General features: G+C 70.1%; 55 protein-coding genes (2 of these 55 running past the window's edge). 31 read left to right on the top strand and 24 right to left on the bottom strand.

The window, feature by feature from the left end; all coding sequences use genetic code 11:
- The 9 genes in view from ACLQ2O_RS02180 to ACLQ2O_RS02140 are tightly spaced (at most 45 nt apart) and all read right to left on the bottom strand, a layout consistent with a single transcriptional unit that may run on beyond the window.
- Window positions 1-363, bottom strand: partial view of a hypothetical protein gene (locus ACLQ2O_RS02180; RefSeq protein WP_425826575.1) — the 5' portion only. Its footprint begins 138 nt before the window's first position; the window shows 363 of its 501 coding nt (coding positions 1-363); the start codon lies at window positions 361-363; the stop codon falls past the left edge of the window.
- 42 nt (window positions 364-405) lie between these two features.
- Window positions 406-1008 carry a TetR family transcriptional regulator gene (locus tag ACLQ2O_RS02175; RefSeq protein ID WP_425826573.1) on the bottom strand — a complete coding sequence of 201 codons (603 nt, stop codon included), beginning with the start codon at window positions 1006-1008 and terminating at the stop codon, window positions 406-408.
- The gene (locus ACLQ2O_RS02170; protein ID WP_425826571.1) at window positions 1001-2566 is read right to left on the bottom strand and encodes an AMP-binding protein; all 1566 of its coding nucleotides are present in this window, start codon (window positions 2564-2566) and stop codon (window positions 1001-1003) included. Before ACLQ2O_RS02170 ends, ACLQ2O_RS02175 begins: the two co-directional genes overlap by 8 nt.
- Window positions 2567-2611: 45 nt before the next feature.
- Complete coding sequence (locus tag ACLQ2O_RS02165) at window positions 2612-3769, bottom strand: acyl-CoA dehydrogenase family protein (RefSeq protein ID WP_425826569.1); 1158 nt, start codon at window positions 3767-3769, stop codon at window positions 2612-2614.
- Entirely contained in the window at window positions 3766-5712 is a 1947-nt protein-coding gene (locus ACLQ2O_RS02160) for a biotin carboxylase N-terminal domain-containing protein (RefSeq protein WP_425826567.1), read from the bottom strand. Before ACLQ2O_RS02160 ends, ACLQ2O_RS02165 begins: the two co-directional genes overlap by 4 nt.
- Window positions 5712-7265 carry an acyl-CoA carboxylase subunit beta gene (locus ACLQ2O_RS02155; protein WP_425826565.1) on the bottom strand — a complete coding sequence of 518 codons (1554 nt, stop codon included), beginning with the start codon at window positions 7263-7265 and terminating at the stop codon, window positions 5712-5714. Before ACLQ2O_RS02155 ends, ACLQ2O_RS02160 begins: the two co-directional genes overlap by 1 nt.
- Entirely contained in the window at window positions 7262-8377 is a 1116-nt protein-coding gene (locus tag ACLQ2O_RS02150) for an acyl-CoA dehydrogenase family protein (protein WP_425826563.1), read from the bottom strand. The genes ACLQ2O_RS02155 and ACLQ2O_RS02150 overlap by 4 nt, the downstream gene beginning before the upstream one ends.
- On the bottom strand, window positions 8374-10095 hold the full coding sequence (locus tag ACLQ2O_RS02145) for an acyclic terpene utilization AtuA family protein (RefSeq protein ID WP_425826561.1): 1722 nt from the start codon (window positions 10093-10095) through the stop codon (window positions 8374-8376). The genes ACLQ2O_RS02150 and ACLQ2O_RS02145 overlap by 4 nt, the downstream gene beginning before the upstream one ends.
- 10 nt (window positions 10096-10105) lie before the next feature.
- Window positions 10106-10894 (bottom strand): TIGR03084 family metal-binding protein, encoded by a 789-nt coding sequence (locus ACLQ2O_RS02140; protein WP_425826559.1) that lies wholly within the window; start codon window positions 10892-10894, stop codon window positions 10106-10108.
- Between the two features lie 117 nt (window positions 10895-11011).
- On the opposite strand from ACLQ2O_RS02140, the gene ACLQ2O_RS02135 reads away from it, so the two are divergent.
- The gene (locus ACLQ2O_RS02135) at window positions 11012-11677 is read left to right on the top strand and encodes a Type 1 glutamine amidotransferase-like domain-containing protein (protein WP_425826557.1); all 666 of its coding nucleotides are present in this window, start codon (window positions 11012-11014) and stop codon (window positions 11675-11677) included.
- On the opposite strand, the gene ACLQ2O_RS02130 is transcribed toward ACLQ2O_RS02135, so the two are convergent.
- On the bottom strand, window positions 11674-12816 hold the full coding sequence (locus ACLQ2O_RS02130; RefSeq protein ID WP_425826555.1) for an FAD-dependent monooxygenase: 1143 nt from the start codon (window positions 12814-12816) through the stop codon (window positions 11674-11676). The genes ACLQ2O_RS02135 and ACLQ2O_RS02130 overlap by 4 nt on opposite strands.
- Before the next feature lie 91 nt (window positions 12817-12907).
- Between ACLQ2O_RS02130 and ACLQ2O_RS02125 the strand changes: the two genes are divergently transcribed.
- The 16 genes from ACLQ2O_RS02125 (at window position 12908) to ACLQ2O_RS02050 (ending at window position 29137) form a co-directional block, all read left to right on the top strand.
- A complete protein-coding gene (locus ACLQ2O_RS02125) occupies window positions 12908-13648 on the top strand; it encodes a GntR family transcriptional regulator (RefSeq protein WP_425826553.1) in 741 nt (246 codons plus the stop codon).
- 53 nt (window positions 13649-13701) lie between these two features.
- A complete protein-coding gene (locus ACLQ2O_RS02120; protein ID WP_425826551.1) occupies window positions 13702-14358 on the top strand; it encodes a hypothetical protein in 657 nt (218 codons plus the stop codon).
- A 20-nt stretch (window positions 14359-14378) separates the two neighbouring features.
- The gene (locus ACLQ2O_RS02115; RefSeq protein ID WP_425826549.1) at window positions 14379-15251 is read left to right on the top strand and encodes an N-acetylglucosamine kinase; all 873 of its coding nucleotides are present in this window, start codon (window positions 14379-14381) and stop codon (window positions 15249-15251) included.
- Window positions 15248-15907, top strand: coding sequence for a putative N-acetylmannosamine-6-phosphate 2-epimerase (locus tag ACLQ2O_RS02110; RefSeq protein ID WP_425826547.1), 660 nt, complete (start codon window positions 15248-15250; stop codon window positions 15905-15907). Before ACLQ2O_RS02115 ends, ACLQ2O_RS02110 begins: the two co-directional genes overlap by 4 nt.
- Before the next feature lie 85 nt (window positions 15908-15992).
- Window positions 15993-17213, top strand: a complete 1221-nt coding sequence (locus ACLQ2O_RS02105) for a hypothetical protein (RefSeq protein WP_425826545.1) — start codon at window positions 15993-15995, stop codon at window positions 17211-17213.
- A 42-nt stretch (window positions 17214-17255) separates the two neighbouring features.
- A complete protein-coding gene (locus ACLQ2O_RS02100) occupies window positions 17256-18032 on the top strand; it encodes a TetR/AcrR family transcriptional regulator (RefSeq protein WP_425826543.1) in 777 nt (258 codons plus the stop codon).
- Window positions 18029-19609 carry an FAD-dependent monooxygenase gene (locus ACLQ2O_RS02095; protein ID WP_425826541.1) on the top strand — a complete coding sequence of 527 codons (1581 nt, stop codon included), beginning with the start codon at window positions 18029-18031 and terminating at the stop codon, window positions 19607-19609. Before ACLQ2O_RS02100 ends, ACLQ2O_RS02095 begins: the two co-directional genes overlap by 4 nt.
- A gap of 91 nt (window positions 19610-19700) precedes the next feature.
- Complete coding sequence (locus tag ACLQ2O_RS02090; protein WP_425826539.1) at window positions 19701-20942, top strand: ABC transporter substrate-binding protein; 1242 nt, start codon at window positions 19701-19703, stop codon at window positions 20940-20942.
- Window positions 20943-21854, top strand: a complete 912-nt coding sequence (locus ACLQ2O_RS02085) for a carbohydrate ABC transporter permease (protein ID WP_425826537.1) — start codon at window positions 20943-20945, stop codon at window positions 21852-21854.
- Entirely contained in the window at window positions 21851-22672 is an 822-nt protein-coding gene (locus tag ACLQ2O_RS02080) for a carbohydrate ABC transporter permease (RefSeq protein ID WP_425826535.1), read from the top strand. Before ACLQ2O_RS02085 ends, ACLQ2O_RS02080 begins: the two co-directional genes overlap by 4 nt.
- The gene (locus ACLQ2O_RS02075; RefSeq protein ID WP_425826533.1) at window positions 22669-23571 is read left to right on the top strand and encodes a dihydrodipicolinate synthase family protein; all 903 of its coding nucleotides are present in this window, start codon (window positions 22669-22671) and stop codon (window positions 23569-23571) included. Before ACLQ2O_RS02080 ends, ACLQ2O_RS02075 begins: the two co-directional genes overlap by 4 nt.
- Window positions 23572-23574: 3 nt before the next feature.
- Entirely contained in the window at window positions 23575-24258 is a 684-nt protein-coding gene (locus ACLQ2O_RS02070; RefSeq protein ID WP_425826531.1) for a FadR/GntR family transcriptional regulator, read from the top strand.
- Between the two features lie 130 nt (window positions 24259-24388).
- Window positions 24389-25555 carry a sialidase family protein gene (locus ACLQ2O_RS02065; RefSeq protein ID WP_425826529.1) on the top strand — a complete coding sequence of 389 codons (1167 nt, stop codon included), beginning with the start codon at window positions 24389-24391 and terminating at the stop codon, window positions 25553-25555.
- Window positions 25552-26775 carry a galactose oxidase gene (locus ACLQ2O_RS02060; protein ID WP_425826526.1) on the top strand — a complete coding sequence of 408 codons (1224 nt, stop codon included), beginning with the start codon at window positions 25552-25554 and terminating at the stop codon, window positions 26773-26775. The genes ACLQ2O_RS02065 and ACLQ2O_RS02060 overlap by 4 nt, the downstream gene beginning before the upstream one ends.
- Window positions 26776-26796: 21 nt before the next feature.
- Window positions 26797-27321, top strand: coding sequence for an AAA family ATPase (locus ACLQ2O_RS02055; protein ID WP_425826524.1), 525 nt, complete (start codon window positions 26797-26799; stop codon window positions 27319-27321).
- A gap of 388 nt (window positions 27322-27709) precedes the next feature.
- Window positions 27710-29137 carry a DUF4041 domain-containing protein gene (locus ACLQ2O_RS02050; protein ID WP_425826522.1) on the top strand — a complete coding sequence of 476 codons (1428 nt, stop codon included), beginning with the start codon at window positions 27710-27712 and terminating at the stop codon, window positions 29135-29137.
- Here ACLQ2O_RS02050 and ACLQ2O_RS02045 read toward each other — a convergent pair.
- Both ACLQ2O_RS02045 and ACLQ2O_RS02040 read right to left on the bottom strand, forming a co-directional pair.
- On the bottom strand, window positions 29134-31197 hold the full coding sequence (locus ACLQ2O_RS02045; protein WP_425826520.1) for a YhgE/Pip family protein: 2064 nt from the start codon (window positions 31195-31197) through the stop codon (window positions 29134-29136). The two genes, ACLQ2O_RS02050 and ACLQ2O_RS02045, sit on opposite strands and share 4 nt — an antisense overlap.
- Complete coding sequence (locus ACLQ2O_RS02040) at window positions 31194-31886, bottom strand: hypothetical protein (protein WP_425826518.1); 693 nt, start codon at window positions 31884-31886, stop codon at window positions 31194-31196. The genes ACLQ2O_RS02045 and ACLQ2O_RS02040 overlap by 4 nt, the downstream gene beginning before the upstream one ends.
- Window positions 31887-31949: 63 nt before the next feature.
- Between ACLQ2O_RS02040 and ACLQ2O_RS02035 the strand changes: the two genes are divergently transcribed.
- Entirely contained in the window at window positions 31950-32555 is a 606-nt protein-coding gene (locus tag ACLQ2O_RS02035; protein ID WP_425826516.1) for a TetR/AcrR family transcriptional regulator, read from the top strand.
- Here ACLQ2O_RS02035 and ACLQ2O_RS02030 read toward each other — a convergent pair.
- The gene (locus ACLQ2O_RS02030; protein ID WP_425826514.1) at window positions 32542-34068 is read right to left on the bottom strand and encodes a molybdopterin-dependent oxidoreductase; all 1527 of its coding nucleotides are present in this window, start codon (window positions 34066-34068) and stop codon (window positions 32542-32544) included. The genes ACLQ2O_RS02035 and ACLQ2O_RS02030 overlap by 14 nt on opposite strands.
- 72 nt (window positions 34069-34140) lie before the next feature.
- Window positions 34141-34692 (bottom strand): MarR family winged helix-turn-helix transcriptional regulator, encoded by a 552-nt coding sequence (locus ACLQ2O_RS02025; protein WP_425826512.1) that lies wholly within the window; start codon window positions 34690-34692, stop codon window positions 34141-34143.
- Window positions 34693-34898: 206 nt separating this feature from the next.
- Between ACLQ2O_RS02025 and ACLQ2O_RS02020 the strand changes: the two genes are divergently transcribed.
- From ACLQ2O_RS02020 to ACLQ2O_RS02010, 3 genes are read left to right on the top strand one after another with little or no spacing between them, the layout of a single operon-like run.
- Window positions 34899-35717: a hypothetical protein gene (locus ACLQ2O_RS02020; protein WP_425826510.1), complete on the top strand. Its 819-nt coding sequence runs from the start codon at window positions 34899-34901 to the stop codon at window positions 35715-35717.
- An 11-nt stretch (window positions 35718-35728) separates the two neighbouring features.
- Window positions 35729-37030, top strand: coding sequence for a type IV secretion system protein (locus tag ACLQ2O_RS02015; RefSeq protein ID WP_425826508.1), 1302 nt, complete (start codon window positions 35729-35731; stop codon window positions 37028-37030).
- 42 nt (window positions 37031-37072) lie between these two features.
- On the top strand, window positions 37073-37852 hold the full coding sequence (locus ACLQ2O_RS02010) for a metallophosphoesterase family protein (RefSeq protein WP_425826506.1): 780 nt from the start codon (window positions 37073-37075) through the stop codon (window positions 37850-37852).
- Between the two features lie 79 nt (window positions 37853-37931).
- Here ACLQ2O_RS02010 and ACLQ2O_RS02005 read toward each other — a convergent pair whose 3' ends face one another.
- The 5 genes from ACLQ2O_RS02005 to ACLQ2O_RS01985 all read right to left on the bottom strand — a co-directional run bounded on the left by ACLQ2O_RS02005 (window position 37932) and on the right by ACLQ2O_RS01985 (window position 44348).
- Entirely contained in the window at window positions 37932-41231 is a 3300-nt protein-coding gene (locus ACLQ2O_RS02005) for an ATP-binding protein (protein ID WP_425826504.1), read from the bottom strand.
- A complete protein-coding gene (locus ACLQ2O_RS02000) occupies window positions 41228-41977 on the bottom strand; it encodes a hypothetical protein (RefSeq protein WP_425826502.1) in 750 nt (249 codons plus the stop codon). Before ACLQ2O_RS02000 ends, ACLQ2O_RS02005 begins: the two co-directional genes overlap by 4 nt.
- Window positions 41978-42008: 31 nt before the next feature.
- On the bottom strand, window positions 42009-43082 hold the full coding sequence (locus ACLQ2O_RS01995) for a hypothetical protein (RefSeq protein ID WP_425826500.1): 1074 nt from the start codon (window positions 43080-43082) through the stop codon (window positions 42009-42011).
- Window positions 43079-43591: a DUF4365 domain-containing protein gene (locus tag ACLQ2O_RS01990; RefSeq protein WP_425826498.1), complete on the bottom strand. Its 513-nt coding sequence runs from the start codon at window positions 43589-43591 to the stop codon at window positions 43079-43081. The genes ACLQ2O_RS01995 and ACLQ2O_RS01990 overlap by 4 nt, the downstream gene beginning before the upstream one ends.
- Window positions 43592-43703: 112 nt before the next feature.
- Window positions 43704-44348: a GNAT family N-acetyltransferase gene (locus ACLQ2O_RS01985; protein ID WP_425826496.1), complete on the bottom strand. Its 645-nt coding sequence runs from the start codon at window positions 44346-44348 to the stop codon at window positions 43704-43706.
- Between the two features lie 81 nt (window positions 44349-44429).
- Between ACLQ2O_RS01985 and ACLQ2O_RS01980 the strand changes: the two genes are divergently transcribed.
- Window positions 44430-45356: a hydroxymethylglutaryl-CoA lyase gene (locus ACLQ2O_RS01980; protein ID WP_425826494.1), complete on the top strand. Its 927-nt coding sequence runs from the start codon at window positions 44430-44432 to the stop codon at window positions 45354-45356.
- A gap of 726 nt (window positions 45357-46082) precedes the next feature.
- On the opposite strand, the gene ACLQ2O_RS01975 is transcribed toward ACLQ2O_RS01980, so the two are convergent.
- From ACLQ2O_RS01975 to ACLQ2O_RS01965, 3 genes are all read right to left on the bottom strand, one after another.
- Window positions 46083-46916, bottom strand: coding sequence for a helix-turn-helix transcriptional regulator (locus ACLQ2O_RS01975; protein WP_425826492.1), 834 nt, complete (start codon window positions 46914-46916; stop codon window positions 46083-46085).
- Window positions 46917-47018: 102 nt separating this feature from the next.
- A complete protein-coding gene (locus tag ACLQ2O_RS01970; RefSeq protein WP_425826490.1) occupies window positions 47019-47405 on the bottom strand; it encodes a VOC family protein in 387 nt (128 codons plus the stop codon).
- The gene (locus tag ACLQ2O_RS01965) at window positions 47402-48097 is read right to left on the bottom strand and encodes an EcsC family protein (RefSeq protein WP_425826488.1); all 696 of its coding nucleotides are present in this window, start codon (window positions 48095-48097) and stop codon (window positions 47402-47404) included. The genes ACLQ2O_RS01970 and ACLQ2O_RS01965 overlap by 4 nt, the downstream gene beginning before the upstream one ends.
- A 159-nt stretch (window positions 48098-48256) precedes the next feature.
- On the opposite strand from ACLQ2O_RS01965, the gene ACLQ2O_RS01960 reads away from it, so the two are divergent.
- On the top strand, window positions 48257-48967 hold the full coding sequence (locus ACLQ2O_RS01960) for an MBL fold metallo-hydrolase (protein WP_425826486.1): 711 nt from the start codon (window positions 48257-48259) through the stop codon (window positions 48965-48967).
- Between the two features lie 118 nt (window positions 48968-49085).
- Complete coding sequence (aat, locus tag ACLQ2O_RS01955) at window positions 49086-49772, top strand: leucyl/phenylalanyl-tRNA--protein transferase (RefSeq protein WP_425826484.1); 687 nt, start codon at window positions 49086-49088, stop codon at window positions 49770-49772.
- Here aat and ACLQ2O_RS01950 read toward each other — a convergent pair.
- Window positions 49725-50558, bottom strand: a complete 834-nt coding sequence (locus ACLQ2O_RS01950; RefSeq protein ID WP_425826482.1) for a TetR/AcrR family transcriptional regulator — start codon at window positions 50556-50558, stop codon at window positions 49725-49727. The two genes, aat and ACLQ2O_RS01950, sit on opposite strands and share 48 nt — an antisense overlap.
- A gap of 126 nt (window positions 50559-50684) precedes the next feature.
- Here ACLQ2O_RS01950 and ACLQ2O_RS01945 point away from each other — a divergent pair, with 126 nt between their 5' ends.
- Together ACLQ2O_RS01945 and ACLQ2O_RS01940 are read left to right on the top strand one after the other, a co-directional pair.
- Window positions 50685-51164, top strand: a complete 480-nt coding sequence (locus tag ACLQ2O_RS01945) for a nitroreductase family deazaflavin-dependent oxidoreductase (protein WP_425826480.1) — start codon at window positions 50685-50687, stop codon at window positions 51162-51164.
- Entirely contained in the window at window positions 51161-52231 is a 1071-nt protein-coding gene (locus tag ACLQ2O_RS01940; RefSeq protein WP_425826478.1) for an adenosine deaminase, read from the top strand. The genes ACLQ2O_RS01945 and ACLQ2O_RS01940 overlap by 4 nt, the downstream gene beginning before the upstream one ends.
- A 3-nt stretch (window positions 52232-52234) precedes the next feature.
- On the opposite strand, the gene ACLQ2O_RS01935 is transcribed toward ACLQ2O_RS01940, so the two are convergent.
- Window positions 52235-52681: an SRPBCC family protein gene (locus ACLQ2O_RS01935; RefSeq protein ID WP_425826476.1), complete on the bottom strand. Its 447-nt coding sequence runs from the start codon at window positions 52679-52681 to the stop codon at window positions 52235-52237.
- Between the two features lie 104 nt (window positions 52682-52785).
- Here ACLQ2O_RS01935 and ACLQ2O_RS01930 point away from each other — a divergent pair, with 104 nt between their 5' ends.
- From ACLQ2O_RS01930 to ACLQ2O_RS01910, 5 genes are all read left to right on the top strand, one after another.
- Window positions 52786-53343, top strand: coding sequence for a SigE family RNA polymerase sigma factor (locus ACLQ2O_RS01930; RefSeq protein ID WP_425826474.1), 558 nt, complete (start codon window positions 52786-52788; stop codon window positions 53341-53343).
- Window positions 53340-53978, top strand: coding sequence for a hypothetical protein (locus ACLQ2O_RS01925; protein WP_425826472.1), 639 nt, complete (start codon window positions 53340-53342; stop codon window positions 53976-53978). The genes ACLQ2O_RS01930 and ACLQ2O_RS01925 overlap by 4 nt, the downstream gene beginning before the upstream one ends.
- Window positions 53979-54035: 57 nt before the next feature.
- Complete coding sequence (locus tag ACLQ2O_RS01920) at window positions 54036-54731, top strand: PadR family transcriptional regulator (RefSeq protein ID WP_425826470.1); 696 nt, start codon at window positions 54036-54038, stop codon at window positions 54729-54731.
- A 141-nt stretch (window positions 54732-54872) separates the two neighbouring features.
- On the top strand, window positions 54873-55856 hold the full coding sequence (locus tag ACLQ2O_RS01915) for an ATP-binding cassette domain-containing protein (protein ID WP_425826468.1): 984 nt from the start codon (window positions 54873-54875) through the stop codon (window positions 55854-55856).
- Window positions 55856-56226 carry the 5' portion of an ABC transporter permease gene (locus tag ACLQ2O_RS01910; RefSeq protein ID WP_425826466.1) on the top strand. Its footprint extends 409 nt past the window's final position, so only the first 371 of its 780 coding nucleotides appear in the window; its start codon is at window positions 55856-55858; the stop codon falls past the right edge of the window. The genes ACLQ2O_RS01915 and ACLQ2O_RS01910 overlap by 1 nt, the downstream gene beginning before the upstream one ends.

Here is a 56226-nt window from a genome sequence, read left to right as displayed (position 1 = left end):
GGGGGCGGCGAGGCCGGCGGCTGGGACGAGGGTGGTGCCCTCGAACTCGGACCACGGGATCTGCCGCCACCAGGCGAACCGGACGCCCGTGGCGTTGACGGTCACGCGCGGGTGGCCGAGGAGGATCAGGATGCTGAGCGCGACACAGGCGGCGAGGAGCACGGCGAGGGCCGCTACCCGAATCGTGAACGAGGTGCCGCGGGTGTCGAGGTCCCGGACGATCGAGACGATCGGGAGCCCGGCCAGCACCAGCGCGATGACCAGCCCGCCGAAGGCCAGCGCGCGCCGGACCGCGAAGACCACGCGGCCGGAACGGTGCAACTCGCCGTCCCAGGCGTCGATGTCCTGATTCCCCATCACCATGTGTCGATCCCCTCCAGGCGCAACTTTACTTGCCGCCGACGCTCAGTTCGCCAGGGCCTGGTCCAGGATCTTCGACCACTGCCGCACGATGCCGCGGCGTCGCTTGCCGTCGTCGGTCAGGAGGTCGGCGAGCCCGAGCCCGCGTGCCATGTCCAGCACGCCCTGCACCGTTTCCCGCACCCCCGGTGTCTTCTCGCTCACCTCGAGGACCTCCAGCAGCGCCCGGTGTGCCTGTCGCCCGACGTGGGCCTCCAGCCGGACGATCTGCCGACGCAGCGGCTCCTCCGTCGATGCCGCGACCCAGAGATGCAGCGCCGCCCGGAACAGCGGTCCTGTGTAGACGTCGGCCAGCATCGACACGATCGCCTCAGTGCGGCCGGCGCCGACCGGCAGGGCCGCGGCCTGGGAGCGGATCTCGGCCAGCCGCACCTCGGTCATGTACTCGACGGCCGCGGAGAACAGATCAGCCCGCGTCGGGAAGTGGTGCTGGGCCGCACCCCGCGACACCCCGGCGCGCGCCGCGACGACGGCCACCGTCGTCGCGGCGTACCCGACCTGGGCCAGCGACTCGACCGACGCCTCCAGCAGTTTCTGCCGAGTCGCCCGGCTGCGGTCCTGCTGCGGTGCTCGCAGCGGGTCAGCCACCCGTGGCCTCCCGCGCTCTCAGCTCCCGGCGCAGGATCTTGCCCGACGCCGCCTTCGGCACCGCCTCGATGAACTCCACCTGCCGCACCTTCTTGTACGGCGCCACCCGCTCCGCGACGTAGTCCATCACGTCCTGCTCGGTCAGCCCGCTTCCCGGCATCGGGACCACGAACGCCTTCGGCACCTCGTTGCCGTCGGCCTGCACCCCGATCACCGCGGCGTCGGCGATCCGGTCGTCGGTCAGCAGGATCGCCTCCAGCTCGGCCGGCGGCACCTGGTACCCGTGGTACTTGATCAGCTCCTTGACCCGGTCGACGACGTACAGGTAACCGCGCTCGTCGACCCGCCCGATGTCGCCGGTGTGCAGCCAGCCGTCCGGGTCGATCGTCGCGTCGGTCTCGGCCTGCCGCCCGAGGTACCCCTTCATCACCTGCGGCCCGCGGATCCAGATCTCCGCGGTCTCCTCGTCACCCACATCGTTGCCATCAGCACCGACCAGGCGCATCTCGGTGGACGGGAACAGCTTGCCCACGGCACCGGCCGGCGGATCGACGGCGTCCTGCGGTACGGCGTGCGTGCCCGGCGACAGCTCGGTCATCCCGTACGCCTGCAGTACGGCGTGCAGCCCCAGCCGCTTCGCGCACGCCTCGGCCAGCTCGCTGTCGAGCGGAGCCGCGGCGGACGTCACGTACTTCAGCGCGGACAGGTCGACCCCGTCGACGGCCGGGTGCTTGGCCAGCGCGAGCACGATCGGCGGCGCCACGAACGCGCGGGTGATCCTCTGCTGGTCCAGCGTGGTGAGGAACTGGTCCAGGTCGAACTTCGGCAGCACCACCACGGTCGCACCGGCCCGCAGTGGCAGGTTCATCAGCACGCTCAGCCCGTAGATGTGGAAGAACGGCAGGATCGCGATGATCCGCTCGTCCTCACCCATCGTGAAGGTCGCCTGGGCCTGCGCGATGTTCGTCGCGATGTTGCGGTGGGTCAGCATCACGCCCTTGGCGGCGCCCGTCGTACCGCTGGAGTAGGGCAGGACGGCGACGTCCTCGGCCGGGTCGATGGACACCACCGGCTCGGGACCGGTCGAGGCGACCAGCTCCATCACCGAGCGGTATCCCTCGGCCTGGTCGCAGACGAAGATCTCGCGGACGTCGGTGCCCTCGACGGCGGCCGTCGCCGGCGGGAGGAAGAGCGAGATCGTCACCAGCAACTTCGCCTTCGAGTCGACCAGCTGCTTGTGCAGCTCGTCGGCGTTGTAGAGCGCGTTGACCGTGGTCACCGTGGCTCCGGCCCGCGTCGCGCCGTAGAAGACGACCGGGTAGAGGATCGTGTTCGGGCTGTGCAGCGCGATCACGTCACCCTTGACGATGCCGAGCTCGGCGAACCCGGCCGCGACCCGGCGGGTCATCGCGTCCAGCTGGGCGTAGCTGATCTCCTGGCCGCTGACCCCGTCCACGAGGGCCGGCCGGTCGCCGTACTCCTGGGCGCGGCCGAGAACGGCGTCGTGGATCGGGACGTCGAGCACTTCCACCGGCGGGAACTCGCTGTTGATCACCATGGCTGGCGGTCCTTTCCGAAGCTGTGGAGCACGACTGTGGCGGACTCAGTACGACTTGGGTAGGCCCAACGAATGCTGCGCGACGAAGTTCAGGATCATCTCCCGGCTGACCGGCGCGATCCGGGTCGCGCGGGCCGCGGCGACCAGCGACGCGACGCCGTACTCGACCGTCATGCCGTTGCCGCCGAGCGACTGGACCGCCTGGTCGGTCGAGCGGACGCAGGCTTCGCCGGCGGCGTACTTGGCCATGTTCGCGGCCTCGCCGGCGGCCAGGTCCTCGCCCGCGTCGTACAGGGCGGCGGCCTTCTGCATCATCAGGCGGGCCAGTTCCAGCTCGATCTTGACCTGGGCCAGCGGGTGCGAGATCCCTTGGTGGGCACCGATCGGCGTCTTCCAGACCTGCCGGTCCTTGACGTAGGCAACGGCCTTGCCGAGCGCGTGCCGGCCGATGCCGACCGCGAACGCCGAGGCCATGATCCGCTCGGGGTTGAGTCCGGCGAACAGCTGCAGCAGCGCCGCGTCCTCCGAGCCGACCAGCGCCTCGGCAGGCAGCGCCACATCGTCCAAGAACAAGGAGAACTGCTTGTCCGGACTGATCAGGTCCATCTCGATCTGCCGGAACTCGACCCCCGGCGCGTCGACCGGCACGATGAACAACGCGGGCTTCAGTCGACCGGTCCTCGCGTCCTCGGTCCGGCCGACGACGAGCACGGCCTGCGCGACGTCGAGGCCGGAGATGTAGACCTTGCGGCCCGTGAGCGACCAGCCGTCGTCCGTACGCCGGGCGGTGGTGGTGATGTTGTGCGAGTTCGACCCGGCGTCCGGTTCGGTGATCGCGAACGCCATCGTGACCGAGCCGTCCGCGAGCCCCGGCAGCCAGCGCTGCTTCTGCCCGTCGGTCCCGAACCGGCTGATCACCGTGCCGCAGATCGCGGGGGAGACGACCATCATCAGCAGTGGGCACCCGGCCGCGCCGAGCTCCTCCAGCACGATCGACAGGTCGGCCATCCCGCCGCCGCCTCCGCCGTACTGCTCGGGCAGGTTCACGCCGAGGTATCCGAGCTTGCCGGCCTCCTGCCACAGCTCGGTGGTCTGCCCGCCGGTCCGCGCCCGCTCGGTGAACCAGGCGTAGCCGTACTTGTGCCCGAGCTCGCTCACCGCCGCCCGCAACGCCCGGCGTTCCTCGGTCTCGACGAAACTCATGCGTCCTCCCCACCTCGTACGACGGCCAGAACGGCCCCGACCTCGACCTGCTCACCTTTCGCGACGTTCAGCTCGACCACCACGCCGTCGGCGGGCGCGGAGATGGTGTGCTCCATCTTCATCGCCTCCAGCCAGAGCAGCGCCTGCCCTTGCTGCACCTCGTCGCCCACTTCCACCGCGACCCGGATCACGGACCCCGGCATCGGCGCAACGAGCGATCCGGCCGCCAGCTGGTCCGCCGGATCCGCGAACCGCTCCACCGGGACCAGCTGCACCGGTCCGACACACACCAAGCCCGGGTAAGCCGCGACCTCGAACCGCCGCCGGACACCGCCGACCTCCAGCACCACCAGCTCGCCGGACGCCTCGACCAACTTGACGTCCCCATCGGTCACCAGCCCGTCCCGCGTCAACCGGTACGACACCTCGTACGTCGAATCGCCCACCGCGTACGACTTCCGCTGCGGCTGCGACGCCAGGTTCCGCCACCCACTCGGCAGCCGCCCCTGCACCTTCGCTCGTGCGCGATTGCGAGCCGCATCAGCCAGTGCCGCAGCCAACGCCGACAACTCCACTTCCTGCTTCTCCGCACCCACGCCGTACTTGTCGAAGAACCCCGTATCGGTGTCCCCAGCAACAAACGCGGGATGCCGCAGCACCCACACCAGCAGATCCCGGTTGGTCGCCACCCCATGAATCTCAGCCCGCTCCAGCGCCCCAGCCAGCCGACGAGCCGCCACCTCCCGAGTAGGCGCCCAAACAATCACCTTGGCCAGCATGGAGTCGTAGTACGGCGAAATCTCACTTCCGCTGGTGACCCCGGAATCGACCCGCACCCAAGGAGCTCCACCGCGTAAGCCACCAGCAGTGAACTCACTTCCAGCTACAGCAAACCGATGAAGCAGTCCCGTCTGCGGCTGCCAGTCCTGCGCTGGGTCCTCGGCGTACAACCGCATCTCGATGGAGTGCCCCACCGGTTCCGGCGGCTCAGCCGGCAACCTCTCACCCGCTGCGATCGAGAACTGCAAAGCCACCAGATCCAACCCAGTGACCGATTCCGTGACCGGGTGCTCGACCTGCAGTCGCGTGTTCATCTCCAGGAAGTAGAACTTCCCGCTCTCGTCGGCCAGGAACTCGACCGTTCCCGCCCCGACGTACCCGATCGCCTCGGCAGCCTTCCGTGCCGCCTCGAACAACGCCGAACGCATCCCCGGAACCCGTTCCACCAACGGCGACGGCGACTCCTCCACAACCTTCTGGTGCCGCCGCTGGATCGAGCACTCCCGCTCGCCAACAACCCACACCGTGCCCAAGGAATCCGCCAGCACCTGTACCTCGATGTGCCGCCCGGACGCCAGATAGGGCTCGCAGAAGACCGTGCCATCCCCGAAAGCCGACAGCGCCTCGGCCTCCGCGGACGCGATCTCCGAGCGCAGCTCCGCCAGGGACTCGACTACCCGCATACCCCGCCCGCCGCCACCTGCCGAGGCTTTCACCAGAACGGGCAGCTCCGCATCGGTGACATCACCAGCCGCGAGCTGCCGCAGGACCGGCACCCCCGCCGCAGCCATCAGCTTCTTCGCCTCGATCTTCGACCCCATCGCGGCGATCGCCGCGACCGGCGGCCCGATCCACGTCAGCCCGGCGTCGAGCACCGCGGCCGCGAACGCGGCGTTCTCCGACAGGAACCCGTACCCCGGGTGCACGGCATCCGCCCCCGCGGCCCGCGCCGCCGCGATCAGCAACTCACCCTGCAGATAGGTATCGACCGCAGCATTCCCCGGAAGATGAACCGCCGCATCCGCCTCCCCGACGTACGGCGCCAAAGCGTCGGCGGTGGAATGCACCGCCACAGTCCCCAACCCCAGAGCCCGCGCGGTCGCGAACACCCGCCGAGCGATCTCCCCACGATTCGCCACCAGGACCGAGCTGATCATCGTCATCACATCCTGAACACGCCGAAGGAGGACGTGCCCTCCACCGGCGCCGAGTGAATGGCGGACAGGCACAAGCCGAGCACGGTCCGGGTGTCGCGCGGATCGATCACGCCGTCGTCGTACAGGCGTCCGGACAGGAACATCGGCAGCGACTCCGCCTCGATCTGCCCTTCCACGTAAGCGCGCATCGCGGCGTCGCCGTCCTCGTCGTACGGCTGCCCCTTCGCCGCGGAAGCGGCCCGCGCGACGATCGACAGCACCCCGGCGAGCTGCTGCGGCCCCATCACCGCGGACTTCGCCGACGGCCAGGCGAAGAGGAAGCGTGGGTCGAAGGCCCGCCCACACATCCCGTAGTGCCCGGCCCCGTACGACGCCCCCATCAGCACCGAGAGGTGCGGTACGGCCGAGTTGGAGACCGCGTTGATCATCTGCGCGCCGTGCTTGATGATCCCGCCCTGCTCGTACTCCTGACCGACCATGTACCCGGTCGTGTTGTGCAGGAAGATCAGCGGTGTCGACGACTTGTTGGCCAGCTGGATGAACTGCGCCGCCTTCTGCGACTCCTCCGAGAACAGCACCCCGCGCGCGTTCGCCAGGATCCCGACCGGGTACCCGTGCACCGAGGCCCACCCGGTCGCCAGCGACGACCCGTACAGCGGCTTGAACTCGTCGAACACCGACCCGTCCACCACCCGCGCGATCACCTCGCGCGGATCGAACGGGATCTTCAGGTCACCCGGCACGATCCCGAGCAGCTCGTCGGCGTCGTCCAAGGGCTCCTCGTACGACGGCGCAGGCGCGGGCCCGAGCTTCTTCCAGTTCAGCCGCGACACGATCTGCCGCCCGAGCCGGATCGCGTCGGGCTCGTCCACGGCGAAGTAGTCCGCCAGTCCCGAGACCCGCGCGTGCATCGCGGCGCCACCGAGCGACTCGTCGTCGGCGTCCTCACCGGTCGCCATCTTCACCAGCGGCGGCCCGGCCAGGAAGACCTTCGCGCCGCCGTCGACCATCACCACGTAGTCGCTCATGCCCGGGATGTACGCGCCGCCCGCGGTCGAGTTCCCGAAGACGAGTGCGATCGTCGGGATCCCTTCGGCCGACAGCCGGGTCAGGTTGCGGAACATCGCGCCGCCCGGGATGAAGATCTCCTTCTGGGTCGGCAGGTCCGCGCCGCCGGACTCGACCAGGCTGATCACCGGCAGCCGGTTCGCCCGCGCGATCTCGTCGGCCCGCAGAGCTTTCCGCAGCGTCCACGGGTTGCTCGCGCCGCCCTTGACGGTCGGGTCGTTGGCGGTGATCAGGCACTCGACGCCTTCGACCACGCCGATCCCGGTCACCAGGCTTGCGCCGACGGTGAAGTCCGATCCCCAGCCGGCCAACGGCGACAGCTCCAGGAACGCCGAGTCCGGGTCGATCAGCAGCTCGATCCGCTCGCGCGCGAGCAGCTTGCCGCGCTGGTGGTGGCGTGCGACGTACTTCTCGCCGCCGCCGGCCAACGCCTTGGCGTGCTCGACGTCGAGAGCGGCGAGCTTCTCCAGCATCGCCTCGCGGTTGCTCATGCGGTGAACCCCAGTCTCTTCGCGGCCAGGCCGGTCATGATCTCGGTCGTGCCGCCGCCGATGGCCAGGATCTTCTGGTCCCGGTACTGGCGTTCGACCTCGGACTCGCGCAGGTAGCCGAGCCCGCCGTGCAGCTGCAGCGCCTGGTCGCAGACCCACTGCCCGGCCTCGACGGCCGTGTTCTTCGCGAAGCAGACCTCGGCGATCACGTCCTCGCCACGCGACGCCCGCTCAGCCACCTGATGGACGTACACCCGCGCGACATCGACCCGCCGGGCCATCTCGGTCAGCGTGAACTGCACCGTCTGCCGCGAGATCAGCGGCCGGTCGAACGTCTTCCGCGCGCGGCACCACTCGACGGTCAGGTCGAGCGCTCGCTGCGCGCCGGCGTACGCCTGGACGGCGAGCGTCAGCCGCTCCGCCACGAAGTTCTGCGCCAGCTGCACGAACCCGCTGCCTTCGAGACCCACCAGGTTCTCGACCGGCACTCGTACGTCGGTGAACGACAACTCGGCCGTGTCGGAGCACAGCCACCCCATCTTCTCCAGCTTGCGGGACACCTCGAAGCTCCCGCGCTCGATCACCAGCAACGAGATCCCGTGCGCACCCGGGCCGCCGGTCCGCACGGCCGTCGTGACGAAGTCCGCCCGGGCTCCGCTGGTGATGTAGGTCTTCGCGCCGTTCACGACGTAGTGATCGCCGTCGCGCCGAGCCGTCGTCCGCAACGACGCGACGTCCGAGCCGCCGTCGGGCTCGGTGATCGCCAGCGACCCGATCAGCTCCCCGGCGAGCGTCGGCCGTACCCACCGGTCGATCTGCCTTTGATTGCCTGCAGCAACAATATGTGGCACCGCGATCCCGCAGGTCAGCAGCGAAGCGACCAGCCCGCCGGATCCACCGCTGTAATGCATCTCCTCCACCACAGCGATCGCGTCACTCAGCGAACCGCCACCGCCGCCGACCGCCTCCGGAAAGGCGACCCCGAGAAGCCCGAGCTCCCCGGCCTTCTTGTGCAGCTCCCGCGGCAACTCACCCGCGCGCTCCCAGGAATCCAGGTCAGGCAGCACTTCCGCCGCCATGAACCGTCGTACGGACTCCCGGAAGTCGTTCACAGCAGGACCTCCGGTACGTCGACGTACCGCGACCGCAGCCACTCGCCGACCGCCTTCGCCTGCGGATCGAACCGCGCCTGCGACGCCACACCCTCACCCAGCAGCCCTTCGACCACGAAGTTCAAGGCCCACAGGTTCGGCAGCACGTACCGCGTCACCCGCAGGTCCTCGGTCTCCGGCAGCAACTCCTTGAACAGCCCGATCGTCAGCGTGTGCGCCAGCCAGCGCCAGGCCGTCTCGTTCCGCACCCACACCCCGATGTTCGCGTCGCCACCCTTGTCGCCGCTCCGCGCGCCGACCACCCGTCCGAGCGGCACCTCCCGCGTCAACGACCGCGCAGGCCGACCCGCCGCGACCAGCTGCGGCAGCGGGATCGGCAGCTCCGCATCCTCCGCCGGCTCCAGCACCTGAGTCTCGGCAGCAGTGGCGATCACCCGCCGCGATCCGTCCGGCAGCACCACCACGTGCTCGACCTCGCCAACCTCGACGAACCCCGCCGTGAACACCCCGTACGGCGAACCGTCCTCCGGCGGCCGCGTCACGTGGAAGCCCGGGTAGCTCGCCAGCGCCAGCTCGACCGCCGCACTGGAGAACGCGCGCCCGACCACCTTCGGATCCGGGTCCTTCACCACGCACTTGAGCAGCACACTCGCCAGCTCCTCGGTCTCGGCGTTCGGCTGCTCGGTCCACGTCAGCGACCACTTCAGCTCGGCCGGCTTACGGGTCAGCCCCTGTTCGAGCTGCCGTTGGACCAGCTCGGACTTCGCGTCCAGCTCCAGCCCGGTCAGCACGAAGTCGACCTCGTTCCGGAATCCGCCGAGGCTGTTCAGCGACACCTTGTACGTCGGGGGCGGCGGCTCGCCCCGCACCCCGCTGATCCGGATCCGGTCGGGTCCGTCGTCGCTCAGCTCGATCGAGTCGAGCCGCGTCGTCACGTCCGGTCCGGCGTACCGGGCACCGCTGATCTCGTAGAGCAGCTGGGCCTTGACCGTGTCGATCGTGACCGCGCCGCCGGTGCCGTCGTGCTTGGTGATCACGCTCGATCCGTCGGCGTGGATCTCCGCGATCGGGAACCCGGGCCGGTCGAGGTTGCGCAGCTCGTGGAAGAACGCGTAGTTGCCGCCGGTCGCCTGGCAGCCGCACTCGATCACGTGCCCGGCGACGACGGCGCCCGCGAGCGCGTCGTACTGGTCGGGGCGCCAGCCGTGGTGCGCGGCGGCCGGTCCGACGATCACCGAGGCGTCGGTGACCCGGCCGGTGACGACGACATCCGCGCCTTCACGCAGAGCCTCGGCGATGCCCCAGGCGCCCAGGTAGGCATTGGCCGTCAGCGGCGTCCCGAACCCCAAATCGCCGGCCCGCGCCAGCAGGTCGTCGCCCTCGACAGAGGCGACCTTCGCCTGAAGGCCCAGCTTGTCGACAAGCCCTTCGATCGCCTCGGCCAGTCCAGCAGGGTTCAGCCCACCCGCGTTGCTGACCACCTTCACTCCGCGGTCGAGCGCCTCCCCGAGCCCTGCCTCGAGCTGCTTGAGGAAGGTCCGCGCGTACCCGAGCGACGGATCCTTCAGCCGGTCCCGCCCGAGGATCAGCATCGTCAGCTCGGCGAGGTAGTCACCGGTGACGTAGTCGAGCGGCCCTCCGGTCACCATCTCGTGGAACGCGCTGAACCGGTCGCCGTAGAACCCCGACGCGTTGCCGATCCGGACCGGTTCTGTCATCGTCACCCCTTCAGCCGAACTGTCCCGCGACGCGACCCTTGCCGGGCATCCCGGCGAAGGCCTGGATGATCCCGAGCCACTCCTCGGCGTCCGCACCGACCGCCTCGACCGCGAGGTCGTCGCGGTGCCGGCGCTGGGTCGCGAGCAGGCAGAAGTCGAGCGCCGGACCGGTCACCCGCTGGTCGGCGTTCGCGTCGCCGTACGTCCAGGTCCTGCCGTCGGGCGCGGTGAGTTCCACGTGGAACGGCCGGGCCGGCGGCTTCCGGTCGTGCAGCAGGTAGGAGAAGTCCCGAGTCCGTACGGCGAGGTGCGCGACGTGCCGCAACCGGCTCGACGGCTGCCGGCTGGCGCCGAGTCCGTCGTGGATGTCCTGGCCGTGCGCCCAGGTCTCCATCAGCCGCGCGGTCGCCATCGAGGTCGCACTCATCGGCGGCCCGAACCAGGAGATCTTCTCGCCTGACGGCACCTGCTTGAGCGCTTCGGCCAGCTCGGCCCGGGTCTCCCGCCAGTACGGCAGCAACTGGTCCGCCGGCAGCGCGGCGCCCTCGGCAGCCCCCTTGTCGACGTACCCCGTCGGGTCGCTCGTGGCCTTCTCCAGCGTCACCCGGAACTCGTCCTGATCGGTGATCGCACTCAGCGCGGCCTCGTCGGTCCACGCCAGGTGCGCGATCTGGTGCGCCACCGACCATCCCTCAGCCGGTGTCGGAGTCGCCCAACCGTCAGCGGCCAGTCCGGCCACCAGCATGTCCAGCTCGGCGTTCTCAGCCCAGAGATCAGCGAGTACCTCGTCCAGATCCATGCGGCCGAGCGTCCCACCGTCGGCAAAAAGAATCAAGGGTGCTTGTTTTGCTCCGGCTGTCCGTGGCGGGAGTTAGGCTCGCCGGGCCAGCTGACGACAGGACCAGGGACGGGCGCCATGAAACTTCTGCTCACGGACTCGGGCATCATCAACCAGAGCATCACCGACGCTCTGGTCGACCTGCTGGGCAAGCCGATCGCCGAGGCCGGCGCGCTCTACGTTCCGACGGCGATCTACGCCAAGCCCATTGGGGCCGAGATGGCCTACCGCACGATCAGCGGGCAGGAGCCCAGGTCGCCGATGACCGAGCTGGGCTGGAAGTCCGTCGGCGTGCTGGAGCTCACCGCGCTGCCCAGCCTCGACCGGGAGCTGTGGATGCCCAAGGTGCGCGAGGCCGACGTCCTGCTCGTCGGAGGCGGCGATCCCCTCTACCTGCACTACTGGATGGAGCAGTCCGGACTCGCCGAGCTGCTCCCGTCGCTGGACGTCGTCTACGTCGGGCTGAGCGCCGGCAGCATGGTGATGACACCCCGGATCGGCGCGAGCTTCGTCGGCTGGACGCCGCCCGGTGGTGGTGACGACAGCACGCTCGGCCTCGTCGACTTCGCGATCTTCCCGCACCTGGACTACCCGGGCATGGACAACACGATGGCCGAAGCCGAGACCTGGGCCGCGGACCTGCCGATCCAGGCCTACGCAATCGACAACCAGACCGCTCTGAAGGTCGTCGACGGAACCGTCGAGGTCGTCTCCGAAGGCCACTGGCGCCTGTTCGACGCCTAGGGGAGCTTCGGGGCCTGCCAGTCGGACCAGCGGGCGGTCATGGCGCGCCACTTGGCGGGTGGGACCAGGCGCGCGGCGACGGTCGTGCCGAAGTGGGCGAGGCGGCTGGTGCTGGAGCTGCGGCGAACGGAGGCCCGGGCTGCCGCGGTCATCGGCTGCACGCGGGCCCGGCGTACGCGGTCGTACTCCGCCAGGCCGGAGTCGAGATCGTTGTCGGTCAGCGACGCGGCCAGGACGACGGCGTCCTCGATCGCCTGGCAGGCGCCCTGGCCGAGGTCGGGGGTCATCGCGTGGGCCGCATCACCGAGGAGGACGACGGTGCCGCGCACGAACGTGTCCAGCGGATCGATGTCCACGAGATCGTTGTGCAGGACCTGGTCCGGCGGCGTCGCGCGGATCAGCGCGGGGATCGGGTCGTGCCAGCCCTGGACGTGCCGGAGCACCTCGGCCTGCTCGTCGGTGTACTCGCGGTTCGCCTCGGCGGCGTTGGCGGTGACGAACCAGTAGACCCGCTCGTCGGGCAACGGCAGGACGCCGGCCTGGATGCCGCGTCCGAGCGTGAGCGACTCCTCGACCGGCCAGACCGATCCGCTCGCGGTCACGCCTCGCCAGGCCGTCCGGCCCTGGAAGACGGCGGCGCCCGACCACAGCGTTCGTCGTACGAGACTGTTGACGCCGTCGGCCGCGACGACGAGGTCGGCCGTCAGTTCGTGCTCCTCGCCCGCGCACCGGCAAAGCACCTTCTGGCCGTCGACCGACAGCACCTCGGCATCGGTGTGCAGCGCCGACTCCGGCAGCATGCTCCGCAGTACGGCGTGCAGCTCGGCGCGGTGGACCGCGAGCACGCCGACGTCCTCGGCATGACTGCGCCGGATCCAGCCACCCCGCGGGGTCCGGACGTTCCCGCGCGAGATCGTCCGGACGGCGCGCGCCTCGACCTTGCCGTCCAGCTCCAGGGCCGCCAGCGCGCTCATCGCGTTCGGCCAGAGCGTCAGGCCGGCACCGACCTCGGCGATGATCGGCGCGCGTTCCAGCACCGTCACCGACCACCCGATCCGACGCAGCGCGACCGCGGCGGTCAGCCCGCCGATCCCGGCTCCGACAATGATTGCCGAGGAAGACTTCTGCCCGCTGGTCACGCGCGTCAGGCTACTTCTCCACCGGTCCCTCTCCCTTTGCAACCTGATGGAATTGCTACCGATTGATCCCTCCGGCTGGTAGCCAGGACCAATGCCTAGTTCGCTGCCCGGAAAGGCCGCCGAGATCCGGGCGCTGCTGCTCACGCTGATCGACACGGTGCCGCAGGGCGCCGCGCTGCCGGCCGAGCGCGAACTGGCCGTCCGGTGGAACGTCGCCCGGATGACGCTGCGCCGCGCGGTCGACGAACTGGTGATCGAGGAACTGCTCGTCCGCCGCCACGGCAGCGGCACCTACACGACCCGCCCGAAGGTCGCGAAGTGGCTGGGCATGATCGGCTTCTCCGAGGACATCCGCCGCCGCGGCATGACACCGAGCAGCCGGACGCTGGAGTTCCGTCGCGAGAAGGCTTCACGCACCGCCGCCCGCCGGCTGCGCATCCCGGTCGGCGACCCGGTCCTCACCTTCACCCGCCTCCGCCTCGCCGACGACCTGCCGATGATCGTCGAGCACACCACGGTCCCCGGCAGCTACGTGCCCGGACTGGAGGTCGAGGACCTGGCCGGTTCCCTCTACGAGCTGCTCGACTCCCGGTACGGGATCGAGCTCGTCAGCGGTACGTCGAAGCTCGAGCCGGTGCTGCCCGACGCGAAGACCGCCGCCTGGCTCGACATCCCGTCGACCCAGCCGTGCCTGGCTTCGCAGGGCCTCAGCTTCGACGGCCGCGAGCGCGTCTTCGAGTACACCTCGGCCGTCTACCGCGGCGACCGCTACGCCTTCACCGCCGAGCTCCGGATGACGCCGACCGTGCGCGCGACCGCGAAGGGTCTCTGAAGCGTCACGGAAAGTAGGTGATTGATCACAATAGTCACTACAGTCACAGAACTATGGACTTCGCCAGGCCGATCGGAACCGTCGTACCGTCGCTGGACGGCGCTGTGCTGCAGGTGCTCGCGGGGGCCGATCGCGGTCTGTCGGGACGGCAGGTGCACGGGCTGGCCGGCGTGGGCAGCGTCGCCGGTGTTCGGCTGGTGCTGCAGCGGCTGACCTCGACCGGGCTCGTCCACGTCGCCGAGGCGGGCAACTCGCTGCTCTACACCCTCAACCGCAAGCATCTCGCCGCCCAGGCCGTCGAGCTGCTGTCCGGGCTGGGGACCACGTTCGTCACCAGCCTGCGCGCCGAGCTGGCCACCTGGACCCTGCCCCCGATCCACGCCAGCCTGTACGGCCCGGCCGCGCGCGGCGACGGTGACCTGGACAGCGACGTCGACGTGCTGCTGATCCGGCCCGACGACGTTGCCGCCGACAACGACCTGTGGGAGCAGCAGGCCGCCGACCTGCTCCGGACCGTCGTCGACATGACCGGCAACGCGGCGCAGTTCTACGAGCTCGACCTGACCGAGCTCACCGTGCACGTCACCGGCAACGAGCCGATCGTCGACCGCTGGTGCGACGAGTCGATCACCGTGTACGGCGCCGACCTCACCGCCGTACTGAGCCGTCTGCACACGACCCGGGAGCTGCTCTACACAACCTCCAGGTAGGGGTGATCTACTCAGCCTGCATGAGCAGCCTTGCCATCGACGGCGGTCAGACCGCCCTCCGTCTCCGCGTCCTGCCCGACGGCCGGACCAGCGCCGGTCCCGGGTACCGGCACGGCGCCGACAGCCGGGCGGCCACGGTCGCCGCGATCCGGCAGGCGCTCGCCGCCGTACGGTTCGACGGGCCGATCGACACCGTCGCGCTCGGACTCACCGGCTTCCCGCCCGATCCTGTCGCGGCTCTCGCGCTGGCGCGTGACCTCAAGGTGTCGCTGCAGGCCCGCGAGGTCCGGCTCACGCAGGACGTGGTGACCACGCACGCCGGTGCGCTGCCCGACGGGTACGGCGTAGTAGTTGCTGCAGGCACCGGTCTCGTCTGTCTCGGCATCGGCCCCGACGGCACCCGCCGCAAGATCGACGGCCACGGCTACCTCTTCGGCGACGCCGGCAGCGCCTTCGCGATCGGCCGCGCCGGTCTGGTCGCCGTCCAGCGCGCCCGCGACGGCCGCGGCCCGGCGACCGCGCTCGCAGACCTCGAGCTCGACCCGGTCAGCCTCTACCCGTCCCCGACTCTCGTCGCCGACGTCGCCGCGTTCGCCCCCGAGGTCTTCCGGCACGCCCCCGCCGACGCAGTCGCGCAGGCCATCGTCGACCAGGCCGCCCGCGACATCGCCGACACCATCCACGCCGCCCTGCCCGGCCCGGCCGTCGTACCGGTCGCTCTGGTCGGCGGCCTCTTCGAAGGTGCCGGCGAGCAACTCCTGGAGCCCCTCCGCGCAGCCCTGTCCTCTCGCGCCCAGCTCACCCCGGCCGCAGGCAACTCCCTCGACGGCGCCGAACGCCTGGCCACCGGCCCCCTCACCCCGTACGACGATCTGGTCGTGGTCCACAGATGACCCAGATCCCAGCCGGGTCCTTGGTGGTCTCCTGCCAAGCAGCTCCCGGCAACCCCTTCTTCTCCCCAGCCGCGATGGCCCTCATGGCCCAGGCCGCCCAAGCCGGCGGTGCCGCCGCGATCCGGGCGAACGGCCCCGAGGACCTGGCCGCGATCCGCGCCGTCACCGACCTCCCGCTGATCGGCCTCCACAAACTCGGCGACCCCTCCGGCGTCTTCATCACGCCCACCTTCGAAGCCGCGGCCGGCGCCGCAGCAGCCGGTGCCGACCTGATCGCCATCGACGCCACCCAACGCCCCCGCCCGGACGGCACCCTCCTCGCCGACCAGATCGCCCGCATCCACACCGAGCTCGGGCTCCCCGTCCTGGCCGACGTCGACACCCACGCAGCGGGCCTCGCCGCCCGCGCAGCCGGTGCCGATCTCGTCGCCACCACCCTGTCCGGCTATACCAATTCCACCTCGGCCACCGACCCCGACATCGCGCTCATCGACTCCCTCGCGAGCACGCTCGACTGCCCGGTGATCGCCGAAGGCCGCTTCCGCACCGCGGCCGACGTACGGGCAGCGCGCGCAGCCGGCGCCCACGCCGTCGTCGTCGGCACCGCGATCACCAACCCGATGCTGACCACCGCGTGGCTGGCCGCCGCCTTGTAACTGGTCTAAACAAAGTCCCGCGAACCTCTTCCACCCCGGCCCGGTCCCGACGTATGTATGACCCACACCGGAGAGGGAGCACACGATGTCGGACTTACTGCTGGCCGCCACCTCGCTCGACATCACCCCACCACCTGGGCACCGCATGGACGGCTACTCCGCCCGCGCCGGCGTTGCCACCGGTACGGCGGACCCGCTGCAGGCGACGATCATCTGGCTGTCCACCGAGGACTCACCCGGCGTCCTCTGGCTCAGCCTCGACGCCATCGCCGCCGGCACGGCACTCACCGCCGAGCTCTCCGCAGCCGCCGCGACGGCCGCCGGCATCCCCGCCGAGAACGTCCTGGTCTGCGCCTCCCACACCCACTCCGGCCCCTCCGGCTGGACCGGCGAGATCCACCCGGTCATCCCCGCCGACCGCGAGCCCGCCCTCGTCGACCGGTTGGTCGCGGCCGTCGCGAACGCTTCCCTCGTACGCCGTCCAGTCCGCGCCTCCTGGCGCTCGACCGAGGTGATCGGCGTCGGCACCAACCGCCACCGCCGCAACGGCCCGCACGACAACACCGCCGGCATCCTCGCCCTGCACGACCTCGACGGTTCACTGGCCGCGATCCTGCTCGACTTCGCCTGCCACCCGACCGCCCACGGCCCCGAGAACCTCCACTGGTCCGCCGACTGGCCCGGCGCCACCCGCGCCGCCCTGGCCCCCGCCGTCGTCGGCTACCTCCAAGGCGCCGCCGGTGACGTCAGCCCCCGCTTCACCCGCCAGTCCCGAGGCCCCGAAGAGGTCACCCGCCTCGGCAAGATCCTCGCCGAGGAGGTCGCCGAGTCCCTCAAGTCCCCAGGCCTCGACCTCCCGTCCACAGCCCCCACCATCCGCCGTACGACGGCCCACCTCCCGGTCCGCGACCTCCCCACCACGTCCCCCACCCCCGAAGCCGCCGTCCTCGGCGACTCCCCGACCCAACGCATCGCCCAAACCCGCGAGGACGGCGTCCGCGGCCAGTCGCTGATGTCCACCACGACCCTCCCGCCGACGTACGACCTCCCGCTCAGCCGCGTCACCCTGGGCCCGGTCACGTGGCTCCACCTCCCGGTAGAACTCTTCGCCCTCCACGGCATCTACCTGCAGGCCACCAGTCCCCACCCCGTCACCCGGGTCATCGGCTACACCGACGGCTACTTCGGCTACGTCGTGGACCCCGACGCCGCCCACCAGCAAACCTACGAAGCCCTCATCACCTTCTTCGACCAGCACGCCACCAACACCCTCCTCACCACCGCCGGCAGCCTGCTCGCCAACTGACCTGGCTGGAACATCCTTTGATGCTCTGTATAGGATCGTTCCATGGTGTCGATGGAAGAGGTCGCGGCCGCCGCGATCCGTGCTGCTGAGGCGCAGGGCCGCGACGTCGGGTCCCTGTCGCTGACCGAGATCGCCGCGGCCGGCGGCTTGTCGCGGTCCACGCTGGTACGACGCCTGGGCGGCCGCTCGGCCGTCGACAAGGCGCTGCGGGAGCAGCTGCACGCGCCGGTGACTGTCGCAGACCGGATCACCGCCGCGGCCGCCGAGCTCATCGCGGCCGACGGGCTCGGAGCGCTCACGCTCGAGCGGGTGGCCGGGCAGGCGGGGTGCACGGTGATGTCGATCTACAACCAGTTCGGCGGGCGGGACGGGCTGCTCGTGGCGGTCCTCGCTGAGCACGCCGTACTGCCGTGGTTCGCGCCGTTGCTCGACAGCGACCAGTCGGTCGAGGAGATGGCGGCCGGGGTCTACCGGCGGCTGCTCGACGTCGGTCTGGACGGTTCGGCAGTGGCCACGGCGCTGATGCTCGAGGCGATCGGGTCGCCTGACGCGGTCTTGGCCGAGCACGTCCGGCGCGACTACCTGCCGCAGGCCAACGCCGCCCTCAACGAGTTCTTCACCGCCCTGATCGAGCGCGGCGCGATCCGAGATCAGCGCCTCGATACCCTGCGGGCGCTGTTCCTCGGCCCGGTCCAGTTCTACGTCGAGGTCGCGACCGTCGAGCGGAAACCTCGCACTCCCGACGACCGCGCCGCCGTCGCCGCTGCCCTGGCCGCAGGCTTCGCGCGTGCGGTCGCCACCCAGGCGGACGCCGCATGAGCACGGCGGACGTGATGATCGTGGGCGCCGGCCCGACCGGGCTGACGCTGGCGATCGACCTCGCGCGGCGCGGTGTCGACGCGGTGCTGGTCGAGGCGGAGACCGAGCTGCCCCGGCAGTCGCGCGGCAAGGGGCTGCAGCCCCGCAGCCTGGAGGTCTTCGACGACCTCGGCGTCGTGGACACCCTGCTCGAGCAAGGCGAATGGCGCCAGGACATCACCCTGTACGCCGACCAGCGGCGCCTGGCGAGACTGCCCGCCGGACTGGCCGAGCCGCGCCCGGACCTGCCGTACCCGAACATCTTGATGATCCCGCAGTGGCGCATCACCGCTGTGCTCGAAGAGCGGCTCGGCGAGCTCGGCGGCAAGATCCGGTTCGGCACCCGCCTCGCCGGATTCACCGCCGGCTCGGACGGCGTCCGCGCGGAGCTGGTGACGGCCGACGGTGGCCACGAGGAACTGGAGGTCCGGTACCTCGTCGGCTGCGACGGCGGGCGCAGCGCCGTACGGCGAACGCTCGGCATCGAGTTCGCGGGCGTCAGCCGTGAGCACCAGCGCTACCTGCTCGGCGACGTCACCGTGCCCGGCTGGGATCCCGAGGGCTCCGGCGTCGTGCGGTCGCACGCCTGGATGGGGCGCGACGGATCGTTCCTCGGGCTCGCGGGCCTGCCCGGCACCGGGCAGTGGCAGATCGGCGCGAGCATCGGGCCCGACGACGACCTGGAGCCTTCGCTCGACGTGCTGCAGCGGCTGTGGGACGAGCGCACCGGTCACACCGACGTGCGCCTCACCGACCCGACCTGGCTGTCGAACTTCAAGGTCAACGTCCGCATGGTCGACGAGTACCGACACGGCCGGGTCCTGCTCGCCGGCGACGCCGCGCACGTGCATCCGCCCACGGGCGGCCAGGGCATGAACACCGGGATCCAGGACGCCTACAACCTCGGCTGGAAGCTGGTGGCCTGCCTGCGTGGTGCCGACGACGCTTTGCTCGACAGCTATCAAGCGGAACGACTGCCGATCGCGCGTGGCGTACTGGAGAAAAGCACCGACATCCTCGACGTCGTCACGAGCCGCAATCCCCTGGTGGCGTTCGCCGTACGGCGAATCCTGCTGCCGCTGCTCAGGCGGCCGGCCGTGAACCGCGCGCTGACCAGTCGGGTGTCGCAGATCGACGTCGGCTACCGGAGCGGGCCGCTGACCGAGGACGGCGTGACGGGCGGCCGGGTGCGGGCTGGAGACCGGGCGCCCGACGCCCTGATCGATGCCGTGAGCAACGAATCGGTGCGGCTCCACGACGTACTGCGTGGACCGCACTGGACCCTGCTGCTCGTCGGTGACTCCGCCGCGCGCCACCTCGACATCACGGCCCTTCCGGACGGCGTGACTGTTGCGGTGATCGCGGGCTCCGCGCGGCCCGGCGTACGGGTGCTTCAGGACCGGGACAGGACGTTCCACCGCGCCTACCGGGCCGCCTCGGGCACCGCGCTGCTGATCCGTCCGGACGGGTACGTCGCGTGGCGGGCCGAGGCTCCGGATCACCGGGCCGTCCTGGCTCACCTGCCCTCGGGTGAGTAGCGCGGTTCCGGCGGACGACCGGATCCACCCTGTTGACAGATATCAGATATCTGACTAATTTCTCTCGCATTCCCCTGTGAGGAGGCGCGTGATGGGTGTTCGTCGGCGACTGGTGGCCGTGATCAGTGGGGTTGGACTGCTGGCGAGCGTGGTCGCCTGCGGTGGGAGTGACAGTGGCGGCGGCAGTGCGGCGAGCGGGACGATCACGCTCTGGCAGTACTACGGCGACCCGAGCAGTCCGACCGGCAAACCGCTGTACGACCTGGTCAAGAAGTACGACGACGCGAAGCCCGACGTCACCGTCGACGTCCGCTTCATCCCGTACGACGACTTCAACCGGACGCTGCTGCAGTCGGCCGCGGCCAAGGAACTGCCGGACGTCGCGCTGATCGGCGCCTTCGACACCGCCACGATGGCCTCGGCCGGGATCATCACCGATCTCTCCGACCGGACCAAGGACTGGGGTCAGCAGGACAAGTACTTCGAGACCAGCTGGGCGACCACGCAGGTCGACGGCAAGACGTACGGCGTACCGCACGTCGCCGACGCGTACGCCGTGTACTACAACAAGCAGCTGCTCCAGCAGGCCGGCGTGAAGCCGCCGACGACCTGGGCCGAGATGGAGACCGCGGCGAAGACGCTGACCACGCAGGGCCGGACCGGACTCGCGATCAGTGGGATCGAGGGGCCGGAGGGCGCGACCGTGCCGATCATCCGGATGCTCGCCGCCGGCGCCGCGATCGACAAGGTCGACTCGCCGGAGGCGAAGGCCGGGCTCGACCAGCTGACCCGGATGATCACGGCCGGCTCGATCTCGCAGGGTGCGCTGACCTGGAACGAGGAGGACGCGAAGAACCAGTTCGCGAACGGCAAGGCCGCGATGATGATCAACTCCGCGACCTACGTGAACATCCTCCGCAAGGAAAACCCGAAGCTGCAGTGGGACGTCGCGCTGCTGCCGAAGGACAAGAGCGGCCAGACCTTCCTGTCCGCCGAGAACCTCGCGATCGGTGCCACCAGCAAGAACCCGGACGGCGCCTGGGACCTGATCAGCTGGCTGCAGCAGCCCGCCGAGCTGCAGACCTACCTCCCGGTCCGCAACAAGCTTGCCGCGCGCAACGACGTACCGGACAGCTCGAACGATCCCGTGCGCAAGGTGTTCGCGCAGCAGCTCGAGGAGGCCTGGGCGCCGGACGAGAAGCTGGCGCCGAAGTCGTCCGAGGTGATGACGCACATCCAGGCCGCGCTGCAGGCGTCCGCGAGCGGCTCGGCCAGTACCGAGGACGCCTTGAAGACCGCGCAGAAGGCGATCGACGAGTCGTTGGCCAAGTAGATGGCGATCACTGTCCCGCACGACCAGGTGCTCACGAGCCGGGCGCCGGTCCGGCGCAACAGCGCCGCGGAGTACCTGTTCGTCGTACCGGCTGTGCTGTTCGTCGGGTTCACGGTGCTCTACCCGCTCGGCTACAACGTCGTCCAGAGCTTCCAGGACGTCGGCATCGCGCAGATCGTCAACGGCAACGCGAAGTTCGTCGGGCTGGCCAACTACGCCGACCAGCTCGGCCGGCCGGAGTTCTGGAAGTCCTTCGGGATCTCGCTGATCTACACCGGCGGCACGGTGCTCGTCACCTTCGTCGCCGGGCTCGCGCTCGCCCTGTTCTTCCACCGGGACTTCCCCGGCCGGAACGTGCTGCGCGCGCTGCTCCTGCTGGCCTGGGTCCTGCCGACCGTGGTCAGCGCGAACGTCTGGCGCTGGCTGCTCGACGGCACGTACGGCCTGCTCAACACCGTGCTCGGCACGGAGATCTTCTGGCTCGGCAAACCCGGTACGGCGATGGCCGCGGTCACGCTCGCCTCGGCGTGGAGCTTCGCGCCGTTCGCGATGGTCCTGCTGCTGGCCGGCCTGCAAGGGATCTCGGGCACGCTCTACGAGGCGGCCCGGATCGACGGCGCCGGCGCGTGGGCGCAGTTCCGCCGGATCACGCTGCCGCTGCTGAAACCGGTCAGCCTGACCACCGTGCTGCTCTGCTTCATCTCCACCTTCAAGACCTTCGACACGGTCTTCCTGATGACGCAGGGCGGGCCGGGCGGCGCGACCGAGGTGCTGCCGGTGTACGCGTACAAGCTGGCGTTCAGCTTCTACAAGTTCGACGTCGCCGCGGTGGCGACGACGATGCTGCTCGTCGTACCGGTGGTGCTGTCGGTGTTCTACTTCCGCTCGCTGCGCAAGGAGGAGACCGCATGAGGCGCCGCTGGCCGATGACGGTCGCGGGGGTGCTGATCACCTTCGTCTACCTGCTGCCGGTCTACTGGATGCTCAACACGTCGTTCAAAAAGCCCTCCGACATCTTCGCGACTCCGCCGCAGCTCGTCCCGCTGTCCCCGACGCTGCGCTCGTACGCCGACGCCGCGTTCGGCAACCCCGCGATCGCCAAGGGGCTGGCGAACTCGGCCGTCATCGCGATCGGTACGACGCTGCTGACGATCGCGATCGCCGTCCCGGCGGCGTACGGGCTGGCCAGGCTGCGGCTGCGCTGGGTGTCGGTGTTCCTGATGCTGTTCCTGGTCGTCCAGATGGTGCCGGCGGTGAACCTCGCGCTGCCGATGTTCGCGATCTTCAGCGACCTCGGGCTGGTGAACAGCTACGCCGGCCTGATCCTGGCCAACGCGTCGCTGGCGGTCCCGCTCGGCATCGTGCTGCTGCGCCCGTACTTCCTGTCCGTGCCCGGTGAGATCCTCGAGGCGGCGAAGGTCGACGGCTGTACGACGTTCGGCGCGTTCGTCCGGATCGCGCTGCCGATCAGCCGGCCCGGCCTGATCACGCTCGCGGTGATCAGCTTCCTCGGCGCCTGGGGCGAGTTCGTCTTCGGGCTCGCGCTGGCCGCCGACGAGGACCTGCAGCCGATCACCGTCGTCCTGGCGGGCCTCACCAACGCTTTCGGCACCCGGTGGAACGACCTGATGGCGGTCTCCGCCGTGGTCGCGCTGCCGGTGATCGCCGCGTTCGTCTTCCTGCAGCGCTACATCGTGGCCGGACTCACCGAAGGAGCGACCAAGAGTTGACCAGCACATTGGAGATCTGGGCGGCGACGCCCACCCCGTTCGGCCCGGACGGCGAGCTGAACCTGCCGGTGGTCGCCGACCAGGGCAAGCACCTGCTCGCGCACGGCGTGCACGGCGCCTTCGTCGGCGGTACGTCGGGGGAGTTCCCGTCGATGACGGTGGCCGAGCGGAAGGCGCTGGTCGACGAGTGGGCCGCGGCCCGGCCGGAAGGGCTCGCGTTCGGGACGCACGTCGGGCACAGCGTGCTCGCCGAGGCGCGGGAGCTGGCGGCGCACGCCGAGGCCGCGGGGGTGGACCTGATCGCTTCGGTCACGCCGTACTTCGGGGTCGCCAACACGCTGGAGACGGCGGTGGACTTCCTCGCGGCGGTCGCTGCCGAGGCGCCGTCGACGCCGTTCCTGTACTACCACTTTCCTGGGATGACCGGTTCGCCGTACCGGCCGAGTGAGCTGGTCGCGCTGGCCGTCGAGCGGATCCCGAACTTTGCCGGCGTCAAGTTCACCCACGAGGACCTGCTCGAGTTCGACCGGACGCGGGCGGTGTCGTCGAAGGTCCGGGTGTACTTCGGGCGCGACGAGCTGCTGCCGGCCGCGCTGGCCTTCGGCGCGGACGCGGTGATCGGGAGCCTGTACAACGCGCTGGCGCCGCAGGCCCACCAGGTCGCGGCGGCGATGGCGGCGGGTCGTGTCGCCGATGCGCTGATCCTGCACGAACCGTTCCGGGAGGTCGCTCTGGAGGCCGGCCGGTACGGCGGTGTCGGGTTCGTGAAGCAGTGGCTGAACGCGTGCGGCCCGGACACCGGCGTCGCCCGGACGCCGTGGGGGCCGCTGCCGGCGGCCGCGCATGACACGATTGAGCGGCTCGCCGCTTCCTGGCGAGCTGTCACCCCGGAGGGATGAATCGTGAGCAGGAGCCCGATCTACCGCGAGGCCCAGGTCAAGCTGCGCGACTTCATCAAGTCCCGCGACCTCGGCCCCGGCGACCGGCTTCCTGCCGAGGCCGTGCTCGCCGCCGAGCTGGGCGTCAGCCGTCTTTCGTTGCGTGAGGCAACAAGAAGCCTGCAGACGCTGGGCGTGATCGAGGCCCAGCACGGCAACGGCCTGTTCGTCTCGGCGTTCTCGTTCCGCCCGCTGATCGAGCAACTGCCGTACGGCCTGGCGACGACCGGCATGGCGCTGGAGGAGATCCTCACCGCCCGCGAGGCGATGGAGGTCGGCCTGATGCCGGCGGTCGCCCGCCGCCCCGACAGCGAAGAGCTCGCCGAGTGCACCCGCCTGGCCGGAAAGATGGCCGAGCTGGAAGCCGCCGGCGAGGAAACCATCGAGATCGACCGGGCCTTCCACCTCACCCTCTACAAGGGCCTGCAGAACCCGCTGGTGAACAACCTGATCGAGGTCTTCTGGGAGATCTTCGTCCGCCTCGGCGACGCCATCCCCGCCCCCAAGGAAGCCGGCCGCGCCGCGGTCCACCTCCGCATCGTGGAGGCCCTCCAGTCCGGCGAACCCCTGGAAGCCGTCCAACGCATGCAAGACCACTTCAACGACGTCAGAGTCAGAGCAGCCATCCTCCGAGAAACCACCCCCTGACCCGCCCCGCCTGAACTCACTTTCACTCTTTTCCGGCCGCCGCGGCCTCAGCCCCCGCGGCCTGCCCGGCCGCATCGCCACCCACCCCAGCCGAGAGATCAGATATCAGACCTACGTGAGGACCCCGCCCATGTACCTCTCCCGTAAAGTCCTGCACCTCGCACTCGCTCTCACCTTGGCCACCACCCTGACCGCCGGTGCCACACCGGACGACAAAGGCAGGTGCCAAGAGTCCGTCCCCTTCAAGTCCGGCGTCGGCGGCTACGCGTCGTACCGGATCCCCGCCGTCGTGCAGGCCAAAAACACCCTGCTCGCCTTCGCCGAAGGCCGCCGCGGCGGCTCGTCCGACACCGGCGACATCGACATCGTCCTGCGCCACTCCACCGACGGCGGCTGCACCTGGGGACCCCAGCAGGTAGTCACCGACCAGAGCACCAGCACCATCGGCAACCCAGCCCCCGTCGTCGACCCGAAGACCGGCGACGTCGTCCTGTTCAGCGTCCGCAACGGCCCGGTCAGCGAGGCCCAGATCCTCCGCGGCGAAGCGAGCCCCGAGGACACCCGACGAGTCTTCCTCCAGCGCAGCACCGACAACGGCCGCACCTTCACCCCGCCCACCGAAATCACCGCGACCACCAAGCAAGCCAACTGGCGCTGGTACGCAACCACCCCCGGCCACGCGATCGCCCTCCGCTCAGGCCGCCTGCTCGTCCCCGCCAACCACTCCATCGCCCCGCCGGCCGGCTCGCCCGACACCGGCGCCGAGGCCAAGTACTACGGCGGCCACAGCCTGTACTCCGACGACGGCGGCCGCACCTGGCAGATCGGGTACGTCGACGACAACCCCGACGGCTACGTCAACGTCAACGAGTCGACGGCAGCCCAGCTCCCCGACGGCCGCGTCTACTTCAACACCCGCGAGCACAACGGCACCGCCCCCGGCACCCGCGCCGACGCCTACTCGTCCGACGGCGGCAAGACCCTCGACAAGCCGTTCCGCCCCCAGGCCACGCTGATCGGCCCGGTCGTCCAGGCCAGCGTCCTCGCCGTCGGCAACACTCTCCTGTACTCCGGCCCCGCCGACCCCGCGTCCCGCGCCGCGTTGACGATCCGCGTCAGCAAGGACCAAGGCGTCACCTGGCAGCCGGCCCTCGCGATCTCCGGCCTCCCGGCGGCGTACTCGGACCTGGTCGCGATCGACCGCGGCGCCGTCGGCCTGCTCTACGAAACCGGCGACTTCAGCGCCAACGAAACCATCACCTTCCGCCGCCTCTCCCTGAAGGACCTGGACCGATGAGTGCTCCGACGAACGCCCAGCGCCCCGCCCGCCGCAGCCTGCTCGCGGGTGGTGTCGCCGCCGCAGCATCCGCGCCTCTCCTCGCCGCGCCCTCCGCCGCGCACGCATCCACCTCAGCGCCCGCCGGGCCGCTCGGCACCTGGACCCGCCTCCCGGACCTCCCACCCAACCGCGTCGACTGGCACCCGGCCATCCCCGTCGCCAAGCCCTACTGGACCCAACTCGGCCTGGCCGGCCCGATCGCCGGCTCCCACCGCGGCCGTCTCCTCGTCGGCGGTGGCGCCAACTTCCCCGAACCGGCGCTCACCTCCAACCGCCCCACCACGCTCGGCAAGGTCTACTGGAACGAGCTCTTCACCCTGAGCCCCGGCGCCACCCGCTGGTCCGACCCGATCCAGCTCCCCGACGCCATCGCCTACTCCGCCTGCCTGAGCACCCCGTACGGCGTATTGGTGATCGGCGGCGAAGGCTACCGAGGCGGCCCCAACGCCACGCTCCTCAAACCGGCCGACAAGTTCCCGGACGTCTTCCTCCTGCAGCGCGACGGCACCCGCCGAGACCTCCCGCCGTTGCCCCGCCCGATGTCGTACGCCGTAGCCGGCCTGGTCGGCACCACCGTCTACGTTGCCGAGGGCCCCGATTTCCTCAGCCTCGACCTCGGCAACCTCCGCCGCGGCTGGAAGGCCCTACCGCCCTGGCCCGGCCCACCGCGCACGGTCGCCGTGGGCACCGCAGCCCAGGGTAACTTCTACCTGATCAGCGGCCGCTCCCAAGCCGAGGACAAGTCCTGGACCTTCCACAAGGACGCCTACTCGTACGACCCAAGACGCTCCCGCTGGACCCGCCTCCCCGACCTCCCCTTCTGCGTGACGGCGGGCCTGGCCCACCCCACCCGCAAGGGCCTCCTGGTCCTGGGCGGCGACAAGGACATCGCCCGCTGGAACAAGATCCAGCACCACACAGCCCTCCGCGACGCGGCTCCCGCGGGTTCCCCCACCTGGACCGAGCACCAGAACGTCATCACCTGGATCTACGACCACCACACCGGCTTCAACACCGAGCTCCTCCAGTACGCCGGCAACCGCTGGACGGTCACCTCCCACTTCCCGGGCGCATCCCAGGTCACCACCCCCGCCGTCCCCCACCACAACGGCCTGGCCCTGATCACCGGCGAGATCCGCCCCGGCATCCGCACCCGCACCGGCTGGCACCTCACTTGAGCCGCAGGGTAGGACGGTGATGTGCCCCACCCAACTGTCATCACCTTCACCGGCCTACCCGCCACCGGCAAGTCCACCGCCGCCGACCGCCTGGCCCGCGACCTGTCCACCCCCGCGTTCTCCGGCGACTGGCTCCTGGGAGCCCTCAAACCCCACGGCGTACTGACAGGCCTGGACCGCCCCACCCTGCTCGCCATGTACTACGACCTGCTCACGACGCTGATCACCCGTCAGCTCATGCTCGGCCAGTCCGCCATCGTCGACTGCCTCATCAACGACGAGATCGCCACCCGCTGGCAGTCCCTGGCCACCGAGCACGACGCCCACTTCCTGGCCGTCGAGTGCATCCTCCCCGACGAACCAGAACACCGCCGCCGCCTGGCCACCAGAGCCCGAGCCATCCCCGGCTGGCACGAGGTCCCCTGGTCCCACGTGGCCCGCATGCGCGCCGAGTACCCACCACTGACAGTCCCGCACCTGCCCCTCAACGCCCTGAACCCAATCGAGGACAACCTTGCCCTCGTCCACCAAGCTCTCACCGACTGAACCCGGCGATCTGTCCTTCAGCTAGGTCAGAGGATCGCCTGCTCGACCACCGTGTCGTGAGTACTGTCCGTAGACGTCGATCGTTCGAAAGGCGCACTCGGAGCCTAGCTCTTGGCTACACAGAGTGTTACCGTCCCCAGCGGGGGACGCCGTGCTCAGACGGCGTCTGGGAGGGGACATCGCCATGCGACATGGCAGAGAACAGCAAGGAATGGACGGCTTTGCCGTTCCTTCAGATCCGCAGTGGGCTGCGAGTTGGCGCTACAACTCGCCGCCGAACTGGCCGCCACCGCCGTCAGCGGATTGGATCCCGCCGGTCGGTTGGCGTTCGGATCCGGCCTGGGGACCGCCACCGCCGAACTGGACCTTCTGGCTGCCGCGCGTACCGGTGTACCCGCCTCCTGCCGAGCAGCACACACCGGCGGCGGTTGAGCCCGTCGCCACGACGGCGATCACCGACAAGGACGCGGACCTGTCGATCGGTCTGTTCGGCGCTCGCGGCAAGGCCAAGGAGTTCGCAGCCGAGATCCAGCGGCTAACGGCGAAGAACGACGAGTTGCGGGCCCAGCTGGACAAGCTCGGTGCGCTGACCTTGGTCGAGATCGAGGAGCGGAAGACCGCACTCGGGCAGGAGATCGAGCAGTTGCAGGCCGCCCAGCGCACCGATCATGAAGCCCAGCAAGCCCGCCAGACGGCCGTTCTCGCAGCTCTAGCCGCCGACGAGGCAGCCTTCAGGGATCGCCTCACCGCTCTGCGCGATGAAGTGGTCGTCACCGAGGACACCCTGATCCTCCAAGAGGTGGGCGTCTACCAGTACACCCATCCGCTGGACGACTCGGTGGCCTACAAGGCAGAGCTGGCGAGGCTGCAGGACAAGATCAAGGCGATGGTGCGCAAGGACGGCGGCGCGGTGTCCGGGTCGCAGGTGATGACGATGAACGGCTCGCGCACGCAGGGCGCCAAGATGGTGCGGGAGTTCTCCAAGCTCCTGCTCCGGGCCTACAACAACGAGGCCGACAACCTGGTACGAGGTCTGCGGCCCTACAAGCTGAGTACCTCCAAGGACCGGCTGGAGAAGGCCAAGGCCACGATCGAGAAGCTCGGTCAGTCGATGGACATCGCGATCGGGTACGAGTACCACCGCCTACGGTTGCAGGAGATGGAGCTGACCGCGGACTTCCTCGAGAAGCTCGCGGCGGAGAAGGAGCGCGACAAGGAGGAGAAGCAGCGCCTCCGCGAGGAGCGGCAGGCGCAGCAGGAGTTCCAGCGGCAGCGCGAGAAGCTGGAGCGGGAGCGCGCGCATTACACGAACGCACTCGCTGCCCTCGAGGCCAAAGGCGACACGGAGGCGGTGGAACGGCTGCGGGCCGAGATGGGCGAGATCGAGAAGGCCATCGAGGACGTGGACTACCGGGCCGCCAACATCCGGGCCGGCTACGTGTACGTCATCTCGAATCTCGGGGCTTTCGGCGAACAAATGGTGAAGGTAGGAATGACCCGTCGGCTGGAGCCCATGGACCGGATCCGCGAGCTGTCGGACGCGTCCGTGCCGTTCAACTTCGACGTGCACGCCATCCACTTCTCGAACGACGCGGTGGGAGTCGAGGCGGAGATGCACCGACGGCTCGCGGACAAGCGAGTCAACCGGGTGAACCTGCGGCGAGAGTTCTTCTACGCGACGCCCTCCGAGGTCCGGTCCCTGCTGTCGGCCGTGGCCGGAGACCTGCTGGAGTTCACCGAATCGGCCGAGGCCTTCGAGTATCACCAGTCGGTCAACGAGTCCGGCAATGCTCCGCTGGCCGGAGAGCTCGTCTAGAGGGCGATCTCCGGCTGGAGTTTCTTGGCGACCCAGACGCGTTGTTTGCGGGCAGCCAGGGTGGAGGCGAGGAGGGCTGCGACGAGCCAGGCGGCGAGGACGGCGAGGTCCTTGCCGAGGGAGGCGCCTGGGCCGCCGTACATCAAGTGCCTGACGCCGTCGATGGCGTAGGACATCGGGAGGACGTGGTGGAAGACGTAGAGCGGCGCGGGGATCGTCTGCCAGGGGAAGGTGCCGCCGGCGCTGACGAGTTGGATGACCATCAGGACCAGGCCGAGGAACTTGCCGATGGCACCGAACCAGGCGGACAGGGCGTGCAGGATCGCCACGAAGGTGATGGAGGTCAGCATCAGGAAGGCGACTGTGAGCCACGGGTGGGTGGCGTCGATGCCGAGGCCGAGGATCACCACCGTGAAGACCAGGGCGGCCTGGATCGCGCCGAAGAGGGCGGGTGGGAGCCAGCCGCCGAGGGCGACGCGGAGCGGGGACTGCAGGGCGGCCAGGCCGCGGGGGGACAGCGGACGGACCAGTAGGAACAGCACGTACGCACCGATCCAGCACGACAGGCTGAGGAAGAACGGCGCGAGGCCGGCGCCGTAGCTGTCGGCGGTCGCCTGGGAGGTGTTCTTCAGGCCGACGGGCGCGCCGAGCGTTTCGGCGACGGCCTTGCGGGCCTCAGGTGACGGGTCCGGGATCTGCTTCGCGCCGTTGGTGAGGGCGGTGTTCAGCTGGGTCGCGCCGGTCTTCAGCTTGCTGACACCGGTCGCCAGGCCGTTCACGCCGGTCAGCAACTGGCCCTGTCCGGTGACGGCCTGCTGCTCGCCGGTCGCGAGCTGCGCGGCGCCGGTCTGCAACTGGCCGACGCCCGTCTTCAACGAGGTCGCGCCGGTCTTCAGCTTCGTTGCGCCCGAGGCCGCGCTGCTGATGCCGGACGTCAGAGCAGGAGTCGCCGACGACAGCGCCGCGGCGCCGTTCGAGACCTGCCGAGCGCCCGTGGCCAGCTGATTGAGCTGCTTCGAGGTCGACTGGATCTTGGTGTTCGCCGTGACGACCGGAGTCCGCAGCTTGGCGGTCTCGGCCAGCACCTGGTTGATCTGCGCCTGCGTGAACCCCTGCTGCTTCAGCCGCTGGGCCAGCCCGGCGTCGACCGTGGTCAGGTCCTTCAGCAGCGTGCTCGACGCCGTCGCCACCTGCCGGCCGACGTCCGCGATCTTCTCGTTGCCATCGGCAACTTGATCCGCGCCGGTCGCCAACTGCTTGGTCTGCGCCGGCAGGCCGGCGGTCTTCGTCTTCAACGTCCCGAGCCCAGTGCTCAACTGCCCAGCACCAGTCGCCAACTCCCCAGCGCCCTTCCCCGCCGTCCCCAGCCCCGTCGACAGCTTGTTCGCCCCCGCCGACAACTGCTTCTGCGCCGTGTTCAGCTTCCCCGCACCACTCTGCAGCTGTACGACGCCGGTGTTCGCGGACGTCAGCCCACTCTGCAGCTGCCCGGCGCCGGTCGCCGCCTGACTGATCTGCCCGTGGATCGTGCTGAACCCGGCCAGGAGCTTCGAGGCCGCCGTCTCGCTGACCTGTGCCGCAACGGTTTTGGTCACCTGCGCGACGACCTGGTTAGCGATCGTGTGCGCGAGGTAGTTGTTCGCGTCGTTCGTGGTCAGCTCGAGCATCGCCTGCCGCGGCGTGAACTCCGCGCTCGACGCGAGATCCGCCGAGAACGTCTTCGGCAGCACCAGCGCGAACTCGTACCGCCCGTCCGACACCCCCGCCGTCGCGTCCGCCCGGTCGACCCGGTGCCAGTCGAAGCTCTTCGAGCTCACCAGCTCGTCGGCGACCTGCGGCCCGACCGCGAGCTTCTCACCGGTCGACAGCGTCGTGCCCTCGTCCTCGACGACGACCGCGGTCGGCACCTTGCCGAGCCGCCCGTACGGGTCGTGGTTGGCGTACAGGTACAACCCGCCGTACAGCATCGGCACGCACAGCAGCGCCACCACCGCGAGCTTCGGCAACCGCCCCGCGGTCAGCCGCCGCAGTTCGCTCAGGGCCATCCGTACGGCGGTCATGCCTTGTCCTCGCCTTCCACAGTCGTTTCGTCTGGCGCGACCTTCAGCGGCTCGACCTTCACCGGATCCGGCTGGTTCACCGCGCCCATCTGCGCAGCCGGTACGCCGAGCAGCCGCGCCGACGCGTCCGCGCAGGTCACCATCACCGCGTACCCGCGCGAGGCCAGCTCGCGCCCCACGTCGTACCAGCGGTGCGGATCCCCGCCGAACCGATCAGGCATCGTCAGGATCACCACCGCGACCTCGGGCCGCGCGACCGTCAGCTCCGCCAGCAGCCGAGTCCGTACGTCGACCGGCAGGTGCTCGAACCGCTTGTCCGCATGCTCCGCGGCCTCGTGCGACTCCAGCCAGGCCTGGACGGCCTTGCCGCCGGCCTTCCGCCCCGCGATCGCCAGCTCCTCGCCGACCACCGACTTCACCGGCAGCGCGTCGTCCGGCTCGGTGATGCCGGGCGCATCCACAACGGCCACGCGCCGCCGCAGTACGGCGAGGTCGCCCTTGCCGTCGAGCTTCACCTCGCCGCCGTCGGGCACGAGCCGCCCGGACAGTGCGAGCGACGCCGCGACGTGGCCGGGCCCGGGGTAGCCGGTCAGCAGGACCAGCTCGTGGTCGCTGACGTCGACCGACGTCGCGTCCAGCAGTGGCGCGTGCGGACCGCGCACGCTGATCGCGTAAGCCCTGAGCTGCATGCCTGACCCCGTCCCAAACTCAATACGGTTGTGTATCCAATACAGAACTGTATCCTACTGATCATGGAAGCCCCGAAGCGCCGCCGCTCAGCCACCCGGGCCCGCCTGCTCGAAGGCGCCCTGGAGGTGTTCGCCGAGCGCGGTTTCCACGGCGCCTCGGTCGAGGACATCTGCGAGCGCGCCGGGTTCACCCGCGGCGCCTTCTACTCGAACTTCGGCTCCAAGGACGAGCTGGTCCTCGCGCTGTTCGAGGCGATGACGGATCGCCTGCTCGAGCAGATCACCGCGCTGCTCCCGGAGTTGGCGAACCAGCCCGGCACCCTGCTGGACGCCGTGCTGGGCCTGCTCCACGACGCCGCGCCGGATCAGCGGCAGTGGCACCTGATCTCCACGGAGTTCACTCTGCACGCGCTGCGCAGTCCGGAGGCCGCCGACGCGCTGATCCGGCAGCGCACGGTCTTCCGTCAACGTCTCACCGAGCTCGTCGAGGAGATAATCCGGACCAGCGAGCTACGGCTGAGCGTGCCCGCCGATCAGTTCGTCCGCCTGGTGATCGCCGTGCACGAGGGCGCTCGCGCCCAGAGCCTGCTCGAGCCGGACGCCGTACCGGCCGGGTCGCTCGAGCACACCTTCCTGCCGATGGTGCTGGACGCGGTCAGCCGACCTTGACGTCGACGCTGTGCAGTCCGGTCGAGCCGTTCGGCGCGGGCGGGGCCTGGCTCTCGACCTGAGGGTTGCCCTTGGCATCGATCGCGCGGACCTGCAGGACGTGGTTGCCGCGGGGCGCGTCCCAGCTCCAGTGCCACTGCCGCCAGGTGTCGGTCGACGGGTCCGCGGCCAGCGTCGCCTCCTGCCACGCACCGCCGTCCACGCGGACCTCGACCTTCGAGACGCCGACGTGCTGGTCCCACGCGACCCCGGCGACGGTGACCTGACCGGTCGACGCCTTCGACCGCGGGACGTCGATCCGCGACGACAGCTTGATCGGCCCGAGCTCGTCCCAGCCGCGCGGCGTCCAGTACGCCTCGAACCGGTCGAACCGGCTCACCTCGATGTCGGTCAGCCACTTGGTCGCCGACACGTACCCGTACAGACCCGGTACGACGATCCGCACCGGGAACCCGTGCTCCAGCGGCAGCGGCTGGCCGTTCATCGCGAACGCGAGCATCGACTCCCGGTCGTCGGTGAGCGTGCTGATCGGCGTACCGGCGGTGAACCCGTCCTTCGACGTCGACAGGATCGCGTCCGCGTCCTTGGACGGGCCCGCCTCGGCGAGCAGGTCCTTCAGCAGTACGCCGGACCACAGCGCGTTGCCGATCAGGTCGCCGCCGACCTCGTTGCTCACGCAGGTCAGCGTCACCCACTTGTGCACGACCTTGCGCTTCAGCAGGTCGGCGAAGCTCAGCTCGAGCTCGCGGTCGACCAGGCCGTGGATCTTCAGCCGCCAGTCCGCGGGCATGATCAGCGGCACCGACAGGGCCGTGTCGATCCGGTAGAAGTCCTCGTTCGGTGTCACCCACGGCCCGGCGCCAGGAGCCTGTACGCCGGCCGGCGGGTCGAGGCTCGGCGGCGTCGGCACGTCCAGCCCCGCGCGCGCCTCGCTGACCGCGGCCCGGTGCCCGCCGGCAACCTTGCCCAGGGCACCGACCGCGACGGTGCCCAGGGCAACGCCTCCGGCGAGCTGGAGGAACCCGCGGCGGCTGACGCCGTCGTCGTTGTGGAGCTCGCTCAGGCGCTTGGAGAAGAGTCTCAGCAGCAGAAGCGCGGCGATCCCGGCGACCATCGACGGCACGAAGCCGGTCTGGCCGGAGTCGGGCCGGGTCGCGGCGGCGATGACGGCGATGCCGGCCAGGACGATCACGACGGCGGCGCCCGCGGCGTACCGGCGTACGGCGAGAATGCCGCCGAGGGCGGCCAGGGCGAGCAGCACGATCAGGATGCCGGCCTGGAGCGCGGTCTTGTCGTGGGTCCCGAACAGGTTGATCGCCAGGTCCTTGAGCCACGGCGGTACCCGGTCGATGAACGCCGAGCCGATCGCGACCACGGGAGTCTGGCGGGTGCCGAGCAGGGCGGCCGCGACACTACCGGCGGCGAGACCTGCGAGAGCGGCGAGGATGCCGCCGAGGGCGGCGCGGAAGATCAAACCCCGGCGCTTGCGGGCGTTGACCTGGGTCTGCTGCACAGGTCAACTGTCCCGCTCGGTGGCGCCCGGCACCAGCCGGGCGCCACATCCGTTAGGAGCGGGTAATGCGGGTCAGATGCGGTTGGGGCTGACCGGCGGAAGGCCGGGTCGGCCGTTGGGCCAGCGACGGGCGTTGTCCCGCACCCGCCGGAGCCGACCGAGAACGAGCTCGCGCTCGTCGGCCAGCTGGGACATCCACAGGCTGTCGATCTCCAGGAGGTGGTCGGGCAGCGCTTCGCGCAGCCGTCGCTTTCCTTCCTCCGTGAGAACCGCGAACGAACCGCGGGCATCGTCGGGACAGGGCTCCCGACGTACCAGACCGAGGTTCTCGGCGCGGTCGACCAGCCGGGTGATGCCGCCGGTGGTGACGGTCAACTCCCGGGCGAGTGAGGTGAGACGCTGCTTCTCCCCGTGGCTACGGGCAAGCCGCAGCAACAGTTCGAACATTGCCATTTGCAGACCACTGCGCTTCAGGGAATGGCGCATCAGATGATCGAGTTCGGCTGCTGCTTCACGCAGCAGGCCGTACGCGGTGATCACGTCGCTGTCCCAGGGTTCGGCGACGGGAGTGGGTTCTGCATCGGCGAGCGCTAGGGGCGAGCTAAGCGTAGGCGCGATGGTCATGCGCGGACTCTATTAGCTGACTAGGTCACTTCGCTACACGGGGTGACCTTTCGGCTACAGGTCGAGACACGATCGAAGGAAATCTGAGCGTGACCACGGCTGTCGTACGCCGTAACTTGCCCCGCCTGTGGATAACTTCCGCGGCGGTTCCCCGATCTTTGCCAGCCTAGAACCACCAGCTCCACCACGCCGACCGGGGGTCCCAGATGACGGACAAGCACGAAGACTCGCCCTACACCCGCGGCTTCCTCGCCGCCGCCATCGTCATCGGCGCAGTCCTCATCTGCGGCACCGTCCTGCTCTTCACCGGCAACTCCGGCACGCCGACCTCCGACGACAACCCGGCCGGGACGTCCGCCGAGCGCAGCGCGGCCGGCACCACCTCAGCCGACGACAAATCTGCTCCTCGAACTTCTCCTGCTGTTCCGGCCGCAGCGGCCTCAACCCCCGCGACCTCACCGGCCGCATCACCGACAACCTCAGCCACAGGCACCTGCGACCTCCCCGCCAAAGACCAAACCATTCCCACCAAAGCCCCGAAAGCAGACGGATGGGAAGTAAGCCGCCGAGTAGTAGTCCCCCGCTCAACCACCTACGGCCCGGCAACCACCGACAGCGACGGCTTCAGAAGATGCTTCGCCCACTCACCCACGGGCGCCGTCTACGCCGCCTACAACGCGATCGCCGCCCTCGGCGACCAGCACCAAGCCATCCCCACCACCAGAAAGCTCATGCTCCCCGGCCCAGACACCACCGCCCTCCTCAACAAACTCAAAACCGAGGACCCGTCAGAGAACGGCCCAGCAGCCCAACTGGCCGGCTTCAGAATCCTCGACGCCATCCAGGACCGCGTCACCGTCGTACTGGCCCTCCCTGTCGAAGAGGAGTACATGAGCGCCAACCTCACCCTCGTCTGGCACCGCGACGACTGGCGAGTGGTCCCACCGAAACCGGGCGACCAGTTCGGCGCCCCGTTCTCCCAGCACCGTGACCTCGACGACTTCGTGACCTGGCAGGGACTCTGATGTGCGGCCCGGTGGACGTTCCGTGCGGCATCAAAGAAGGCTTCGCCTCGATGGTCACCAGCCAGTTCGACATCCTCGCGGCCAAGCTCGGTGACCTGGCGATGTCCGGCCTGAAGGCGGTCTCGACGTTCTGGATCACCAACGACGAGGTCCAGCCCGCCCCGATCGCCACCCAGCACGGCAGCACCTGGACCTCGAGCGAACCAGTAGCCCTCCTGCACGGCCACACGATGACCCTGTCGATCACGGTCTTCGTCTTCGCCGTGATCTTCGCGGGCCTGCGCACAGCCTGGGAGCAACGCGCCGAACCACTCCGCGACCTGCTCAAAGCGACACTGACTCTGGTGCTCGTGGCCGGCGCCGGTACGGCGGTGATCCAGCTCCTGATCGAGATCTCCGACGGGATCGCCCTGGCGGTGATCAAGGACGCGCACCTCGACACCGGCTCGGACCAGGCGGTGGGTGAGGCGCTGTTCCAGGGCATCAGTCTGTCCAAGGCGACGGCCGACATCCCCCTGGTCGCCGCGATGTTCTTCGCGGTCGCGGTGTTCATGGCGTCGGCCGTGCAGGTGATCCTGCTGCTGATCCGCTCGGCGATGCTGGTCCTGCTCGCCGGGACGTTCCCGCTCGCCGCTGCCGCGACGAACACGGAGGTCGGCAAGGCCTGGTTCCGCAAGTACTGCGGGTGGGTGCTCGCCTTCGTGGCCTACAAACCCGCCGCCGCGCTGGTGTACGCGGCGGCGTACAAGATGACCCAGACCGGGATCCAGCAGGAGACAGGCAACACCTTGGTCAACGCGCTGGGCGGGCTGATGATGATGCTCCTGGCTGTCTTCGCGCTCCCGGCCCTGCTGCGCCTCGTCGTGCCGGTGACCGCAGCCGTAGCCGGTGGGGCCGCCGGTAGTGGTTCGACGCTGGCCGATCCCGGCGGGCTCGCCTCCGGCGCCATCAACGCCGGCCGAGGCGCCCTGGGCGGCCGCTCCGGTGGCCGCAGCGGTGGCGGTGGCGGCGGAGGAGGAGGCGGAGGCGGCGGTGGCGGTGGTGGAGGCGGCCTGAAGGGCGCAGCCTCCGGTGCCATCGGAGTCGGTCTGGCCGCAGGTGGCGCGGCAATGAGCGGTACGAAGAAGGCAGGCGGCGCCCTGGCCGGCGCGGCTGCTCACTCAGCCGGTGAACCAGGTGGCGGTACCCCCACCTCCGGCACGGGCGGCGGGGGCCGAGGCTGGAGCACCTCCCGCCGCCCGAAGCCCACCAAGACCTCCAGCACCGAGTCAGCCGCCCCCGTCCCCTCAGGCCCGACGGGCAGCAACCGCTGACCCCGCCGTACGACGACCCTCTCAACCACGGAAGATGGCTGTATGCCCTTGGAACGTATCGCCCTGATCTCCGACGTCCACGGCAATCTCACCGCTCTCGAGGCAGTGCTCGCCGACATCGAGGCGCGCGGTATCCGGCGCATCTTCAATCTCGGCGACTACGTCGGCAAAGGTCCGCGCGGGCAGGCCGTCGTCGACCGTTGTCAGGAGGTCTGCGAGGTCACCATCCTCGGCAACTGGGACGACTTCCTCCCCGCCCCGGACATCGCCCCCGACAGCGACAGCATGCGCTGGTGGAGGAACGAGCTCCGCGAGGACCAGTGGGCCTGGTTGCGCAGCCGTCCGTTCTGCCACGACTTCGTTCTCAGCGGCCGGCAGATCCGCCTGTTCCACGCCAGCTCGGACACCGTCCACCACCGCACTCACTTCGACCACGACGAGAAGCAGTTCCTCGCCATGTTCGAGAACACGCCGGCGACCGGCGACGGCCCGCTCCCCACGGTCGTCGGCTACGGCGACATCCACGACGCCTTCTGCGAAACAGACCTGGGCCGCACCCTCTTCAACGTCGGCAGCGTCGGTAACTCCCTCGGCGACCCCACCCCCGTCTACACCATCCTCGAAGGCGTCCCCGACGCTTCGGACCCAGCCCCCTTCTCCATCCAGTTCGTCCGAGTCCCGTACGACGCCGAGGCCGAGCTCGCGGTCGCCCACGCCCTCAACGCCCCCGAGCTCGAAGGCTACGAAGCCGAGCTCCTGCACGGCATCTACCGAGGCGACATCTACAACAACAGAACCCCGTCCTACCACCGCGCCGGCTGATCGGGGGCAGGGTCGGCCCGGCGGGCCTGATCAGCCCGCCGCTCGGCCGGGCAGCCCGGCACCCACCCTGCGGGCCTGATCAGCCCGGTGCCCGGCTCGCGGCGGCGCGGCCGATCACCTCGTCGGTGGTGAGCGGGCTGCGTGGGTGGTAGCTCAAGCACAGCGGCACCCGTACCTTCTGGAACGTCGCTCCCTCACCGGCCGCGTAGAACTCGCCCGACCGCAGCCGGGCGATGTCGTCGACCGTTCCGCCCTTGGCTTTGGCCAGTTCCTTGGCCGCGTTGATCTGGGTGACGACGTTCAGCAGCCCGTAGAACTGCGTGGTCGCGTTCCCAGGGATGCGGTTGTGCAATGCCTTGGGTGCTTGAGTCGCGAACACCAGCCCCAAACCGTACTTCCGAGCCTGCGCGGCCAACGCCAAAGTGCTTTGTGTGCAAGCCGTTTCAGCCCCCGACGATGCGAAGTCCTGCGCCTCGTCCATCACCAGCAGTCCGCCCAGTGGCCGATCGCCGGCCGGGTTGCGTTTGATCCAGGCGAACAGTGCCATCTGGAGCTGGTTCACGAAACTCTGCCGCTGGTCCTGCGCGGGAAGTCCCACGAAGCTGATCACCGAGACCCGGGCGCGGTAGCCCGCCGACGGAGTCAGCAGTACGCCGGGATCCAGCGCCTCGCCAGACCCCCCGAACAACGGATCGTTCACGGTCTCGGCGTTCAACGACTCGGCGATGTCCTCAGCGAGCCGGTGCGCGTTGCGCAGCCGGCTGATCCCGGACGGCAGGTCCGACAACAGGTCGATGAAGTCCCCAAGCTCGGTACCGCCGTCGCGAGCGAACGACCGCAACGCCTCCAGCAGCACCGCCCGGCCGTTCTTCGCCTTGCGCCCGGTGAGCTGAACGCGCGGCAACAGCCCCGCGACAGCGGCGTCGAGCGCGTCGCTGAACTCGTCCTCGTCATCAAGCACGTCCCCGAAGTCCGGCAACGGCCGAAACGCGAGCGGCCTGCCCTTCAACCGGCGTGGAGTCCACACGACCACCTCAGTGCCCGCCAGGTAGGTCGCCGCTTTCTCCGCATCCCCAGGACCCCACCCCGACGGCGCGGTCGGCCAGGCGTCCCCCAGCCGCGCCAGGTCGTTGTTCGGATCAAGCACGATCGAGGACACACCATGCAATGCACACTCCTCGATCAACCGCCGTAACAGCACGGTCTTCCCGGACCCCGACCCCGCAAACGCCACCACGTGCTTCCGCAGCGACTCCAACGGAACCCCCAGCTCCCGTCCACTCTGAAGCCCCACCCCAAGCCCCACCATCGGCTCCCCCGCAGAGGACGGCCCGCCGGCACCGGTCGCCGCCCCGCCAGTACGCCGGATGCCGGCCGCCACCTCCGCCGAGCGCTTCAGCGGATCTGGGACGGGCTGTGCTTCCGCCGACCGCGCCGGCTGACCCGCGCCGGGCGGCGCGTCGGCCGCAGGCTCCAGCGGCGGTGGGCCTGCCCCAAGCCCCAAGTCGGCGGCAGACTCCACCGGGGACGAATCCCAACCAGCAGCCCCCAGTTGCCCCGCCTGCTCGTCCTCCACCTCACCGAACACCCGGCGGAACAACTCCGAGTTGCTCGCCGGCCTTCGGGCCGTCAACCACTGAAGGAACCCAGGATCCGGCTGCCGTCGCAGCGCATCGAGCGCGGCAAACGTCCGCAGATCATCGTCGGTGATCAGCAACGACAACCCACCAGCCTCCTCGAACTCGCCCAGCTCCGCGGACGTCTTCGGCCCCGGCGACCACCGCGTGTTGCGCAGGATGATCAACCGCCGTTTCGCCGCGCCGACCTGCAGCCCCGACTCGGTCCGCGCGGCGTGCAGCCGTGTCAGCGCCGCTCGGGGATTGGTGCTGGCGATGCCCCGGAAGCTCCAGTGCATCTCGTCGTCGGACTGTTCGTCGAGGGTCCGCCGCAACCGGGCGTGCAACGCCGGCTTGGTCCCGGGCAAGGGGTCGAGCTCGAATTGCTGACCGAGTTCACCGAGCTCGGCGATGTACGAGCTCAGCGCCGCACCGAGCAGCACCGGCAGCACAGAGTCCTCGGTCTTCCCGTCCAGTGCGGAGGCGACCTCGGCCTTCGCCCGCAGCTCGTCGAACTTCGCGTCGAGCCGGGTCAGCCCGCTCGGCGCCGAGTGCCGCCCCGACCGGACCGGCCGAACGACCTCCTCGTCGAAGCTCGTCAGCTCGACCAGGTCGTCGGTCTCCAAACACCGGCGAATGTGGCTGTCGACGCGTTGCAGCAGCCGTCGCGGCGTGAAGTCGCGCGCACCGTCGTTCTCGAACGCAGACCTGAGCACCGGCCACGTCGGGTACGGCGGGACGAACCCGGCCGCGCTGTACAGCCCAGCGAGTCGTCCCGAGACGAGCGCGACAGCGATCTGCGGACTCGGCAACTGGCTCTGCATGCTCACCGGACGGAACCTGTCGGCCGCCGTACCGGTCGCCTGCGTCTTGATCAGCTCCCACGTCGTCGGGATGCACGCGACCACCGTCAAGGTCCGCCGGGTGAACTCACGCAGCTCCATCAGCCCGTCGGCGATCTCGTTGACCAGCCGGGTCCGCGTCTGCGCTTGTACGTCGTCCGCACTGCCCGCGGTCGCGACCTGAGCCATCAGGCTGTCGAGCTGGTCCACAGCGATCACACTCGGACCCGTCAGGGCGAGCAGCTGCGACAGATCACCGAGCAGTTGCTGCGGCAGTCGCTGCCCCCGCCGGAACCCCCACGCCTGCCGATCGGCATCCTCGACCGCGCCGTCGAGCTCGAAGTAGCTGTAGCCGATCTCCTGGATCGTCGAGTCCGGGCTGAGCGACAGCACCAGAGCGCGCGCCGTGTTCTGGCACTCGGTCGCCACCTGACGATCGACGCGTTGCAAGCCGGCGATGAACTCGTCCAGATCGGCCCGAGTGACAAGGCCGCCTCCGACAAGGCGTTTCCGGAGCTCCACACCCAGCCCCGCCTGATCGGCGAGCCGCGTCAGCAGACCGACGAGCTGGTCGCCGCCGCCGGCCCGCAGACCGTCCATCACCCCGCGGACCGCGCTCGGCCAGAACGACGCTCCGCTGACCAGCTTGATCAGGAAGAAGTACCCCTCGCTGTCCTGGACCCGCTGCCGGACCCAGCCGAGCAGGTGGGTCTTCCCGACGCCCTTCTCCCCTTCGAGAGCGATCCCGATCGGGCTCGCCCCCGTACTGCTGCGCGCGGTCGCGACCGACGCCATCACGGTCTGTACGACGGTCCGGTGCAGGTCGTCGACGTGGTGCTCGACCGGGTTCCAGATGGCGTCCGGCGTCACCGCCCAGTTGAACTGAACCGCCGCGAGCGCCGCGCGTTCCTCGCCTCTCATGGGTTCTCGATCTTCAGCAGGTGACGGCTGCTGGCCCCGAACCGTACGGCGGCCGCGTGGTCCTCGTCGGTCAGGCTCTGCTGGTTCGCCTCGGCCTGGACGTGCACGCCGGGTTCGCGGGAGAGCTGCTGCAACGCGCTGTCGATCTCGGCCCGCGACAGGTCGGCGAGGTCGGCCCGAAGCACCCGCAAGGCGAGCCACGACTCCCCAGGCTCCCTGCTCAACCGGGCGTACGCCGCCCGGATCCGATCGGCCGGATCCGACCCGAGCTCCTCACCCAGCACCGCCCCGGCCTCACCCAGCACCGACCCGGCCTCACCCGGCGCCGATCCGACCTTCTCGGCCGCCGCCCGCTCCCGCTCCTCGGCTGTCGCCGGGGCCGTCCCGCTGGGAGCGTCGTCCGGCTGGAAGATGTCCACCAGCCGCTGCCCAGTGCGCTGCAGGTACCGCTGCAACCCACCGAGAATCGCGTACAACGCCCCACCTCCAGCTCCAGCTCGCTCCGGCCGCTCGGCCGCCAGCTCGTCGTCGCACCACTGCGCGCCCGCCTCGGTGAGCTCGTGCACGAACCCCCGGCCCTCCTTCACCGACGTCACCAGCTTGAGGTCGTTCAGCTTGAGCCGGCTCGCGCCGTCGAGCTTCACCCCGGCCGCCGCGGAGAGATCGGTGTTGGTCATCGCGCGGCCCTCGGCGAGCAGCCCGAGCAGGACGGCTCGTTCCTTGAGGGTGAGTTCTTGAGCGGGCACAGTTCGGTCCTCCGGTCGGTACGGCATCGAGTCAGTCAGGGGGTACGACGAGCTGAAGCCCGTCGGGATCGGCTTGGATCCGTGGACCGCGCGTCCCGGTCCAGGTCCCGTCGACGCGGACCTCGCGGTGCTGCCGGTGCGCGGCCAGCGCCTCGTCGTACTGCTCCTGGCCGGTCAGGCGGATCCAGAGACTTCGGCGTGCGGTACGCCGGCCGTCGACCACGAGAGCGCCGCGGAGCTTGATCCGCCAGCGGTCCTCGCTGCCCGGGGTGTCGTGCAGCGCTTCGATCCGGCCGACGATCGCGACCGTCCCGGTCTCCGGCGATGGAGCGGACGCGGCGACCTCCGAGCGGTCGTCCAACCGCTCGGCCCCGTCGCGGATCACCTCGCCGGCCCCAGGCGGGAAGGCGAGGCGCTGGTCGGAGAGCGGCGCGGGAACCCCGCGAGCCCAACGGAAGCCGAGGGTGAACGGCTGCTGGAGGTCGTCACCCGCGAGCGAGCTGAGCGCCGTACAGAACTCTGCTGTGACGGCGAGGTCCTCGAAGGCGCCGGTGGCTGCCGCCTCTCGTACGGCGAGGGTGGAGCTGTGCATCTGCACCAAGGTCCGGCGACCGAGCGAGTGGTGGTCCTCGCCGAGCGGAACGAGCAACGTCAGCGCGAACTGCTGCCCGGCCGTCGTCCCGAGGTGAACCCCCGCGAGCAGTTCGGACACGGCATGGTCGGCCGGAAACCGCGAGTCCGCCAGCACCGCCCGAGCCGACGCGGTGAACATCGAGTGCACCCCGCGCAGCGCGCCGAGCCCCGACGGCAACGGGATGAACCCCTCCGGCCCCGGACCCACCGGCCCTTCGTACGCCGCGGAGTCCAGCAGGGGATAGACGATCTCGCGCGTGACCTCGGTGACCGGTCGTTCCTCAGCGTCGGCCAGCGCGAGCAGCAGCTCCCGAAGTCTGGCGGCGCTGTCGCCCATGTCGTCGCGGGGTGGCACCAGCACCTCCTCGGCGCCGTTGGTCCAGATGACGCCGCCGTGCCACGAGCGATCCGTCCGGGACCATCCGGCGGACTCCAGGTAGGTGCTGACGGCGGTGACGCTGAGGTCCGTCATGGCTGGATCCGGAGCGTGTCCGGGTTGACCAGGCCGCGCAGGCTGGTGACCGTGAGCACGTTCGCCGTCGGCACGGTGACCCGGACGCGCCGGTCGGTGCGAGCCGCGGCGATCGGGTCCCGCTGCCGGAGCGAGGTGTAGTAGCCGACGTCCCGCAGCAGCAGCCCACCGGTCTCGAGCGCGGCGTACTGGTCCGCGCGCGGAGGCACGATCACCAGGAACAGGTACCGGTGGACCATGAAGTCCGGACCGGCGAGCTTGTTGTACTGCGACTGGTTCAGGCCGTCGAAGTCGAAGGCGGCGGCGCGCTGCTTGGGCTTCGCGGTGGTCTTGACCTGGACATCGATCCGCGGCGACCAGCCGTACGACGACCGGCCGGGCATCTTGATCGTGAAGTCGATGCCGTCGTGGTCGAGATCGTCCTTGGACACCAGCAGCCCGGCCGCGGACGCGAGCACCCGGATGTAGTCCTCACCGAACTTGCCTTGATGTGCGAGCGCGTCAAGCATCCGACCCCCCGGACTGGCGTTTTCCCCCGCAATCCCGTGCCGCAACCCTCTGTGACCTCGACCCTAGGGGTCTGACGGTGAGTTGTCAGCACGAACCGGTACGTCGCCGTCCTCAGCGGACGAGGAGGGCCTCCGAGCCGACCGGGACGTAGCCGGCGGCGAGGAACATCCGCAGCGACGCGGCGTTGCCCGGGGTGACCTGCGCCCAGATGTGGGTGCCTGGTGGGACCAGGGCCCGGGCGGCCCGGGCCAGGTGGCGGCCGACGCCTTTGCCGCGGGCGTTCTCGTCGACCTCGAGGGCGACCTCCTGGCGGCCGGCCAGGCCGAGCCCGGTGAGGACGAGGCCGCCGGTAGACGTCGTGAACACGCGGACCTCGTCGCGGTAGCGACGTGCTCGGCGGATGCGCGGGTGGGACTCGTCGGTGAACGGCGTGAGTCCCGCGAGCAGCTCGGCGCGCTCGGACTCGTCGGTGAGCGCGGGCGCGAGCAGCATCGCGTCGATGCCGTTGACCTCGCGGCCGGTCAGCTGTTCGAGGGCGTGCAGGAACGGCGGGTTGAGCGGCGCGGCCAGGTCGGTCAGGTCGAGGTGCTCGGCGACCCACTCGGGCGTGACGTCCGCGGCGACGACGAGGTGCCCGGTCAGGCCGATCACGCAGGTGTCGCGCGGCGACGGCGGCGGGACGACGGACGTGGTCAGGTCGGGGGCCGGGAAGACGCCGTGCTCGATCCCGCGCAGAATGTCGGCCAGAGTTGTCATCACGAGCCATTCTGGAGGAGAACCCTCCGCGGCTCGGAGCCGAGCGGGTTCGTCGGATCGGCGAGCCGGGATGGAGGCAAGGTGCGGAAGCCGCAGCGGGCGACGGTCGACGGGCTGCCGGAGCGGGTGACGATCTACGAGGTCGGCCCGCGGGACGGACTGCAGAACGAGGACGCGATCGTCGACGTGGCCGTCAAGGCCGAGTTCGTACGGCGCCTTGCCGGCGCGGGCCTGACCACGATCGAGACGACGAGCTTCGTGCACCCCAAGTGGGTCCCGCAGCTGGCCGACGCGGCGGAGCTGCTGAAGCTGCTCGACCTGCCGGCCGCCGTACGGGCTCCTGTGCTGGCCCCGAACGAACGCGGCCTCGACCGCGCCCTCGAGGCCGGCGTGCGGGAGATCGCGATCTTCGCCAGCGCCACCGAGACGTTCGCGCGGAAGAACCTGAACTCGACGCTGGACGAGCAGTTCGCGATGTTCACGCCGACGGTCGAGCGCGCCCTGGCGGCCGGTCTCGCGGTCCGCGGCTACGTGTCGATGTGTTACGGCGACCCGTGGGAGGGCGATGTCCCGGTCGACCAGGTCGTCAAGGTCACCAAGCGCCTGGCCGTCCTCGGCTGCCACGAGCTCTCCCTCGGCGACACGATCGGCGTTGCCACCCCCGGCCAGGTCATCGCCCTGATCAGCGGCCTCCAGCACGCCGGCGTCGGCGTCGACCAGCTCGCCGTCCACTTCCACGACACGTACGGCCAGGCCCTCGCCAACACCCTCACCGCGCTCCGCGAAGGCGTCACGGTCGTCGACAGCTCAGCAGGCGGCCTCGGCGGTTGCCCGTACGCCGAGTCCGCCACCGGCAACCTCGCCACCGAAGACCTCGTCTGGCAACTCGACGGCCTCGGCATCGAAACCGGCGTCGACCTGGAGAAACTCGTCGCCACCAGCGTCTGGATGTCCCAGCAACTCGGCAAACCCTCAGCCAGCCGAGTGGTCCAAGCCCTCGCCGGTTAGGTGTATTCGGCCGCGAGGTTGGTGACACCGGCACCGCCCCGCGCCCGTCGTGCCGCCCCGCGTCCCGCCGGGCATCAACTGCTGTCTGGCTCACACCCGCCGGCCCTTCTCGCTACTTTGTGCACCGGCCGACCACCTCCAGGCCCCTCAAAGGGCTGACCGGTGCACAAAGTCGCCGCCGAGCCCGGCCCGCGGCCCGCCCCGCCCCGTCCGCCGCCCCGCCCGGCCCGCCCCGGCCCGCCCCGGCCCGCCCGCCGCCGAGCCCGGCCCGCGGCCCGCCCCGGCCCGCCCGCCGCCCGGCTCGCCCGCGGTCTCCCCGCGGCTCCGGCTCGTTCGTGGTCTCCCCGCCGTCCCGGCCCGTTCGCGGCCCCGCCACCCCGGCCCGCTCGCCCCCGCCGTCCCGGCCCGTTCGCGGCCCCGCCACCCCCGCCCGCGGCCCCGCCGACCCGGCCCGCTCCCGCTCCCGGCCACGTTCCGGCCTCCGGGTGCTCGCGGCACTTTGTGCACCGGTTGGCCACGTTTGAGGCCTCCGGGCGGCTGGTGGGTGCACAAAATGGAACGGTTGCGACTGGCCGGTGCACAAACTGGAGCGGGAAGGCATCGCGGGAGCGGTACGGCGCGCGCGGTGGGAGATGGCTTTGCAGGCCCGGTGGATTCGTCACCAACGTCCTGGCCGAGTACAGCTAGAGCGGACCCGGAGACAGCAGTTCGCCCCACCGCGACCCCTCACCGGGCAGCTGGTGCCAGTCGGGTCAGGGGCAGGCGTTCGCGGGTGAGCTCGTCGGCGGGGGTCTCGACGAACATCACCAGGTCGGGGTGGGCCGGGACGGCCAGCTCGGTGACGGTGAAGCGGAGCTCGCCGGCCTGGGGATGCAGGACGTGGCGCGGGCGGGGAGCGCACTCGGCGACCTCGTGGCGGGACCACAGGGTGTCGAACTCGGGGCTCATCGCGCGCAGCCGGTCGATGTCGGTCTCCCAGGCCGGGTCGCCGAGGTGTTCGCCGTACGCCGACCGCAGGCGACCCACCAGGTACGGGACCTCGGTGTCGTAGTTCAGCAACTGCTGCCGGGCGAGCGGCTCGGTGACGATGCACCAGAGCAGGTTCTTGTGGACGCAGGGCAGCGTGTGCCAGTCGTGGAAGAGGTCGCCGAACGCGTCGTTCGTCCGCAGGATGTCGAAGCGCCGGTTGGTAATCAGCGCGGGCAGCGGGTCGAGCGCGGTGATGATCTCGGCCATCACCAGCTCGTTCGCGCAGACGCCGGCGCGCAGCGGCCGGGCCGGCGTCGCCTCGGCCAGCCGGTACAGGTGCCCGCGTTCGGCCTCGCTCAGGCCGAGCGTCGTCGCGACGGCGTCGAGCACCTGGCCGCTGACGTTGATCGGGCGGCCCTGCTCGAGCCACGTGTACCAAGTGACGCCGACGCCGGCCAGCTGCGCCAGCTCCTCGCGGCGCAGTCCCGGCGTACGGCGACGTCCGCCCGCGGGCAGGCCGACGGCACCGGGGGCGACCTGGGCACGCCGCGCCTTCAGGAACTCCCCGAGCTCGGCCCGGCGGTTGCTCACCACCAGATCGTCGCACCGACCGCCGACAGTTTCACCGGGATTCCGGCAGGCGATCGGGCGCGCAGTTCACCGGGACTCCGGCAGGCGATCGGGGCGCTCGGCTTACCGGGATTCCGGCGGACCGGCCGGCGTTCCCCACGTGCTCAGGCAGAACGGGTGCCCGGCCGGGTCGAGGTACACGCGAAACGCCTCCGGCGACGGCTGCAGCACGGCCTTCGTCGCCCCGGCGTCCAGCACGAGCGCCTCGGACGCGTCCAGGTCAGCCGACTTGAAGTCGAGGTGCGCCTGCTGCGGCACCCTCGGGTCCGGCCAGGTCGAGGCGCGGTAGTTCAGGTCCCGCTGGAACCCCAGGCTGCACGCGTCCAGCCGCAGCTCGACGAAGCTGTCGCTCGACACCACCACCGACCCACCACAGACGCGCTGGTAGAACGACGCCAGCGCGAGCGGGTCCGAGCAGTCCAGCATCGTCCCCCAGTACGGCGCGATCACGGTTCGATCGGGCGCCGGATCCGTCGGACCAGGCTCTTGTCGGCGTACTGACCGATCCGGTACGTCGACCAGCCGTCGACCCCGCCGCCGACCACTCCGCCGAGCAGCGGGACCCGGCGGGTCACCGTGATCGCCATCCGCTTGCCGCTGACCCGCGCGATCAGCTCGCCGACCACCTCACCGGCGACCTGCCGATCCAGCTCCGGGTCGAAGACCGGTGCCGTCGCGATGCCGAGCGGGGAGGTCGGCAGGTTCGCCTTCTTCAGCCGGTCCGTCACGCCGTCCTCACCGAGCAGGCAGGTGATCACCGCGGTCCGCACCCGCGGATCGCCCAGGTCGTACCCGCGCAGGTGCGCGATCGCCGCGACCATCCGCGCCTGCACGATCGCCAGGCCGGTCAGGTTGGCCGGGAGGGCGACCGGGAGCGTCACCAGGCCGCCGATGCTGGTGACGAAGCCCTGCACCCCGGCGAGCCGGATGTGCTGGTCGATCACCGCCTCGATCGCGACCGCGACGTCGTCGTCGGCCTTGGCCAGCTTGGTCTCGGCGATCTTCTCCGCGCCGGGGAACCGCTGGTACCCGTCGATCGCGATCTCCAGGACCTGCCGGAGAATCCCGGCCGCGGCCTGTGGCGCGAACCGCTGGGCGGCGGGCGCGAGACTGCTGGCGACGAACCTTGCTACTCCGGCCACGGTTCTCCTCGAGGCTTCGGTGAGGCGCGGGCGCCCGGCCTCCGCGGGCGGCGCACCTTCAACTCTACGTGCCGCCCCCGACCGCGCCACTCGGGAGAAACCCCGGTCGCGCCCTGGCAACCTCCTGGACGACCCGCCGCCACGGTTAGGTTGCCGGGCATGAGATTGACTGTCGTCGGCTGCGCGGGCTCAGCCCCCGGTCCGGACTCGGCCGCGTCGAGCTACCTGGTCGAGAAGGACGGCTACCGGCTGCTCCTCGACCTCGGTGCCGGGGCCGCCGGACCGCTCCAGCGGTACGCCGCTGCGGAGGACATCGGCGCCGTGGTCGTGTCCCACGCGCACTCCGACCACTGGTCGGACCTCACCCAGCTGTCGTACTACCGCTCGAAGGCGATCCGGGATGGCTCCGACTGTGGGCCGCTGCGGATCTACGGCCCGTCGGACATGAACGACGTGCTGACGACCAATCCGGACGACTTCACCAGCACGTACGCCGAAGCAGGTGATCTCCAGCTCGGTCCGGTCCTGGTCCGGCTGGCACGGGTCGAGCACGGCGAGTGCTGGGCCAGCCGCGTCGACGACGTGCTCTGCTACACCGCCGACACCGAGCCGTGCGCCGCTATCGAGGAGCTGGCCGACGGGTGTGGGGTGCTGCTGGCTGAGGCCTCCGGGTACGACGCCGACGGGCCGATGCGCGGACACCTGACCGCCGGGGACGCTGGCCGGCTGGCGGCGAAGTCCGGCGCGAAGCTGCTGGTCCTCACGCACCTCCGCTCCTGGCAGGACCACCTCCGCCTCCTCGACGAGGCCTCCCAACTAGCCGGCTGCCCGGTCGTCCTGGCCACCCCGGGCCTCCGCGTCGCGCTCTGAGCCGGGGTGGGGCGGAGGCGCCCGCCGCACCCCCGCGATCGCATGTGTTGGCCCCGCTCAGCACCCGCGACCACCTGCCCGGCGTACGGGCTCCTGGGGCGTGCGCGAGGATGGTGGGGTGCCTGTCGAACCGCCTGTCTCCGTCTGGGAGTTTCCGCCGGTCGCGGTGGCCGGGAGCGGGGACGTCGTCGCGGCGGGGGCGGATCTCGAGCCGGGGACCGTGCTGGCGGCGTACCGGCGTGGGCTGTTCCCGATGCCGGACAGTCACGGTCCGCTGCTGTGGTGGTCGCCGTTGGAGCGCGGCGTGATCGACATCGCGGGGTTCAGCCCCTCGCGCTCCCTGCGCAGAGCCCGGCAGCGGTTCGAGATCCGCGTGAACACCGCCTTCGACCAGGTGATCCGCGCGTGCGCCGACCCGAGCAGACCCGGTTCCTGGATCGACGAGGACATCATCGCGTCGTACACGCGGCTGCACCAGCTGGGCTGGGTGCACTCGGTCGAGGCCTGGGACGGTGACGAGCTGGCCGGCGGCCTGTACGGCGTGGCGATCGGCGGGCTGTTCGCCGGGGAGTCGATGTTCCACCGCAAGACCGACGGCTCGAAGGCTGCCGTCGCGGGGCTGGTCGAGCTGCTCGACGACAAGTACGCCGCCGACCGCGTGCTCGACATCCAGTGGGTCACCGACCACCTGGCGACGCTCGGCGCGGTCGAGATCCCGCGCGACCAGTACGTCCGCCGCGTCCAGCGCGCCCTCGAACTACCTCTGCCCGACGCGTTCGCTCAGGGCGTGTCTCCCCAGGCCTAGAAACGCGGCGTGCGACGCGATCGCCGCCTCGAACAGCTCGTCCGCGGGATCGAAGGTCCCGACGAACTGCCCGAACAGCTCGAAGCTGACCAGCCCGAACAGCTGCGCCCAGATCATCCCGGTCCGCAGCAGCACAGCCTTCGGTACGTCGGGCGCCACGGCCTCCAGCTGCTGCAGCTGATCCACCAGCGCACCCGCGGGCTCGACGGCATCAGCAGGCACCTCCAGTACGCCGGCCGCCTGCGCCCGCTGCAGCACGCCGAGCAGGCAGACCGCCACTCGTGAGGCCGGCTGCACAGTCGACTGCGGCGCGCTGTACCCAGGCACCGGCGACCCGTAGATCAGCGCGTACTCGTGCGGGTGCTTCCGGGCCCACGCGCGCACCGCCCGGCAGGCCGCGAGCCAAGCCTCCCGAGGCTCGCCCGACGCCATCCCCTCCCGCACCGCGGCGCCCGCGCCCCTCCCCGCCGGAGCCCCCGCGGCCTCCCGCACCCCAGCGCCCGAGCCCTTCCCCGCCCCAGCGCCCTTCCCCACGGCAGCACCCGCGGCCTTCTCCACCGCCGCCCCCAGCGCGTCGTACGCGTCGATGATCAGCGCGGTGAGCAGGTCGTCGCGGCTCGGGAAGTACCGGTACAGCGCGGACGACACCATGCCCAGCTCGCGTGACACCGCGCGCAGCGAGAGCCGCTCGGCGCCGTCGGTGGCGAGCTGGCGGCGCGCGGTGTCCTTGATCTCCTGGGTCAGCTCGGCCCGGGCTCTGTCACGTGCGGTGCGTCCGGCGTTCATGGTCCGCAGTCTGCCACGATCACTGCACTAAAGCGAGAGCAGTGCTCTTGACAAGGATCACCCGATACGTGTTCACTGGTCACAACAGAGAGCACCGCTCTCGCAAAGCTTGAAAGGCCCACCGCCATGAAGCAGACGTACGACAAGAATCGCGTGATCACCTCCGGCCACGGCAGCATGCTGGTCTTCAACAAGCTCGTCGCCGCGCTGACCAAGACCGGGATCAGCCTGATGGGCAGCCGGGTCCTCTCGGTCAAGGGCCGCAAGTCCGGCGAGTGGCGCAGCACGCCGGTCAACCTGATGACGCTCGACGGCCAGCCGTACCTGGTCGCCCCGCGCGGACACGTCCAGTGGGTCAAGAACCTGCGCGCCACCCCCGAGGCGCGGCTCCGGCTCGGCCGGAAGACCGAGGTGTTCCACGCCGTCGAGCTCGCCGACGCCGACAAGCCCGAGGTGCTCCGGGTCTACCTGAAGAAGTGGTCCTGGGAGGTCGGCGCGTTCTTCGAGGGCGACGTGGACAAGAACTCCTCGCTCGAGACCCTGCTGCAGGTTGCCCCCGGCGTACCGGTATTCAAGATCACCAAGGATGCCAAGATGGGCCGATGATCACTCCCGAGCAGTTGACCGCGGCGCCGAAGGTGCTGCTGCACGATCACCTGGACGGCGGCTTGCGGCCCGCGACGATCGTCGAGCTGGCCCAGGAGATCGGGCACCGGCTGCCGCGGACCGATCCCGCCGAGCTCGGCGAGTGGTTCGTCGAGTCGGCCGACTCCGGGTCGCTCGAGCGGTACCTGGAGACCTTCGACCACACCGTCGCGGTGATGCAGAACGCCGCGGCGATCACCCGGGTCGCGAGCGAGTGCGTGCAGGACCTGGCCGCCGACGGCGTCGTGTACGCCGAGATCCGGTACGCCCCCGAGCAGCACCTGACTGCCGGGCTGTCGCTGGAGCAGGTCGTCGACGCGGTCCGCGAAGGCTTCGAGCACGGCATGGCCAACGCCGTCCGCCCGATCGTCGCCCGCCAGCTGCTGACCGCGATGCGGCACCAGGCCCGCTCGATGGAGATCGCCGAGCTGTCCGTCGCCTACCGCGACGCCGGCGTCGTCGGGTTCGACATCGCCGGCGCGGAGGCGGGCTACCCGCCCACCCGGCACCTGGACGCGTTCGAGTACCTGCAGCGCGAGAACGCGCACTTCACCATCCACGCCGGCGAAGCCTTCGGTCTGCCGTCGATCTGGCAGGCGATCCAGTGGTGCGGCGCCGACCGCCTCGGCCACGGGGTCCGGATCATCGACGACATCACCGAGAACGCCGACGGCAGCGTCGAGCTCGGCCGCCTGGCGGCGTACGTGCGGGACCGCCGGATCCCGCTGGAGATGTGCCCGAGCAGCAACCTGCAGACCGGCGCCGCGACCTCCATCGCCGACCACCCGATCGGCCTGCTCACCAAGCTCCGCTTCCGGGTCACGGTCAACACCGACAACCGCCTGATGAGCGGTACGTCGATGACCCGCGAGCTCGCCCTGCTCGCCGACGCCTTCGACTACGGCCTGACCGACTTCCGCTGGTTCGCGATCAACGCGATGAAGTCGGCGTTCCTCCCCTTCGACGAACGCCTGGCGATCATCGACGAGGTCGTCAAGCCCTGGTACGCCGCCGAGCTGAAGGTCTGATGCTCAGCTCCTGGCTTCGAGCCGCTCCTTCAGGCGCGCCAGGTTGGCCGGCATCTCCTTGCGGGCATGGGGTTCGACGATCAGCGGGACGAGCAGCCTGCCGATCCCGTGACCGGTGAAGTCGACGCTGATCGTCACCCGGCTCCGCGTCGTACCGGGCACAGGTGCGACGGCGACGTCGATCGCGCCGCGAATCGGCCCTTCGGTGCCGCGGACCGCCCACGCGTGCGGCGGTGCGTACTTGACGATCGTCGACGTCGTCTCCCGCTGCCGGCCGCCGATCCGGCGGGTGGTGTGACAGACGGATCCGATCGCCGGCGGGCCGTCGTGGTCCAGGCCGCCGCCGGTCACGCCGGCCTGCCACTGCGGGAAGTGGGTCGGGTCGATCACGTACTCGAAGACGTCGGCCTGCGGGGCGTCGACCTCGATCTCGGTCACGATGGCACTCATCAGCGAACTCCTTGTCGTCGTTACCAGTCCTGACGAACGGGCTGACCACGGATTCGACAACAACGTAATGCAACCTCGCGGCGGCGGCCGGACTCTTTGCAGGCATGCAGGGGGAGACGTTCTCGGAGCCAGGGGTGTGGGTCGGGGCGCCCGCGCGCCGGGTGGACGACTCGGCCGCCGAGTTCAGCGCGTACGTCACGGAGCGGTACGACGGCCTGCTGCGGATGTCGTACCTGCTGACCCAGGACCGCGGCCTGGCCGAGGACCTGCTGCAGACGACGCTGGCGCGCTGCTGGTTGTCGTGGTCGAAGATCAAGGCCGAGAACCCGCACTACTACGTCCGCCGATCGTTGGTGAACACCCACCGCGCCTGGTGGCGGGTGAAACGCACTCGGTTGGAGATCCCCACCGATTCCGTTCCGTACGACGTCGCCGACGGCGGGTACGACGTACTGCACGAGAACGCCGTGCTGCTCGAAGCGCTGGGCCGCCTGCCGCGCCGGATGTGCGCGGTGATCGTGCTGCGCTACCTGGAGGACCTGTCCGAGATCGACACCGCGCGCATCCTCGGGTGCAGCACCGGAACCGTGAAGAGCCAGTCGAGTCGCGCGCTGGCCAAGCTGCGCAACGATCCCGTACTGAGCAAGGAGGCCTGGCGATGAACCCCGATGACCTGCGCCGGCGCCTGCACCAGGCCGTCGTACCGGTGGAGGGGCAGGGAGATCCCGGCCCGGCCATCCGGCAGCGGGCGAACAGCATCGCGCGTCGTCGGGCGACGGCGACCACCTGCGCGCTCGTCGTCGCCGTCGCCTCGGGGGCACTGGTCAGCGCCCATCGCTCCGGCAGCGAGTCGGTGCCAGGAACACCTGTCGCCACCAGCATCACCGGACTCGGCGGCGGAACCCAGGCAGCCGGCGGCCTGCAGCCGAAGACCGGCGGCAAGTACCTGATCGAGCAGACCTCGCTGAAGTTCGACCTCCCCACCACAGCCCGCCTGTACCAGTGGAGGCAGCAGGCGATCGGCCAGGCCCGGCCCCGGGACGCCATCTGGCTGCTGGCCAGCTGCACACACTCCTCGGCCCAGGTGATCGTGGCGCTGCACAGCAAGTCGGGGCCGTCCGTCGCGCAGTACCCGGTGCCGTGCGCGACCAAGACCCAGCTCCCGGTCCCGGCCGACTGGTCGGCCGATACGCCGGCCGAGTTGTCGGTCGGCGTCGGTAGCGCCGGTGAGGTCGTGGTCGAGGCCGGCCTCTACCGCGCCGACAGCTGCCGAGCCGGCAAGTGCTGGATTACTTGACATCGGGTACCCGTCGGCGAATACTCGATCTCAAGTAATCGAGATCGAGGAGGGCTGATGGTCCGGCGCAAGGTGGGCAACCCGCTGGCGTTCGCCGTGCTCGGCAGTCTTGCCGAGCGGTCGATGCACCCGTACGAGATCTCGACGATGCTCAAGAGCCGGGGCAAGGACGGGAGCATCAAGCTCAACTACGGCTCGCTGTACTCGGTGGTGACGGCGCTGGAGAAGGCCGGCTTCATCGAGGCCGTCGAGACCGTGCGCGACGGCAACCGGCCGGAGCGGACCGTCTACGCGATCACCGCCACCGGGCGCGAGGAGTTCGACTCCTGGCTGGCCGAGTTGCTCGGAGAGCCGGAGAAGGACTTCAGCCAGCTCGAGGCCGGGCTCGCCTACCTGCCGGCGTTCGCGCCGGACCGGGTCGCCGACCTGCTCGAGCAGCGGGCCGGCGTGCTGGAGCAGGAGGCCGCGGGGCTCGAGGGCATGCACGCGATGATGCGCTCGAAGAAGTTCCCGGAGATCTTCTGGATCGAGTCGGAGTTCCGGGTCGAGCTGCTGCGGACCGAGATCGCGTTCGTCCGCCGCCTCGCGGAGCGGATCCGCACCGACGACCTGGAGGGCACCGAGTTCTGGCGCCGTACCCACGAACTGGTCGCCGAGCTCGGTATCCACCCGGGCGAGCTGCTGAAGGACCCGGTCAAGTACTTCGGTGTCGACTTCCCCTGGTTGCGGGAGGTCCTACCGGACGCACAGTGAGAAACGGCCCCCGGCCCGAGGTGCGGCAACACCTGGGTCGAGGGCCGTCAGTTCCTCGAGCCGGTCCCGAAGGACCTGATGACCCAAGGTGCATCATCAGGATAGACGGCCCGGCTCCTTCACCCCATCAAAGGAGTCACCATGGTCAGTCATGCCCTGACGGCCGTCGACCTGGTCAAGACCTATCCCGGAGCCCGCCGCGGCCCGGGGGTCCGGGCCCTCGACGGTCTCACGTTCAGCGTGCCGGAAGGAGTCGTGCTCGGTCTGCTCGGACCGAACGGCGCCGGCAAGTCCACCACCGTCAAGATCCTCACCACGTTGTCCCGCGCGGACTCCGGTACGGCGCTGGTTTCCGGGTACGACGTCAACCGCGAGCAGGACGAGGTCCGGCACGTGATCGGCTACGTCCCGCAGAAGGCGAGCTCGGACCCGATGGCCACCGGCCTGGAGAACCTGGTGCTCAGCGGCCGCATCCACGGCCTGTCCCGGTCCACGGCGACGTCGCGGGCCCGGGATCTGCTGGAGCGCTTCAGCCTTACCGAGCAGGCATCCCGGCAAGTGAAGACGTACTCCGGCGGTCAGCAGCGCCGACTCGACGTCGCGCTCGGGCTGGTGCACCGCCCGAAGGTGCTGTTCCTCGACGAACCGACGACCGGGCTCGATCCGGAAGCACGCGCCGACCTGTGGGCCGAGGTCCGGCTGCTCGCCGGAGACGAAGGCCTCACCGTCCTGCTCACCACGCACTACCTGGAGGAGGCCGACCGGCTCGCGGACCAGCTGGCGATCGTCGACCACGGCAAGATCGTTGCCGAGGGCACCCCTGAGGGGCTGAAGGCCGAGCTGCGCGGCGACACCGTCCAGGTCGAGCTGGTCGATCCCGATGTCGACGGCTCGGTCCGGTCGTTGCTCGCCGGTCTCGCGGGCATCGGCGAGATCGTTGTCGAGGGCAACTCTCTGCGGGCGCGGGTCGACCGCGGCGCCACCGCCGTACCGGCGGTGCTGGGAGCCCTTGAGGAGAAGGCGATTCCGGTCGGCGCGGTGACGGTCTCGCGGCCGTCGCTGGACGACGTGTACCTGAGCTACACCGGTCGCTCGTTCCAGGCGGCGGAAGAGCAGGTGGCGTGATGAGCACCCCAGTCCTCGCCCACACCGGGTTGATCACGTCCCGCTGGCTGCGGGCGCAGTTCCGCTCGCCGGCCCTGATCGCGTTCACGCTCGTCCAGCCGGCGATCTGGCTGCTGCTGTTCGGGCAGCTGTTCAAGGGGATCGTCGACCTGCCGGGCTTCGGCACCACGTCGTACATCGCCTTCCTGACGCCGGGCATCGTGATGATGACCGCGCTGATGTCGAGCGGCTGGAACGGCACCGCGTTCATCACCGACATGGAGCGCGGGGTGATGGACCGGATGCTCGCCTCACCGGTTCGCCGCGGCGCGCTGATGGCCGGTCAGCTGATCAGCAACGCCACCAGTACGGCGATCCAGGCGCTGCTCGT

This window comes from Kribbella sp. DT2 (assembly GCF_049844575.1).
GTDB lineage: Bacteria > Actinomycetota > Actinomycetes > Propionibacteriales > Kribbellaceae > Kribbella.
Note: the sequence above shows the minus strand (reverse complement) of the source record. Positions and strands in the feature narration are given on the sequence as shown.

Coding starts and splice junctions, on each gene's coding strand:
- ACLQ2O_RS02115 (WP_425826549.1), top strand. CDS start 14,379: ATGAGCAGCCTTGCCATCGACGGCGGTCAGACCGCCCTCCGTCTCCGC.
- ACLQ2O_RS02110 (WP_425826547.1), top strand. CDS start 15,248: ATGACCCAGATCCCAGCCGGGTCCTTGGTGGTCTCCTGCCAAGCAGCT.
- ACLQ2O_RS02135 (WP_425826557.1), top strand. CDS start 11,012: ATGAAACTTCTGCTCACGGACTCGGGCATCATCAACCAGAGCATCACC.
- ACLQ2O_RS02020 (WP_425826510.1), top strand. CDS start 34,899: ATGACGGACAAGCACGAAGACTCGCCCTACACCCGCGGCTTCCTCGCC.
- ACLQ2O_RS02035 (WP_425826516.1), top strand. CDS start 31,950: ATGGAAGCCCCGAAGCGCCGCCGCTCAGCCACCCGGGCCCGCCTGCTC.
- ACLQ2O_RS01930 (WP_425826474.1), top strand. CDS start 52,786: ATGCAGGGGGAGACGTTCTCGGAGCCAGGGGTGTGGGTCGGGGCGCCC.
- ACLQ2O_RS02080 (WP_425826535.1), top strand. CDS start 21,851: ATGAGGCGCCGCTGGCCGATGACGGTCGCGGGGGTGCTGATCACCTTC.
- ACLQ2O_RS01940 (WP_425826478.1), top strand. CDS start 51,161: ATGATCACTCCCGAGCAGTTGACCGCGGCGCCGAAGGTGCTGCTGCAC.
- ACLQ2O_RS01960 (WP_425826486.1), top strand. CDS start 48,257: ATGAGATTGACTGTCGTCGGCTGCGCGGGCTCAGCCCCCGGTCCGGAC.
- ACLQ2O_RS02065 (WP_425826529.1), top strand. CDS start 24,389: ATGTACCTCTCCCGTAAAGTCCTGCACCTCGCACTCGCTCTCACCTTG.
- ACLQ2O_RS02120 (WP_425826551.1), top strand. CDS start 13,702: ATGGACTTCGCCAGGCCGATCGGAACCGTCGTACCGTCGCTGGACGGC.
- ACLQ2O_RS02155 (WP_425826565.1), bottom strand. CDS start 7,265: ATGAGCAACCGCGAGGCGATGCTGGAGAAGCTCGCCGCTCTCGACGTC.
- ACLQ2O_RS02090 (WP_425826539.1), top strand. CDS start 19,701: ATGGGTGTTCGTCGGCGACTGGTGGCCGTGATCAGTGGGGTTGGACTG.
- ACLQ2O_RS01950 (WP_425826482.1), bottom strand. CDS start 50,558: ATGAACGCCGGACGCACCGCACGTGACAGAGCCCGGGCCGAGCTGACC.
- ACLQ2O_RS01995 (WP_425826500.1), bottom strand. CDS start 43,082: ATGACGGACCTCAGCGTCACCGCCGTCAGCACCTACCTGGAGTCCGCC.
- ACLQ2O_RS01935 (WP_425826476.1), bottom strand. CDS start 52,681: ATGAGTGCCATCGTGACCGAGATCGAGGTCGACGCCCCGCAGGCCGAC.
- ACLQ2O_RS01945 (WP_425826480.1), top strand. CDS start 50,685: ATGAAGCAGACGTACGACAAGAATCGCGTGATCACCTCCGGCCACGGC.
- ACLQ2O_RS01985 (WP_425826496.1), bottom strand. CDS start 44,348: ATGACAACTCTGGCCGACATTCTGCGCGGGATCGAGCACGGCGTCTTC.
- ACLQ2O_RS02010 (WP_425826506.1), top strand. CDS start 37,073: ATGCCCTTGGAACGTATCGCCCTGATCTCCGACGTCCACGGCAATCTC.
- ACLQ2O_RS02005 (WP_425826504.1), bottom strand. CDS start 41,231: ATGAGAGGCGAGGAACGCGCGGCGCTCGCGGCGGTTCAGTTCAACTGG.
- ACLQ2O_RS02025 (WP_425826512.1), bottom strand. CDS start 34,692: ATGACCATCGCGCCTACGCTTAGCTCGCCCCTAGCGCTCGCCGATGCA.
- ACLQ2O_RS02105 (WP_425826545.1), top strand. CDS start 15,993: ATGTCGGACTTACTGCTGGCCGCCACCTCGCTCGACATCACCCCACCA.
- ACLQ2O_RS01915 (WP_425826468.1), top strand. CDS start 54,873: ATGGTCAGTCATGCCCTGACGGCCGTCGACCTGGTCAAGACCTATCCC.
- ACLQ2O_RS02100 (WP_425826543.1), top strand. CDS start 17,256: ATGGTGTCGATGGAAGAGGTCGCGGCCGCCGCGATCCGTGCTGCTGAG.
- ACLQ2O_RS01920 (WP_425826470.1), top strand. CDS start 54,036: ATGGTCCGGCGCAAGGTGGGCAACCCGCTGGCGTTCGCCGTGCTCGGC.
- ACLQ2O_RS02145 (WP_425826561.1), bottom strand. CDS start 10,095: ATGACAGAACCGGTCCGGATCGGCAACGCGTCGGGGTTCTACGGCGAC.
- ACLQ2O_RS02060 (WP_425826526.1), top strand. CDS start 25,552: ATGAGTGCTCCGACGAACGCCCAGCGCCCCGCCCGCCGCAGCCTGCTC.
- ACLQ2O_RS02170 (WP_425826571.1), bottom strand. CDS start 2,566: ATGGTGATCAACAGCGAGTTCCCGCCGGTGGAAGTGCTCGACGTCCCG.
- ACLQ2O_RS02045 (WP_425826520.1), bottom strand. CDS start 31,197: ATGACCGCCGTACGGATGGCCCTGAGCGAACTGCGGCGGCTGACCGCG.
- ACLQ2O_RS02165 (WP_425826569.1), bottom strand. CDS start 3,769: ATGAGTTTCGTCGAGACCGAGGAACGCCGGGCGTTGCGGGCGGCGGTG.
- ACLQ2O_RS02140 (WP_425826559.1), bottom strand. CDS start 10,894: ATGGATCTGGACGAGGTACTCGCTGATCTCTGGGCTGAGAACGCCGAG.
- ACLQ2O_RS01990 (WP_425826498.1), bottom strand. CDS start 43,591: ATGCTTGACGCGCTCGCACATCAAGGCAAGTTCGGTGAGGACTACATC.
- ACLQ2O_RS01925 (WP_425826472.1), top strand. CDS start 53,340: ATGAACCCCGATGACCTGCGCCGGCGCCTGCACCAGGCCGTCGTACCG.
- ACLQ2O_RS02040 (WP_425826518.1), bottom strand. CDS start 31,886: ATGCAGCTCAGGGCTTACGCGATCAGCGTGCGCGGTCCGCACGCGCCA.
- ACLQ2O_RS02160 (WP_425826567.1), bottom strand. CDS start 5,712: ATGACGATGATCAGCTCGGTCCTGGTGGCGAATCGTGGGGAGATCGCT.
- ACLQ2O_RS02125 (WP_425826553.1), top strand. CDS start 12,908: ATGCCTAGTTCGCTGCCCGGAAAGGCCGCCGAGATCCGGGCGCTGCTG.
- ACLQ2O_RS02095 (WP_425826541.1), top strand. CDS start 18,029: ATGAGCACGGCGGACGTGATGATCGTGGGCGCCGGCCCGACCGGGCTG.
- ACLQ2O_RS02085 (WP_425826537.1), top strand. CDS start 20,943: ATGGCGATCACTGTCCCGCACGACCAGGTGCTCACGAGCCGGGCGCCG.